Genomic DNA, 54,539 nt, shown 5'->3' with positions numbered 1-54,539 from the left:
GACTATGCGAATGCGGTGGCCTCGCATGGCCTCCGGTCCGTGCTGTCCCTGCCCTTCAACCTGCAGGGTGAAGCCAAAGCGGCGCTCAACCTGTACTCCGACGTTCCGCGCAAGTTCGATGAAAATGCTGCCGCGAAAGCCCGCGGCTACACCCGGGAGATCTCCCAGGCCCTGCGGCTGGCGGTGCGGTTCTCGCTGCATACGGACAGTGCGGCCAACCTCCGTGCCACGCTGGAGTCCCGCACTATCATCGATATCGCCGTGGGAATCGTGATGGCCCAGAACCGGTGCAGCCAGCAGGCGGCAGTGCAGATCCTCACCGAGGCTTCAAGCAACAGCAACACGAAACTGCGGGATATTGCGCGGTCCCTGGTTGATTCAGTGGGTGGCAGCGGCACCCGGACGCATTACCAGGAGCCAAGCCAGAGGCAGTCCGACCAGTCTGCCTGAGGCCCGGCGATGTTACCGGCGGGTTGTGCCCGGCTCGGACTCGGGGTTACGCTTACCGAGGTTGAGCCGTCGGCCATAGACACCCTTTTTTGGAGTACCTATGGACCGCGCACTGAACGCCCTCGTTAATCTCGACGTCCCCGCCGATACCGTGCGGATTGATGTCCGGGGGAGCCTGAACAACGAGTCACGCCCCGACCTTGTGCACATCATCCGCCGCGTCAGGCGCATGGGCATCCGCTCGCACATCCGGGTTGACCTTTCCCGGGCTGCGCTGGTGGAGTCGGCGGCACTGGCGGGGCTGCGGAGCGACCTCAACGCCATGGACATCACCGCGCTGGCAGGAATTGACGGTGCCGGGGTATCCCTCCAGGTCTCCACACCCACTGGCAGTTGGGCAACTCCTGCCGGTCCGGCGGGCCGGACTTTTCCTGTTCCCGTCGACGACTCCCTCCTTCCTGAGGTCAACCGGGACTTCCTGGGCGTCCCGGCTGCCCGGCTGGAGGAGCTGTTCTGCCGGCCGCTGCAGGAATACTCGGGTGAAGAGCTCCTTGCGGCCAGCGACACCCTGTTCGCCCTGCTGGACAACCCCAGGGCACTCGCAGGCTCGGACCTCCTGGGCCGCTACAACGACATTGGCCGGGAGATCCTCCGGCGCCGGCAGCATCCGGAAGCGCCGTCAACCGCGGCAGAGGGCCGGACAGCCATCTGACCCGGCGTCACTGAATGGTTACACCCCGCTGCTTGCGGCGGTGTCTTCGGTTGTGCCTACGGTAGAGGCGTGCCGTATGAGGGGGAGGTAAATCCGCAGGACCGGCGCGGGTCTTCCGCGGCCCGCCTGCTGGCGGAAGCGGCTGCCCTGAAACGCTTTTCCCGGCGCACGTTCCTCACTGTTGCCGGCGCCTCAGGATTGCTGGCGGCGGACATGCTCCTCACCCGGGAGGTCCAGTCGCAGCGCCGGACCAATAAGATCCTGCCCGTAACGGACAACTTCGCAGATGCGTACTATCCGGACGCCAGCTGGTTCCTCTTCCCCGGCTACAAAACCAGCTGGGAAGAAGCGCAGTGGATACTGAACTCCCTGCGCGGGTCCCTGAACAAGCGGGCCCGGCTGGCCGCCGTCGGATACTCCAACCAGGGGCTGGATATTGATCGGGTGGTGATCGCAGTGATCGAGTACGTCCGCGCCCAAAAGCTCACCAAGCTCTTCTTCTACGGGCACAGTTTCGGCGGCATGGTGGCAACCCAGGTGGCCGCACGGCTCCTGGAGCTCCACGGCGTGGAGGTGCAGTTCATCGTGCTGGACTCCAGCCCGTACAGCAAGCATGACGTCCTTGACCAGAGCTGGTTCGATGGCGTGGTGTTCCTCTACGAGCGCGGCTTCCGGTTCCCGTCCGCCCTCCGTGGCGGCTACGAACTGGGCGAACGCGTGATCCACAAGGACGAGCGCAGCTGGCGGCAGATCCTGGACCAGACGGTGGAACAGCTGTCACCGATCGCCCCGTCCAGCGTGCTGGTCCAGACGGAATCCGCCTACATCTACTACTTTGACGGGTCCCGGTTCGCAGGCCGGATCGGCAACGCCAAGATGGCCTACATCGGGAACCCGAGAGACCGCACCGTGCGTTACCAGACCGCAGCCGAGGCCTGGGCCGTGGCGTTCAAGGACAACATGGTCTCCACCGACCTGCAGACCACAGATGCAGCCCCCGCCCACGCCAGCCCCGGCTGGAACCCCAACGTGTACAACCCCATCCTGGAGGAACTGATGAACGGCTTCTTCCCGCTGCCCCGGGGCGGGTCCAGGGTGAGTGTGTTCTAGAGCTGGTTTTTCAGGTCCGCCACCGAGTTCAGGACCTGGTTGGGCCGGAACGGGTAGGCACCGATGTCATCCCGTCCCGTGATCCCCGTGAGGACCAGGACGGTATGCAGGCCCGCCTCCATGCCCGCGATGATGTCCGTGTCCATCCGGTCCCCGATCATGGCGGTGGTCTCGGAGTGCGCATCGATCTGGTTCATGGCGGAACGGAACATCATGGGGTTTGGTTTGCCGACGATGTACGGTTCCCTGCCGGTGGCCTTGGTGATCAAAGCTGCGATTGCCCCTGTTGCGGGCATGGGGCCGTCCTTGGACGGGCCGGTGGCATCCGGGTTGGTTGCGATAAAGCGGGCACCGGCGAGGATCAGCCGGATGGCGGTGGTAATGGCCTCGAAGGAATAGGTGCGCGTCTCGCCAAGCACCACGAAGTCCGGGTTCTGGTCGGTGAGGATGAAGCCTGCCTCGTGGAGCGCCGTCGTAAGCCCTGCCTCGCCGATTGTGTAGGCCCTGTTGCCGGCTTCCGAACGCACCTGGTCCTTGAGGAACTGCGCGGTGGCCAGGGCCGAGGTCCAAATGTTCTCCTCGGGGACCTCCAGGCCGGAGGAACGCAGCCGGGCGGCAAGGTCGCGCGGGGTGAAAATGGAGTTGTTGGTCAGCACCAGGAAGCGCTTGGATGTGTCCACCCACCGCTGGATCAGTTCAGCTGCACCCGGGATTGGCTGGTTCTCGTGGACCAGGACGCCGTCCATGTCCGTCAGCCAGCACTCAATGTCCTGGCCGCTGCGGTAAACCGCCGGGTTGCCTACTACCTGGTCTGCTTCTGCCACGCTTGCCTCCGCCGGTTGATGTTCGGTCCAGTGGTCCAGTCTAGTGTTGAAGGGTGAACCAAACGCCCGGCACGCCTGACCCCGCCAACCCGCAGCCCGAGGAGGTCGGGGCACCCAAGGCGGAAGTCGGCGTCGGACCCTGGGAAGGCGACTTGCCGGAAGGCGACCACTGGGACCCGGACCTGCTGGCCGACGGCGACCGCCGCAACGTTCTGGACAAGTACCGCTACTGGAAGCACGAGGCGATCGTGGCGGAACTGGATTCCCGCCGGCACAACTTCCATGTGGCCATCGAGAACTGGCAGCACGACCTCAACATCGGCACGGTGGTGCGGACCGCCAACGCGTTCCTCGCCAAGGAGGTCCACATCATTGGACGACGGCGGTGGAACCGGCGCGGCGCCATGGTCACCGACCGCTACCAGCACGTCCGCCACCATCCCACCGTGGAGGACTTCGTGGCGTGGGCGCAGGGCGAGGGCCTGGCGATCATCGGAATCGACATCTTTCCCGACTCCGTCCCCCTGGAAACCTACGAACTGCCCAGGGACTGCGTGCTGGTTTTCGGCCAGGAAGGTCCGGGCCTCACGCCCGAGGTCCACGCTGCGGCCGAGGCCACGTTGTCCATTGAACAGTTCGGCTCCACCAGGTCCATCAACGCCGCCTCCGCAGCAGCCATCGCCATGCACGCCTGGGTCCGCCGGCACGTCTTCAACCAGCATGTGTAGCGGGCAGCGGGGCACGTAATCCCAACTCGCTGGAGTGTTACCGAGGGCTGACCCGAATCGCCTGGGCTGTGGCGGATATCGCTAGGATGGTGCTAGCCGTAAAGCGGTCTACGGGTTACCAGCCCTCAGACGAAACTCAGCATAGGAGTCAGCATGCCCATTGCAACCCCAGAGATCTACTCCGAAATGATCGACCGCGCGAAGGCAGGCGGCTTCGCTTACCCGGCCGTGAACGTGACCTCCTCGCAGACCCTGAACGCCGCACTGCGCGGTTTCGCCGAGGCTGAGTCCGACGGCATCGTCCAGGTTTCCACCGGCGGTGCCGCCTACTGGTCCGGCGCCTCCACCAAGGACATGGTGGCCGGTTCCCTGGGCTTTGCAGCCTTCGCCCGCGAGGTGGCCAAGAACTACGGCGTGAACATCGCGCTGCACACCGACCACTGCCCCAAGGACAAGCTGGACGGCTTCGTCCTGCCGCTGCTGGCCGCCTCCGAGGCTGAGGTCAAGGCCGGCCGCAACCCGCTGTTCAACTCCCACATGTGGGACGGCTCCGCCGAGACCCTGCAGGAAAACCTCCGCATCGCCCGCGAACTGCTGGAGCGCACCGCCGCCGCCAAGATGATCCTCGAGGTTGAAATCGGCACAGTGGGCGGCGAAGAGGACGGCGTTGAGAACGAGATCAACGAAAAGCTCTACACCACGGTAGAGGACGCCCTGGCCACCGTTGAGGCGCTGGGTGCAGGCGAGCACGGCCGCTACATCACCGCGCTGACCTTCGGCAACGTCCACGGCGTCTACAAGCCCGGCGGCGTCAAGCTCCGCCCGGAGATCCTCAAGGACATCCAGGCCCAGGTGGGCGCGAAGATCGGCAAGGAAAACCCGTTCGACCTGGTGTTCCACGGCGGCTCCGGCTCCTCGGACCAGGAAATCGCGGACGCGGTCTCCTACGGCACCATCAAGATGAACATCGACACCGACACCCAGTACGCGTACACCCGTCCGGTGGCCGACCACATGTTCAAGAACTACGACGGTGTCCTGAAGGTGGACGGCGAAGTGGGCAACAAGAAGACCTACGACCCCCGCGTCTGGGGCGCCTCCGCCGAAGCCGGGCTCGCAGCCCGCGTCGTGGAAGCCACAAAGCAGCTCGGCTCGGCCGGAAAGACCTTCTAAATGTCGGACGAGTTCCGCAGGAACCTCATGGGTCCGGAGCCCACGCTCCTGCCCGCCGAGACAGAGGTGTACCAGCATCTCGCCCTGGGCCAGGAAGCCGTGGACCTGGTGGCGAAGAACCCCACGTCCTCGCTCCTGTGGGCCATCCTGGCCGAAGAGGCGTGGGCAGAGGGGCGCACCATCGACTCCTACGCCTACGCCCGGGTGGGCTACCACCGCGGGCTCGACGCGCTGCGCCGCAACGGCTGGCGCGGCGCCGGCCCCATCCCCTGGGAGCATGAGCCCAACCGCGGGTTCCTGCGCGCCCTGTACTCGCTGGGGCGGGCCTCGGCAGCCATCGGCGAGCCGGAGGAGCCGGAGCGCATCGAGAAGTTCCTCAAGGACTCCGATCCCGCGGCCAAGGCAGCCATCGAAGGCGCCTGATTACTGGGCCCACACCCGCAGGGTTCCCTGGCCCGTGGAGCCGCCCGGGTGAGGGTCCCGGCCCGAGCTTGCGAGGGCAGGGAGCCCGTGTGGCCTTGCGAGGTTAGGGGGCGGGTGGGGACGACGGCGGGCGGCCACCTTGGTGAAAGGTGACCGCCCGCCGTCGTATGTCCCGGGTGGGGTTAGCTGGATTTTTGCAGACCCGTCCGGGCCATGGCGTCGGCGTAGGCGACGCGCATGTCCTCCAGGTATTCCGCCTGGCGGGCCGGGGAACCGGCAAACGCGCGGCCGCTGAGGGAGCGCACCTTGTAGGTCTTGAGCCCCCGGCGCCACAGGAGGGGCACCTCGGTCTTCAGCAGCAGGTTTGCCAGGCGGTTGGCCTCGGTGCCATGGGCCACGATCACGGATGCGCGGGGGACCAGCGCCAGGAATTTGAGCAGCGGCTTGAGGCCGGACTGGATCTGGTCCGGAGTGAACTTCCCGTTGGCCTCGCCGGGGACGTGCCACGGGTGGACGTTCCACGGCATCACGAACTCCGGGCGGAGGCCCAGCTTCCACTGGATCCCGAGCATGCGGGTGGCGGCGTCCTGGTCGCCGGCGGTGATGAAACCTGACGGATCTGCTTCACCGATGTTCGAGAACAGGCTGATGATGCGGCATTCTTCGACGTCGTGCATGGGATCGACGTAGGGAACCGTGGTGCCGGGCCTGGTCTCCTGCAGGGAATCGCACAGTTCGTTGACGGCGGCGACGTTGGGCTCGTAGCGGCGGCTCAGGAGTTGGTCATGGAATGATTCGGGGGCCAGTGCTGTCATGTACTGCTGGGTCTCCTGCGGGGATTGGCGGTGCGTCCGCCGGCGGAGTCGGGCGCGAGGAGGCGCGGCGCATCAGCGGCGGTAATTGGGGGTGGGCCGGTTCCTGGCCGGCCTTGTCCAGTCTACCAAGCCCCGCGAAGCGAAACGCCGGTGGTCCCGCTTTGCGGCAAAAGGAAGCAATCCCGACAAACCTCGACAAGCAGCTGTCGAGGTTTGTCGAATTGATTGACAGAAACCGTTTACCTTGGTTGGCTGTTGTCACAGTCGCAATGGGGGGCATGGCGGCTGGACGCACCTAATGCACTCGAAAGAGGTAACGCGCTGTGAAAAAATCCTTGAGGGTCCTTGCTGTGTCCGGAGCGCTGGCACTCGCCGTCGTCGCGGGACCGGCCCCGCTGGCTCAGGCCGTGGGCGAAGGCCCCAACTATGACGGCAACGGACAGATCACCACCTCCAAGCTGGCCACCTATGACCAGATGGTTTCCTTCCTGAAGGACCAGGACGCCAAGCAGCAGGCGATGGAGCTGGAAGTCATCGGGCAGACCGTCAAGGGGCGGGACATCCACCTGGTCAAGTACATCTCGGACCCGGCCAAGCCCACCATCCTCTACCTCACGCAGCAGCACGGCAACGAACAGCTCACCACCGAGGGCGCGCTGGAATTCGTCAAGCACCTGGGGACGGGCAAGTCAGGGGACCTCCTGGCCGGCGTCAACATCCTGATCGTTCCCATGCTGAACGCCGACGGAGCCATGGGGGACGTGAACTTCCCGCTTGACGACTATGTTGCCAAGGGTGACCGCAACCTGACCCGCTACAACGCCGAGGGCGTGGACCTGAACCGCGACCATGTGGCCAAGGTCCAGCCCGAAACGCAGGCGCTGCACAACAATGTAATGCGCAAGTACGACATCGATTACATGATCGACCTGCACCACCAGGGCACCCGGAGCGAGCGTGACGGCGAACTGGTTTCCGGCTCCATCCTGTACCCCACCACCCCCCACGCGGACCCCGCCGTCGTCGAAAGGTCCAAGCAACTGGGTGCCGTGGTGTTCGACAACGTTGACTCCACGGGCTGGGGCCACCTGGGCAAGTACCAGGGCGGCAGCGCCGAAATCATCAGCCGCAACGGCATCGCCGTGGAGTACGGGATTGCCACCCTGCTGTTCGAGATGCGCGGCATGTCCGACCACTACGCGGACGGCGTTGCGCTGGGCCTTCGCAGCAACGGCTACCTGATCAAGCAGACGGTCACCACCCTGACATCCACCGCGGCGGCCATCGCGGACGGTTCAATCGCCGACGCCGACACCTCCTTCTGGGACAGCCTCGCCGAGCAGACCTCTCGGCCGGGCGGGGAAGCCGACGACGAGTAAGGCATAAGCCCGCCCGCCATTGCCCTCCTTTACCTTCCGTAAAGGAGGGCGGTGGCCAAACGAGGGGACAAGGAGTGCCATCCGCTAAACTTGGGTGGTAAGGGCCCCGGGGCCATCGCGCCGCAGTTCCGTCCGCGGGACAATGCACGCCGGTCCACTCGGGGCATTCTCATGAACGGCGCTGCCCCAGGACTGCCACGATGTGGCGGGCTACTGGAGAGCCCGAACGAATGGGGGAGGATCCCATGCCAGCAATTGTGATCGTAGGAGCCCAGTGGGGCGACGAAGGTAAAGGCAAAGCCACCGACCTGCTGGGCGGCCGCGTCGATTACGTCGTCAAGCCGAACGGCGGCAACAACGCCGGGCACACCGTCGTCGTAGGCGGTGAAAAGTACGAACTCAAGCTGCTCCCGGCAGGCATTCTCAGCCCCAACGCGGTTCCCATCATCGGCAACGGCTGCGTAGTGAACCTCGAAGCACTGTTCCAGGAAATTGACGGCCTGCAGGCGCGCGGCGCCGATACCTCCAAGCTCCGCGTCTCCGCCAACGCCCACCTCGTCGCCCCGTACCACCAGGTCCTGGACAAGGTGACCGAACGTTTCCTCGGCAAGCGCGCCATCGGCACCACCGGCCGCGGCATCGGCCCCGCCTACATGGACAAGGTGGCCCGCCTGGGCATCCGCGTGCAGGACGTCTTCGACGAATCCATCCTCCGCCAGAAAGTGGAAGGCTCACTGCGGCAGAAGAACGAACTCCTGGTCAAGGTCTACAACCGCCGCGGCGTGGTGGTGGACGAGATCGTGGAGTACTTCCTGTCCTTCGCCGAGCGGCTGCGCCCGTTGGTCATCGACAGCACCCTGGTCCTGAACACCGCCCTTGACGAAGGAAAGGTGGTCCTGATGGAAGGCGGCCAGGCCACGTTCCTGGACGTCGACCACGGCACCTACCCCTTCGTCACTTCCTCCAACCCGACCGCAGGCGGCGCCTCGGTGGGCTCGGGCATCGGCCCCACCCGCATCTCCCGGTCCATCGGCATTATCAAGGCCTACACCACGCGCGTCGGCGCCGGCCCGTTCCCCACGGAGCTCTTCGACGACATGGGCCTGTACCTGCAGAAGACCGGCGGTGAGTTCGGCGTCAACACCGGCCGCCCCCGCCGCTGCGGCTGGTACGACGCCGTCCTGGCCCGCCATGCCTCCCGGGTCAACGGTTTCACGGACTACTTCGTCACCAAGCTGGACGTCCTCACCGGCATCGAGCAGATCCCCGTGTGCGTGGCCTACGACGTCGACGGCGTGCGCCATGACGAGATGCCGATGACGCAGACCGAGTTCCACCACGCCAAGCCGATCTTCGAGTACTTCGACGGTTGGACCGAGGACATCACCGGTGCCCGCACCATGGCTGACCTGCCGGACAACGCGCGCAACTACGTCCTCGCCCTGGAGAAGCTTTCCGGCACGCGTTTCTCCGCCATCGGCGTGGGACCTGACCGGGACCAGACCATCGTGGTGAACGACCTCATCAACGACTGATCCCCCAGCACAGCCAGTCCTGAGGCGGCGGCGGACCACCATTCCTGGGTCCGCCGCCGCGGCATTTAAGCCGCATTTGAGGTGGCAGGCAATTTACACAGGGTTAACCGTCCCGGTCTTGTAGGGCAGCGGGCGCGGGCCGCAAACTTTTCTAATACTTGGTGTACCGATCACCTGCAGTTCCACATAATCCGCGGGAAGATCGCAGCGATGCGTGCGTGCCGGCCGGCACGAGGGCATCGCCAGCATGATTCCCCTCTGGAAGGATGTCGCTATGGCCGGGAACTTCGAAGTGTTTGTCGACGCGGACTCGCTGTACAGGTTCCGGCTACTGGGGCCCGACGGAACGGTAATGGCCGTCTCCCAGGCGTTTAAGGACAAGCACGCCGTCAAGGCAGGTATCGATGCCGTCCGTGAATGTGCCGGCACCGGATTGGTGACCGATCTTTGCCCGGCCGGGACAGTTTCCCCACCGGCGCCTCGTCCTGTCCACGAGGCTGCGCCGGCTGCTTCGCAAAGCGACTGCGGGCCACGTGCCGCCGCGAGAGTGCACATTTCCAGCCTTGCCAAGGGTCCGCGCCGGCTGTCGGCGGCCCCGCATTGGACCCGCGCCCTGACACCATAAAACACTTCCAAAAGTTTTTTAAGGTTTTTCTGGATCCGCGTAACCCTCCCGCCCGCCCCGGCGATTACCTTTATGTAGCGCCGGCCTGGAACTTGTCCCCCATCACGTTCCAGGCCGGCTCTTCCCTTTTCATCCGGCGGCAGGGGCAGCTGCTACTACCGGAACCGGTGCCGCCGTGGCGGTCCCGGTGAAGCGGTTACTGAGGGGTAAAGTTGGCCGGGGACAGGGCATTCCGTCTTGCTTGGTCTGTACTCTAACCAGCGTCCCCCTCTTTGACTGAAAGCACTACGTCCGTGACTGATGCACTGACAGACGAGGCGCTCCGGGACCAGTCCCGGCAGCCCGCCGTTTACAGCCTCGTGTACCGGACATACGCGTCACAGGTCCTGGGCTACCTTACGGCCCGTGGAGTCGAAGATCCGGAGGCGGCAATGCAGGAAGTGTTCCTCTCCGTCCTGCCCCGGGTGGGCTCCGTGCATGGCGGTGCGGCAGGGCTTCGCACTTTCATCTTCTCGGTGGCCCACGCCCGAATGGTGGACGATCACCGCCGCCAGAGCCGCACTCCTGCGCACCTTACGTTTGAGCCGGACCTCGACCACCGGGAGCATGCGTCGGCCGAATCCGAAGCACTGGAACGCATTTCGCCGCAGGAAGTCCTCCGGCTGCTTGATGGCCTCCCCGATGACCAGCGGGAGGCCCTCTCGCTGCGCCTTGTTGCCGGGCTCACGGTGGAGCAGGCAGCGGAAGCAATGGACAAGAGCGCCGGCGCCGTCAAGCAGCTGCAGCGGCGGGCGCTCCTCAAATTGCGGGACCTCTCGGCAGTGAAGGAGTACCTCAAGCCATGACCCCCCACGTTTCCGGCCTGCCCGCGCTGGTCGATGACATGCTCGTCGAGGCCGGACATGCCGAAGATGCGGAACTCCGCGCCGCCCTTCTCACCCTGGGAACCCTGGCATCCCTTCCTGCGCCCGCGCCGTCGGGGGAACTTGCCAAGCTTTTGGCCGGCGACATCACCTCCGGTGCGCCGGACGATGAACTCGCCCGCCGCCGTCGCCGTCGCATCCAACGGCCCACCGTGCTGGGGCTTGCCCTCGCAGCGGGCATGGCAACAGGGATAGGCGGAGTCGCTGCCAGTTCCCCGGTGGCTATGCATGCCGGCAGCTCCTCGGTGCAGGAGCTGCTCGACGATTGGCGGCCGTCCTGGAGCATTGCGGTCCAGGCTGCCTCCGGATTCCCGCAGCCGGACACCCCAGGTGTGGATTCCGCCTCGGCGGCAGTTGACCCCGGGACTGACGGACCCGCTGTCCCTGCCACTGTTTCAGGCGGGCAGCCTGCCGGGCAGCGACCTGCTCCCCGCCAGGTACCGGGGACACCCGGCCCGGAGCAGCAAGCGCCGCAGGCAAAGGGCGACGTTTCCAACGGCGGCCGGCAGGACAACCCGCAGGCGCCAGACCAGGACCGTGGCCCCTCAGGAAGCCCGGCCACCGACCTCCCCGGCGCCGGACAGTCCCGCGGAGACAGCTTCCCCGGTGAGAAAAAGCTGGCAGGGGAAGGCAGCCTCGCCGGGGATGCGGTGAAGCCGCGGGCGGAAGCAGCAGAGCCCGTGAACCGCACCCCTGCAACCGCAGGCAAGCAAGCACCTGGCGACAACTGGCGGCAGAAATTCAATCGGTGACAGTCACGGGAATACTGACCGGCAGCCCCGGCGACCAATGGACACGCAGGTAGGCTAAGCCCATGGGCCAAACTAACGATCCAGCTGTCATCGAACGGCTGATGCGGACGAAGGGCCGTTGGGCCATCGTGGGCCTCACCACCAACGAATGGCGCGCCGCCTACGACACATCACTGTTCATCCGCGACCGGCTGGGGATGGACATTATCCCGGTCAACCTGCCCGGCGACCCGGTGCACGGCGAAGAGGGGTACCGCAGGCTCAGGGACATTCCCCCTGAAAAGCACCCCATCGACGTCGTGGACTGCTTTGTGAACTCCCAGCGGGTGGGGGCGGTGGTAGACGAGGCGATTGCCGTGGGGGCGAAGGCAGTTTGGCTTCAGCTTGGCGTGATCGACGAGGACGCGGCGGCGCGGGCCAAGGCAGCGGGCCTGGATGTGGTGATGGACGTCTGTCCCGCGCAGGTGGCCTGGCAGTTCAACCTTTGACCCCTGCCGGCGGTTGAAGTGCAGCCTAGCGCTTCATCAGCTCCGGATAGTGCCGTTCGGTGACATCCGGGTGGGCGCGCATCCGGCCCTTGAGCATATTCATCCCGAAGGATGACAGCAGGGGGTTCGCCGGATCATCGGTGATGCCGCGCGCAGCCGCCCTGAGCTCCGGCGGCAGTGGGACTGGGCCGATGACGGCGTCGAGCCGGGGCGACCAGAAGAACGGCACCGAGTAGCGGTCCACCCCGGGCGGAGGCGCCTGGACCCGGTGGATGGTGGCAGCAAGGTACCCCTCCGTGGCCACTTCCAGCATTTCGCCCAAATTGACCACCAGCGCGCCGGGGATGGGTTTCACCGGTATCCATCCCGTGGTGCCGGGCGGCTGTACTTCCAGCCCACCCACCTCGTCCTGCAGCAAGAGGGTGACGAAGCCGTAGTCTGCGTGCGAACCTACCCCCTGGTCGCCGGCCTCCTCCACAACGCCGCCAACGTAGTGGACCAGCTTGCCCATCCAGGCCGGGGAATCACGGAACGGCTCGTCAAAGTAGTCCTCGGGCAACTGGAGTGAGACAGCAATGGCACGCAGGAGCTCCATGCCTACCGAGGACATCAGCTCGGCCCATGCCATCGCAGCCGGCTTGAGCTCCGGAAAGGACTCGTCCGGCCACAGGTTGGGGCCCTGGAGCAGCCAATATGGCTCGTCCGGCGGATAGTCGCTGACCGGCTCGCGCTCGGGGGAGTAGTCGATCTGCTCGCGCGCGTCCGCCTTTCCCTGGGTCACCTCAGTGCCCATGCGCGTGTACCCGCGGAAATGGGGCGACAGCCGGTTGTCCAGCTTCAGTCGTTCCTCAAGGGGAAGATTAAAGAAGCGCCTGATGACGTCCAGGAGGTGGTCCGCCTGCCCGGGCGCCCCGCCGTACCCCGTGACCTGGAAGAAACCGACGTTGTGGGTGGCGTGCCGCAGCTGCTCGATGAATTCCGGACTGAAAGACCCGTAGGGCTGCCGTGCGGTGCTTAGGTCCAGAACAGGAATGCTGCCCTGATCGTCTGACATCCTCGCAGACTAGCACCGCTGCGGCCTGCTTTATAGGCTGGCTTCATGGACCCCGACGCGCTACGGATAATCTGCCTGTCCTTCCCGGGCGCCTACGAGGATTACCCGTTCGGGCCGGAAACAGCAGTATTTAAGGTCATTGCCCGCAGCGGCGGCGGAACTGCCTCCGGGGGCAAGCTCTTCGCCTTGTCCTCGATGGACCTCCGGGACTTCTACGTGAACCTCAAATGCGAGCCGTCACTGGCCGTCCAACTGCGTGCTGCCCACCCGGAGATCACGGGTGCCTGGCATATGAACAAGACCCACTGGAACGGCGTACGCCTGGACGGGGCACTGCCGGATGACATGGTCCGTGACATGGTGGAAGACTCCTACGACCTGGTGGTGGCGGGCCTCAACCGGAAGCAGCAGGAACAGCTGGGGTGGGCGCGCCTGTCCGGTGCCGACGGGGCAAAGCAGTGACCGGGAAGCCCTTGGTGAAGGGCGCCCTGAACTACCCCGGTGTGGGGAGCACTGAACGTGGTACAGCTCCAGCAGGATTCACGGGCGTCCTGGAAGAAGCCCGCCTGGGCGCCGGCATGGATGTCTACCGGCGCGTCGCGCAAGGCATCCTGGCCTGGGAGCTGCACAGGCGGGCGGGGCTGCGGGTCCGGGCCGACTCACCCGCAGTGCTGCCCGGGGCCCGGGTGGTGAGCGGGTTCGGTGCGGGGCCATTTCGCCTCAACGCACCATGCGAGGTGGTCTGGGTCCATGAGCCTTCCCCGGACGGCATGCCGCAGTCGGCCGGTTTCGGCTACGGGACCCTGCCGGGGCACCCTGCCCGCGGCGAGGAGTCCTTCGAGGTGGAAATCAACAGGGCCGGTGAGGTGTTCCTTCGGATCCGGGCCTTCAGCAAGCCCGGCAACTGGTTCTACGCCGCGGGCGGACTGGTGACCAGGGCCGCGCAGCGCTATGTGACTTCCCGGTACATTGAAGGGGCACGAACACTCGCCGCGGAAGGAACTTCCCAGTGATCTTTATCGTCGTCAAGTTCAAAGTGAAGCCCGAATGGTCGGAGCGCTGGCTGGGCCTGGTGAAAGGCTTCACGAATGCCACCAGGGAGGAACCCGGAAACCTCTGGTTCGACTGGTCCCGCAGCGTGGACGATCCAAACGAGTTCGTCCTGGTGGAAGCCTTCAAGGACGATGCCGCGGGTGACCACGTCAACAGCGTCCATTTCAAGCAGGCCATGGCTGACATGCCGCAGGCGCTCGCCGAAACCCCCAGGATCATCAGCCGCCAGCTCGACGGCGACGGCTGGGACCGGATGGGTGAGCTCACCATCGAGTAGGAAGGCCCGGACCTGTGTGGATCGGCTGGATCGAATTCGACATCCTCCTGGGCGACGTCCACAGCCTGAAGGGGAAACGGTCCGTCGTCAGGCCCCTGCTCGCCGAACTCAAGCGCCGCTTCGATGTCTCGGTGGCAGAAGTGGGCGACCATGACCAGTACCGGCGCTCAAAGGTTGGCGTTGGCCTTGTGGCCGCGGACCGGGCGCACCTCGTTGAGGTGCTCGACGCCGTCGACCGCTTCGTTGCCGGGCGCCCTGAAATCGAACTGCTTAGCGCCCGGCAGCGGGAGATCCACAGCGAGGACTGACGCGGCTACCAGGCCGCGTTCCAGGTGATTTCGGCCAACCTGGCCTGCCCCTGGAGACTGGGGTGGAAGTAATCCAGCGTGCTCACGTCGGCAGGGCTGGGTACGTGGGCGGAAACAGCCCCGCCGTCGGTGCGGCAGCCCTCGTACCGGGCACAGGTTTCGGCCAGCACGGAGTTGAAGGCCTGATGGCGCTGGAGGACCTGCTGCCGCTGCTCTTCGGTCGCTGAGGCACCGAACATGGCCGGGCAGATCCGGCCGGCGGACCAGGCCGACTGGGCGGCCGGCTCGGCACGCAGGACAATCCACAGCTGGTGGATATCCGGGATACTGCTGACCAGCACCCTGGGCTGAGGTGACATTTGATCCAGGATCATCAACGCCTGGGCCACATGCGAGCGGAACTCGTCCACCGGTGTCATGCTTTCCACGGAAGCCGTACACAGATCGTTGGCCCCTGCCAGAACGGTGACGTATGCGGCATGGCTTTCGGCTGCCTGGGCGGCCTGCCGGGGCAAATCTGCAACCTTCGCCCCGCTGACGGAGTGGTTGAAGTTGTTCCCCCTGATGGCCGGCTCCAGACGGAGCAGCCGTTCGTAATGGCTGGCCACGCCGTCGCCGGGGACGTCACCGGTGGACCAGGACTGTCCCGGGTGGTCACCGGCGCTGCAGCAGGCGCTGTTGGCCTGGGATATGGAATCGCCCAGGGCGGCAATGCTGCGGGGGAAGGCTGTCCCGGTGGCAGGAGGCGGAGTCGGTGCGGCCGCGATCACGATAAGGACCGGCAACAGCAGCACGGCCAGGAACCTTGTCAGCTTGCCCATAGGACGATTAAAGCGGAAATCCGCGTCCCCTCCGGAGGGAACGCGGATTTCCGCTTTACGGGGGGAATCAGCCGAAGTACTTCGGCAGGGTCCCTTCATGGGCTTCGCGGAGGGCGTCCAGGGACAGGCTCTCCACGCCGTTGATCTCAAGGGCGCCGCTGGCCGCATCCACCACACCGATGCGGGTGTGGGCAAAGCCACGGGCCTTGCACATGTCGGTGAAGCGGACTTCCTCCGAGCGGGGAACGCCAACAACTGCGCGGCCCTGGGACTCGGAGAACAGCGCCGTGAACAGGTCCACGCCGTCGCGGTCCAGGACGTCCTGCAGCGCGATCCTGGCACCCACGCCGTAACGGAGCGAGGACTCCACCAAGGCTGCGGCGAGGCCGCCCTCGGAGAGGTCGTGCGCCGAGTCGATCATGCCGTCGCGCGAGGCGTTGATCAGGATCTCGCCCAGGGCGCGCTCGGCGTCGAGGTCCACCTTCGGCGGCTGCCCGCCCAGGTGGCCGCGCATGTTGGCCCATTCGGAACCGTCCAGTTCGGCAGCGGTGGTGCCCAGCAGGTAGATGGCCTGGCCATCCTCCCGCCAGCCCGATGGCGTGCGGCGGGCGACGTCGTCGAGCTTGCCCAGCACTGCCACCACGGGGGAGGGGTGGATGGGCGTGGTGCCCGTCTGGTTGTACAGCGAGACGTTGCCGCCGGTGACCGGGATGCCCAGCACCATGCAGGCGTCAGACAGGCCGCGGATCGCCTCGGCCAGCTGCCACATGACGTCCGGGTCCTCGGGGGAGCCGAAGTTCAGGCAGTCGCTGACAGCCATCGGCACCGCGCCGGAGGTGGCAACGTTGCGGTAGGCCTCGGCCAGCGCCAGCTGCGCACCGTGGTAGGGGTCCAGGTAGGTGTAGCGGCCGTTGGCGTCGGTGGCCAGGGCAACGCCCAGGCCCGTTTCCTCGTCCACGCGGACCACGCCGGCGTCATCCGGGAATGCCATGGCGGTGTTGCCACCCACATACCGGTCGTACTGGTCCGTGATCCACGACTTGGAGCACATGTTCGGCGACGCCACGAGTTCGGTGACGGCCTTGGCCAATTCCGCCGGGGCTGCGGGCCGGCCGGCGTCCTGCACGGATCCGGTAAAGGTGTCGGCCTGCAGGGCGTCCTGCCACTCGGGGCGGGCAAACGGACGGTCGTAGACCGGACCGTCGTGCGCCACGGTGCGGGGATCGACGTCGACGATCACCTCGCCTTCCCAGGTGATGATGAGGCGGCCGGTGTCGGTCACTTCGCCGAGCCAGGAGTACTCCACCGCCCACTTGTCCATGACGGCCTCGAACGCTTCCACGTTCTCCGGGGTCACCACGGCCATCATGCGTTCCTGCGACTCGGACATCAGGATCTCGCCCGGGGTCAGGGTGGGGTCGCGCAGCAGGACGGAGGTCAGCTCAACCTGCATGCCGCCGTCGCCGTTGGAGGCAAGCTCCGACGTTGCGCAGGAAATGCCTGCGGCGCCCAGGTCCTGGATGCCCTCCACGAGGGAGCCCTTGAACAGTTCAAGGCAGCACTCGATCAGGACCTTCTCGGCGAAGGGGTCGCCCACCTGGACGGCGGGTCGCTTGGACGGCTTGGTGTCGTCGAAGGACTCGGAGGCCAGCACGGAGGCGCCGCCGATGCCGTCACCGCCGGTGCGTGCACCGAACAGGACCACCTTGTTGCCCTTGCCCGACGCGTTGGCCAGGCGGATGTCCTCGTGGCGCATGACGCCAACGGCGAGGGCGTTGACCAGCGGGTTGCCCTGGTAGACGGAGTCGAAGACCATCTCGCCGCCGATGTTCGGCAGGCCCAGCGAGTTGCCGTAGCCGCCGATGCCGGCAACGGCCCCGTGCATCACGCGTGCCGTGTCCGGGTGGTCGATGGCGCCGAAGCGCAGCGGGTCCATGACGGCCACCGGGCGGGCACCCATGGAGATGATGTCGCGGACAATGCCGCCGATGCCGGTCGCGGCACCCTGGTAGGGCTCAACGAACGACGGCGAGTTGTGCGATTCGATCTTGAAGGTCACGGCCCAGCCGTCCCCCAGGTTGGTGACTCCGGCGTTCTCGCCGATGCCCACCAGCATGTCCTTCTTCATCTCCTCGGTGACCTTCTGGCCGAACTGGCGCAGGTGGTTCTTGGAGGACTTGTAGGAGCAGTGTTCGCTCCACATCACGGAGTACATGGCCAGTTCCGCGCCGGTGGGGCGGCGGCCCAGGACTTTGATGATCTCGTCGAATTCGTTCTGCTTGAGGCCAAGCTCGGCCCAGGGCAGTTCGGTGTCCGGGGTCTTGGCGGCGTTCTCGACCGTGTCGATGTTGAACTTCTTGGTGGTGTCGATGCTCACTTGTCGCCTCCCACAATCTTGGTCAATACGGAGGTGAAGAAGCCCAGTCCGTCGGTGTCGGACCCGCCGATGCCGTCCAGCGATTCCGGCCCAAAGCCGGGTTCGGTGGCGTGCTCCGGGTGCGGCATGAGGCCCACCACGTTGCCGGCGGCGTTTGAGATACCCGCGATGTCGCGGCGGGACCCGTTCGGGTTGAAGCCGACATAGCGGAACACCACGCGGCCCTCGGCCTCCAGTGCGTCGAGGGTTTTCTCGTCCGCGATGTACTGGCCGTCCTGGTTCTTCAGCGGGATGGTGATTTCCTGGCCCGCCTGGTAGTCCAGGGTCCAGGCCGTCGCGTTGTTTTCCACGCGCAGCACCTGGTCCCGGCACAGGAACTTCAGGTGGTCGTTCTTGATCATCGAACCGGGCAGCAGGTGCGACTCGGTAAGGATCTGGAAGCCGTTGCAGATGCCAAGGACGGGAAGCTTGGCGTCGCTGTTGGCGGCGTCGATGATCCTGGACATGAGCGGGGCGAAGCGGGCGATGGCGCCGGCACGCAGGTAGTCGCCGTAGGAGAAACCGCCGGGGATGACGACGGCGTCCACGTCACCTAGTTCGGTATCGCCGTGCCACAGTTCGACGGCGGTGCCGCCGGCGAGGCGCACGGCGCGGGCGGCGTCACGGTCATCCAGCGTTCCGGGGAAGGTGACAACGCCGATCTTCGCGCCCGCAAGCCGCGGGTTGGCGGCGACGGCCACAGCCTCGCCGATCAGGGGGAGTTCAGTCATCTCAGGCCTCGACGACCTCGACGTTGACGACGTCCTCGATCACGGGGTTGGAGAGGAGGGTCTCGGCGGCGTCGCGTGCCTGGGCCAGGATGGCCTCGGTCACCTCTCCGTCGACCGTCAGTTCAAATCGCTTGCCCTGGCGGACAGAGCTGAAGCTGGTGAAGCCCAGCCGGGGGAGAGCGCCAACGATCGCCTTCCCCTGGGGGTCCAGAATCTCGGGCTTGGGCATGACGTCAACAACGATCCGGGGCATCCGGTAACTCCTGTGCGTGAGCTTGGGTAATGGCGCAGCGGAGTGGTGCCGTCTCACGCCGTGCCGGGGTGTTGAGGGGCATGGTGGTCTTGCCTTGGACAACGTTGAGGACGGGCGCTCCGCGAGCTTGCCCTATCATTCTACCGGCCGGAACGGGCCTGCCTGTATTCGGCGGTTTCCGGGCCGGGGACCGTACCGGCGTCGGCCATCGCCAGGCTGTCCGCGGCGGTTCTGGAGTTGCTGGACCGGCTTCACTAGGATTGCTGGATGGCAGAGAATTCGAAGTCCGTCCTGTTGCCCGTAGTCGCCGCGGCGGTGTTCGCCGGACTGGGCAGGATGGTCCTGCAAAAACTGAAAGCGGACCGCCTGGCCAGGCAAAACCGTGTGGCGGGGCCCGTTGACGAGAAGACCCGGCAGTGGATCAGTGAGGTGGTCCGGACTCCCCGGCAGTAGCCGCCCCTCCCTGCCGCAGAGTATTGGGCGTCCTTCGGGATGCCCTTTTTTATGCCCGGCGCCCGCAGAAATAAGGCCTGTGACAACAATAGAATCTCCCACTGTGGCCTATGTCATATTCGTCTCTCACTCTGTACTGTTTGAACCGGCTGGTCTCATCCAATTACAAGATCTGTAAACCGATGTGCCATGCCAGTCGTTTCTGGCCCGCAACCATGGCTGGGCCGGTACATCGTGAAAGGGTTGCACGTGAGATCAACTGGAAGAAGCCCCCTGCGGGGCAGGGGGTTCCGGAAGGCGGCGCTAATGGCCGCCGGGTTGTCGCTCCTCCTGGGGTCCTTGGCCATACCTCCCGCCACCGCGGCACCGGCCCGCCCGGGTAACGGGGCTGCCACCAGCCCGGGGACCACGCAGTTCAGGGACGGCCGCTACATCGTGGTTCTGGCGGGTGCGGCAGCAGCAGCCTATGAGGGGGAAACTGCGGGCCTGGGGGCCACCAGGCCCCAGGCGGGCAGGAAGCTCGATGCCGGAAGTCCCAACTACAAGGCCTATGACGCACATCTGCGCAAGGTCCAGCGCGATGTTGCCGCCGGCAGGGCGTAACCCCGGGGAAGCAGTACACCGCTGCGCTTAACGGTTTCACGGCTGAACTCACAGCTGCCCAGGCCATGGAGCTGTCCAAGGACCAGCGGGTCCTGGCGGTCGCACCCGACGTGGAGAACACTCCTGACTACACAACTACGGACTTCCTGAGGTTGACCGGTCCGGAGGGGGTATGGGCCAAGCAGTTCGGCGGCGAAGCGAATGCGGGCAAGGGCGTTGTTGTCGGTGTCATCGACTCCGGCTACGCGCCGGACAACCCCTTCCTCCAGGGTGATCCCGTCCGGCCGCTGACCAGCCCTGCGCAGGTGGGCGTTCCCTACCGCACTGCCGATGGCAAGATCGCCATGCTCAAGGCCGACGGCACCACCTTCGAGGGTGAATGCCAGGAGGGTCAGGGGGCCGGGGCGTCCTTCGACGGCTCCCAGTGCAACTCGAAGGTGATAGGTGCCAGGTACTTCGCTGATACCTTCCTGCAGTATGTGGCCCCCGAAAACAGGGCGCCGGAGGAGCTCATCTCCCCGGTCGATGTCGGAAGCCACGGCACCCACACGGCCACCACGGCTGCCGGCAATGACAACGTGGACCAGGTGATCGACGGCTCAGGCTTCGGCAAGAGTTCCGGTGTTGCTCCCGCGGCCAAGGTGTCCGTTTACAAGGTTTGTTGGGAAGACGCCAATCCCGATACCGGAGGCTGTTACTCCTCAGCGTCGGTGGAAGCCGTTGAAGCTGCGGTCAAGGACGGCGTGGACGTCCTGAACTACTCGATTTCCGGCAATAACAACAACACGACGGACCCCGTGGCCCTGGCGTTCCTGAACGCAGCGGCTGCCGGCGTCTTCGTCTCGGCTTCGGGCGGCAACTCCGGTCCCGCTGTCTCAACGGTCAACCACGCCTCACCCTGGCTCACCACCGTTGCCGCCTCGACCTTCCCCAGCGACTTGCTGGGCACCGTCAGGGTCTCCGATGGCTCGCTCTACCGTGGTGCGTCCATCATGAAAACAGAAGTGGCGGACAAGCCAGTGATCGTCGCGGCCGCAGCAGCCGCGGCGGGCGCTACCAATGCCAACCTCTGCGCTCCCGGGACGCTTGATGCGGCGAAGGTAGCCGGCAAAGTGGTGGTCTGCGACCGGGGTGTGGTGGACCGGACGGCCAAGAGCCAGGAAGTCCAGGACAAGGGCGGAGTGGGCATGATCCTGGTGAATCTCACCAGCAGCTCCGAAGATGCCGACAACCATGTGCTGCCCACTGTCCATGTCAACGCACCCAAGAGCCTGGGGCTGAAGTCCAAGCTTGAGGCAAACCCATCCCTGACGGTCAGCCTGGTGAAGGGTGACCTCACCGGCGAACCGCTGGCCCCGGCGCCGCAGATTGCCGGGTTCTCCTCCCGCGGGCCCACCCTTGCGTCCGGCGGCGACCTGCTGAAACCGGATATCGCCGCCCCCGGGGTCAACGTCCTGGCGGGCGTATCAACCATCGGCAACAACGGCGACCAGTTCGGCTTCATGTCCGGAACCTCCATGGCCGCGCCGCACATCGCCGGCTTCGGCGCCCTGGTGCTCGGCAAGCAACCAACCTGGAGCCCGGCTATGGTCAAGTCCGCGATGATGACCACCGCCTGCCCGCTCGTTAACCCGGACGGCTCCGCCAACACAGACCCGTTCCAGGGCGGCGCAGGACACATCGACTCCACCCGCGTCCTCGATCCGGGGCTTGTTTACAACTCCGGCGTCAGGGACTGGCTAGGCTTCCTCAATGGCCAGGGCGTGGAAACCGGAGTTCCGCAGGCAGGCACCATCGCGGGCCGTGATTTGAATGTGCCGTCCATCGCACTCGGCAGCCTGGTGGGAGAGGTCCAGGTGAAACGCCAGCTGACTGCCCTGGTTCCGGGAATATACCGGCCGGAAGTCAACATGGCAGGCTTCAATATCCAGGTGGAGCCGAAGGCACTGAACTTCGCCAAGGCCGGCCAGACCCGTGAGGTCACCCTGACCATCCGGAACGCCACCGCCCCGGTGGGTAAATTCAGCACGGGCACCCTGACCTGGAAGGGCCCCCGGACTGTCAGCTCGCCCATCGCCATCCGTCCTGTTGACGCGCAGATCGCCCCGTCGTTCTCCTTCAGCTCGGCTGCAGGTGACGGCAGCGGCACCCTGGAGCTGGTTTCGGGTTCCGATGGCTCCATCAATGTGGGAGTGGAAGGCCTGGCGCCCTTGAGCGAGACCGCCATCACCAAGACTCCCGGCGAATACGCACCGGGGAACGACGCGCATAATGCGCTGCTTCAGGTGACTGTTCCGCAGGGGGCCTCGTTCGCCCGGATGGGTGTCCAGGCTCAGTCGGAAGACGTCGACTGGGACATGGTGGTGTACGCGCCGAACGCTTCGGGCGGCCTCACCGCCACCCAGGTGGCCACGGCCTCCGCCAGCGAGTTCCTGGATCTTGAGTCCCCGCGGGCGGGCACGTACTACATCGTGGTCAACCTTTACTCGACGCCTGACAATGGTGCCGCGAGTGCCTCGGTGCAGGCCGTGACCTTCGCGGGCGACGCCGGAAACCTCAGCGTGGAGCCGAACCCGATCGTGGCTCCGAACGGCACCGCAACGTCGGCGACGCTGTCCTGGACCGGCCTCTCCCAAGGCGCCTACCTGTCCCGCCTGAGCCTCGGCGAAAACGGAATCAGGACCTGGGTCAACGTCCGGGTGGGCGACGCGCCTGCTGCGCCCACCGGAGCCCGCTCCATTGCCCTTGCCCAAGCCGTCCCGGGAGCGTGACAGGCGAAGCTCGAAAAGGATGGCATGGCCCCGGCGGTGGAAACCGCCGGGGCCATCTCGTCCTGCAGGGAGTTCAGGTGGCGCGGCCGCCGCCCAAGGGACCCCCGCCCAGGAGGGGTGCCATGGCATTCCACCGGGAAATTTCGCAGCCGTCCGTCCGGGTGAAGACCGATTCCACCTGGCGGCCGTGGAAGGTGCCGGTGACCACGGCGACCTGCGGCCCGCCGTACTGCTGGGTACACAGCTGTGGCGGTCCCGGCTGCGGAAAGAACACCTGGCCACCGAACTGCTCCGCTGCTGCAAGGGCCGCGTACGGGTCGGGCAAAGTGGTGTCACCGGACACAACGCCGTCACGGGCCTTCAGCCGGAACACGTACTCGACGCCGGCGGGGTCCTCTCTGAGCCTGATGGTGAGGTCGATCATTCAGGGACCGGCGCCGAAGCCGCTGCCAGTTCCAGTGCCAGCCTGTCGCGCAGCACCGCTGCCTCGGCGGCGAAGGAGCGCTGGTGCTCCACGTAGGCGGCCTTGCCCTGTGGCGTCTCGATGGGGATCGCGGGATAGCCCCACTCGGCAAGGTCGTAAGGGGAGGCCTGCATGTCCATGGCCCGGATCCGCCAGGACAGTTCAAAGCAATCCATCACCAGTTCACTGGAAAGCAGCGGGAGCAGCTTATAGGCCCACTTGTACAGATCCATGTTGGCGTGCAGGCAGCCCGGCTGTTCCAGAAACCGCTGGGTCTCGCGGCTCGGCGCAAGCTCGTTCAGGGGCATCGCATCCGGGGTGTAAAAGCGGAAGGCATCGAAGTGCGTGCAACGGATCCGGTTGTCCTCTACCACCTTGTCCGTGCCCTCCGGACCCAGCCGGAGCCGCAGGTACTCGTGGCGCAGGTCGAACCTGTCCTGGTGGTAAACCATTGCCCATTCGTGCAGGCCGAAGCAGCCGAACTGCGCCGGCCGCGCGGCGGTGCCCCGCAAGATGATGCCGGCAAAAGCCACCGCGTCCCTGCGGTCTTCAAGGAAGGCGGCCACGTCAACGGTCACCGCGCTGCTTTCCGGCGGAAGCCCCAGGGAGGCGAGTTCGCCGTCGTCGAGGGTGCGGTAGTGCTTCCAGCCGCTGCGGGCGGCCGCGGCCTCGCCTAACAGGACCGTTCCGGCGCCGGGATGCCAGCGCCGCAACTGCCCGGGCTTCTGCGTGTAGTACGTGAAGAGGAAGTCTTCAACCGGGTGCTTTTGGCCGGCGGAACGTCGCGCCAGGTAGGGGTCGGCGTAGCGGCTGACGCGCTGCTGGTGGGCATCCTCCAGTGCCCGCCATTCGTCGGCCGCCAGCAGCCTAAGCTGCTCCACCGGAGGCACCCAGGACATCCTTCGCAGCATCCCAGGCGCTGATTTCGCACCCGTTGGTGCGGGAAAACTCGGCCTCCACAGGCACGCCGTCAAGCACCCCGCTGACTGTGGCCGTCTGGGGCCCGCCGTACTGTTCGGTGCACGCCTGGGCGGTCCCGCCGATTTCGGGACTCAGCAGCGCGGTGTTTTCCTTCAGGGCGGAGCAGGCGGCCTCGGCGGCCGGGTGGCTGCTCTCGGCGGCAGGGACGCCGGCCTGGCATACCAGGGTGTAGTTCACGGCGGGTTCGCCTTCAGCGGGAGTCACGGTGATAGCCAACTCTGCATTGCCCTGGCCTGGACCGCCCGCCGGGCGGGAACTGCCAGGCGGCGGCGCGGGAACGGAGGTTTCCGTGTCCGGGGACGGTTCGGCCGTTGCGGTGGTAGTCGTTGGGGACGGGGATGTGGGCTGTGCCGGCGATGTGGCCGGGCTGCCGCCGTCGGGAGTGGGGGAGCAGGAGGACATCAGCAGCGCAGCAATTGCCAGCCCTGCCATCTGCAGCCGTGTCCTGCGCACCGCCCTAGTCACCCTTCGATTCTAGCTGCAATACCGTGCCTTCCCGGTGGTTCCGTCCCAACGGGGCGGGCAGGCCCGCTACGCGGTTCCGCCGGACGTGGCGGCAATGAGCCCCATCATGGAGGCATGCAGTTCCGTGACCTGGCTCCGGGTCAGGCCGAGCCGTTCCATCATGGTTCCGGGAACCTCCAAAGCCTGTTGCCTCAACGCGGCCCCTTCAGGCGTCAGTTCGACGGCGAGTGCCCGCTCATTGCCGTCCGCCCGGCGGCGGGTGATGTATCCGGCTGCCTCCAGCCGGCGGAGCAGTGGCGAAATGGTGGCAGGTTCCTGGGCCAGGGCGTCGCTGATGTTCCGGACCGTCCTGGGGCTCGTTTCCCACAGGCTCAGCATCACCAGGTACTGGGGGTGGGTCAGGTTCAGCTTCTCCAGGACCGGCTTGTACGCCCCAACGACGCTGCGGGCTGCAACCGTCAGCGCGAAACAGAGCTGGTGTTCCAGGAGCAGGTCGTCATCCTGGCTGGCGTCGGCCGTAGCGGCGGCATCCATGAAGTCCTCCAATTATTAGTGCGTTAACTATTAGCTACTATTGATAGAAAACCAGTGGCAGCGGAAGGAGCCGAACATGGCCAAGGGCAAGCCGGGCAATAAGGACAACGCGTCGCAGCGCTTCATGCGCGCCACCGGCAAGCTGAGGGCCATCTTCGGGCCTGCGAACCGCTCCTCCCTGGTCCACGACATGACAGAGGAGAACCGGAGGCTGCTGGCACAGCGCCAGGCCGAAAGCCGGCAGTGGGAAACCATCACGCGGCCCGACGGCAGCACCTACGTGGTTCCCAGGAACCCGGAAGACAAGTCCCTGCGCTGAAAGTTCGTATCCGGGCGCCCCGCCCAGTAGCACCCGCGGCCATGCCTGCCGCTCCGTTACCCGGCTCCATTTCCCGGCTTCGGGCGTAAAATGGGGGCACTGGCTCCGGCAGGAGGCAGCAGCTCTTTGCCCCGAAAACCGGGAAGGGGGTGGAAAACAGTGGCTCGTGTAATGAGCGGATTCATGAACGCGACGGACAGGCTCCGCTTCTTCTTCGGACCTGCCACGCAGCTGGACGCCGATTCGCCGGTAGTGCACAAACATGATGCGTTTGAGCAGGCCTCCGAAGAGGAGCTTTCGCACTTCGTGGTCGAAACGGATTCGTCCGGCCATCACTACGCTGTCCGCCGCGAGGACCTTGAGCGGGAAACCTGAGAAATAGGTGTGTAACCGGAAAAGCCGGGCCGGCCTCCGAATGAACGGAGGCCGGCCCGGCTTTTCTCGTAGGGAGGTCCGGGGTTAGCGGCCGGTTCCGCCGTACACGGTGGCCTCGTTGTCGGCATCCAGGTCGAAGGCCTTGTGGATCACGCGTACCGCTTCATCCAGCAGGTCAGCGTGGGTGACCACGGAGATGCGGATTTCAGAGGTGGAGATCATGTTGATGTTGATGCCGGCGTTGGACAGCGCCTTGAAGAAGGTGGCGGACACGCCGGGGTGGGAGCGCATGCCCGCACCGATGAGGGAGAGCTTGCCGATCTGCTCGTTGTATTCGATGCTCTCGAAGCCGATCTGGTCCTGCGCCGCGTGCAGGGCGGCCAGGGCGTCGGCGCCTTCCACGATGGGCAGGGTGAACGAGATGTCCGTCCGGCCCGTCCCGTGCGTGGACACGTTCTGCACGATCATGTCGATGTTCGAGTGGGCGTCGGCGATGACCTGGAAAATGGCGGCGGCCTTGCCGGGGATGTCCGGGACGCCCACAACCGTGACCTTGGCTTCGGAACGGTCGTGCGCAACGCCGGAGATGATTGGCTGCTCCAAGGCAACTCCCTCTTGAGTGGTGATCTTGTCTTCGGCGCTGGGGATGACCCAGGTGCCTTCATGCTGGCTGAATGAGGAGCGGACGTGCAGCGGGACCCCGAACCGGCGGGCGTACTCCACGCAGCGCAGGTGCAGGATCTTTGCGCCCGAGGCGGCAAGTTCGAGCATCTCCTCGCTGGAAATGGTGTCGATCTTCTGGGCCGAGGGCACCACCCGGGGGTCCGCGGTGTAGACGCCGTCCACGTCGGTGTAGATCTCGCAGACGTCGGCCTCGAGCGCCGCAGCCAGCGCCACGGCGGTGGTGTCGGAGCCGCCGCGTCCCAGCGTGGTGATCTCGTTGGTGGTGCGGCTCATGCCCTGGAAGCCCGCCACGATGGCGATGTTGCCCTTGTCGAGGGCTGTCCGGATGCGGTGCGGATCGACGTCGATGATCCGGGCCTTGCCGTGGATGCCATCGGTGATCATGCCGGCCTGGGAACCCGTGAAGGACTGGGCAGAGGCGCCGAGCTTGTTGATGGCCATTGCCAGCAGTGCCATGGAAATGCGCTCGCCGGCGGAGAGCAGCATGTCCATCTCCCGGGCGGGAGCGGAATCGGTCACCTGCGCGGCAAGGTCCAGGAGTTCGTCGGTGGTGTCACCCATGGCGGACACCACAACCACAACTTCGTTGCCGGCTTCCTGCGCGTCAACCACGCGCTTGGCAACACGTTTGATGCCGTCGGCGTCAGCCACGGAGGAGCCACCGAATTTCTGCACGATGAGCTGTTTGGTCACCGCACCGCCAGCGGACAGCCCATGCGGCTGTGTTGCGTTGTGCACTTCGGTAGTGGGCGTACTCATGCGCGTACCTTCGTTGGATCGGTTCTTGAGGCCAGGCAGCCTGACGCCGGGACGGCGCGACTTTCCCGGGACAGTTTATCGCCGCCTGCAGTGAGGCGTTGAATTGTGACCGAATCTCAGCCCGCAGGAGGAGCGCCGCGAAGGGGCCGCAGGCGTACGCTCAAGGGGTCAACGTGCTCAGGACTGTGGGGGACAGGTGCGCAAAACATGGCAATAGCGCCGGAAAAATCAGAACAGCCGGACAGCCAGGCTTCCTTTGGCGGTATTACAGCCCGGGCGGTGAGCAGGAGCTTCGGGGCGGTACGTGCCGTCGAGCATATGGACTTCCACGCCCCGGCCGGCAAGGTGACGGCCTTGATCGGCCCCAACGGCGCGGGCAAGACCACGCTGCTGCTGATGCTGGCATCGCTGCTGGCGCCGGACGGCGGCACCATCAGCGTGGGCGGGCTGGATCCGGCCCGGCACCGCGCGGAGGTCCGGAGCCGGCTCGGCTGGATGCCGGACACCCTGGGCGTCTGGGAGTCCCTGACCGCCCGCGAAATCCTGACCCAGATGGCGCGTTTCTACCGGCTTCCCGCTCCCGGGATCGGGGAGCGGGTGGCGGACATGCTGCAACGCGTCCGGTTGTCCGACCTCGCCGACCAGCCTGCCCGGGTCCTGTCCCGGGGCCAGCAGCAGCGGCTCAGCCTGGCGCGGGCACTGATCCACGATCCCTCTGTCCTGCTCCTCGATGAACCTGCCTCAGGCCTGGACCCGGGGTCCCGCGTGGAGCTGCGGACAATGCTGAGGCAGCTTGCGGCCGAGGGCAAGGCCGTGGTGGTTTCCTCCCACGTCCTCAGTGAGCTTGACGAGATTGCGGACGGTGCCGTCTTCGTCAACAACGGGAGGACCGTGCGGCAGCAGACCACCGAGGAAGCTGCGGCGTCCGGCCGGCGGTACTCGATCTCTGCGTCGGATATGGCTGCGCTCGCCGCCAAGCTCACCGAACTGGGGCTGGTGTTCCGGCAGGAGGACGGGCGCCGGCCGGGCGTGAGCCTGCTGCTCCTGAACGACGCCGATGCGGAACGGCTGCTGCGCGACCTGGTGCTTGCCGGCGTCGGAATCACGTCCTTCGCCCCGGCCTCCGGTGCCCTGGAAGAGACCTACATGAACCTTGAGGGGGAGCGGCAGTGAGCACGGTGGCGCAGAAGCGGCAGGACACATCACTGTCCGGCAACACCGGGGCCTACCTGGCAGGCATCGGCCATGTGGTGGCCCTCGAACTCAAACAGCGCCTGCGCTCTCGCGGCTGGTACATCATGCTTGCCATCTGGTTCGTCCTGACGGCACTGGTCACGTGGCTGACCTGGGCCAGCTGGAACGCACAGCAGGCGGCCCAGCGGGCCTACGGCAGCTCCATCCCGCCGGAATCAGCAGGCCCTGGATCAATGATTTTCGAGGTAGTGCTGGCGTTCGTCCTGCTCTTTGCCTTGCTGGTGGCCCCGGCCTTGTCTGCCAACGCCGTGAACGGTGACCGTGCCGGCGGAACGCTGGCCATACTGCAGGTGACGCTGCTGGAACCCGGCCAGATCCTGTGGGGAAAGTTCTTTGCCGCCTGGCTGGCAGCCCTCGCGTTCCTTGTCGCCAGCACGCCGTTCCTGGTCATAGGGGTGGCGCTCGGCGGGCTGACACCGGGCCACGTGCTGGTGTCCCTGCTGATGCTCGCCGTGGAAGTGGGTGTTGTCTGCGCCTTGGGTGTCGGCATTTCGGCCCTCGCCGGCCGGCCGCTGTTTTCCATCGTGGTGACCTACCTTGCGGTGGCCGGGCTGGCGGTGGGAACGCTGATTGCCTTCGGGCTGGGGGCCGGGCTCGCCCAGGGGACGGTTATGGCCAACAATGCGCAGTACCGGACTTACGAGCCGCTGGCCAACGAACCGGTCCAGCCGGAGTACACCTGCGTCGGCCCGATGCGGGAGCAGCCTGCCACCCGGACCGAACGGGTGGCCTGGCTCCTGGCAATGAACCCCTACGTGGTGGTGGCGGATGCGATCCCTTACCCGGACCGCAGCATGCAGCAAGGCTTCCCCACATCGGGTGCCATCGAGGGCATCAGCCAGGGCGCCCGCTACGCACTCGCCGGACCTGAGGGCACCTACCCGTGCGCCAATGGGGTTGTCCAGCCCGCCTACCTGAACCAGAAGACACCTCTGTGGCCGCTGGGCCTGGGGCTGCAGCTTGTGCTGTCAGGGCTCCTGATGTGGCTTGGGTGGCGTGCCCTCCGGACGCCTGCCCACCGGCTGGCCCGCGGCACGCGGATCGCCTAGGAGTCTGCCGGCAAGCCGCGGCGGGGCGTGGATCTGGACAGCCCACTGTCGCTGGACCACCATGGAGGCAGTTGCTATTCAGGTGGCCGGTACCTCCCGGCCACAGCCGGGGCTGGGGCTGTCCTTCGAAAGGTGGGCTTCCCGTGGCCGATGACCAGCAGGATGGCGCCAAATCCACGCCTGAGCCCTACTTCGAGCCGATAGGGCCGCGGTCCGACGAGTGGTTCCAGCCCGCAGATGACGACGACGACGGCGAGCCCCGGCGCCGGGGGCCTGGCCTCGGGGCGACGGTACTTGCGGCTGCAGCCGACTGGGCCGCAAGCCTGGGGACCCTGCGTTTCTGGGCAGTGGCAGTTGGGTCGCTTTGCGCAACCTGGGTCGTCGTCGCTAGCCTGGTCCTCCTGCCCGGACCTGACGGGGATTCAGCTGAATGGATGCCCGTCCCGATGCTCACCTACGTGCTGGCGTCGTCGTTGCTTCCGGCCTCGGCCGCGCTGACGGCAGTTCATTGGGGAATGTCCGCCCAAGGAGGGGCAACCGGCCCGGAACACGGCCGCAGCCTTTCCACGGCAGTGCTCGCCGGTGCGCTGCGCAGCCTGGTATTCGCCCTGCTCGTTCTGTTGACGCTGCTGATGCAAGCGGCTGCCGCCGGCCTGCCAGGAAACGTGGCGGCCATTTCGGCCTGCCTGGCAGCGGTCGAAGGTGCCATCTTCGTTGGCATGGGGGTGGCGGTTGCAGCACTGGCGCGCCACAGGTTCGTGAGCCGGCTTGCGGGGTGGTCGCTGGCTTTGTTCCTGGTTGCGGGGACAGTTGCGGCCACCTCCCTCCTGGTCCCGGCCGTGCGGTCAGAGGAGCCGGTGACTGTGGCCCTCAACGTGGTGCGGGCAGCGGACGGAACTCCCGTGGCCTATGAGTGCAGCGGTATTCCGGCCGGGACCGTCGAGGTGCACCGGACGGAACGGATCACCTGGCTGGCCACTGCCAGCCCAACCGTGGTGTTCGTTGCACTGGCCGGCCAGCCGGGCGCCGGCGCCGAGCTGCTCGGATGGCTTTCGGCGGCGCTGCAGGAAGCGGCGGACGGTACCGCGGTTCCCTGTGTCAATGGTGAACCGCGAAGCCAGGATTCCCCGCGGTTGCCGTTGGCAGCGCTGGGCCTTCTCCTGCAGGCAGGCGTGACAGCCGCCCTGCTGGCCGCTGCCCGCGCGGCTGCTGCGGCCCGCCGTCGAAACGCGCCGCAAGGGGCCTAGCGGCGCTGGCGGGCCGCTCGCGAATCAGGTCAGTGCGTTGCGGCGGCCTTCGAAAGCACGTCCCAGGGTGACCTCATCCGCGTACTCAAGGTCTCCGCCCACGGGAAGGCCGGATGCCAGCCTGGTGACCGTGATGCCGATGGTCTTGAGCATTCGCGCCAGATAGGTGGCCGTCGCCTCTCCCTCGAGGTTGGGGTCGGTGGCGATGATGACTTCCTGGATGGCGCCGTCGTTCAGCCGGGTCAGCAGCTCACGGATCCGGAGTTGCTCCGGGCCGATGCCGGCGATGGGGTTGATGGCCCCGCCCAGCACGTGGTAGCGGCCGCGGAACGAACGCGTGCGCTCCACCGCCAGTACGTCCTTGGACTCCTCCACCACGCAGATGACGGCGGGATCCCGGCGCGGGTCCCGGCAGATATTGCAGAGCTCCTGCTCGGTGACGTTTCCGCACACGGTGCAGAACTTGACCCGGTCCTTGACGGTGGTGATAGCGTCCACCAGCCGTTTCATATCCTGGGGATCCGCTTCAAGGATGTGGAACGCCAGCCGCTGTGCGGACTTGGGACCCACGCCTGGAAGGCGTCCAAGCTCATCGATCAGCTCCTGGACAGCACCTTCGTACACAGTTTCCTCTTTAGCTTGGAATGGACAGCGGGTCATGCAACAGCGGTTCCATCCGGTTCACGCCGGACAACGGGGTCAGTACCGGGGCGGGAGGGGGCTTCCGTCCGCGGAGCGCTCCTCGATCAGCTTTCCGCCCAGAATACGCTCCACTGCTGCACGGCCGAACACCCCGGACTCCTCGATGGTCTCATCGTCGGCGCTCGGAATGTCCTGGACGTAGGTGGCCGCTGCCACGGCTGCACGTGCCGGGGCCTTGGCCCGCCCGGCCTCAGCTTCGGGGCTGTTGGACAGCCGCTGGTACAGGCTTTGCCGGCTACCGGTTCCCGGTGCAGGGGAAACGGCAGGAGATGGTGCGCCGGCCCTGGACGGGACGGCGGCGGGAGCAGCCGAAGGAGCCTGCCGCGCCGGGGCAAGGGTGTTGGCCGGGCCGGCGCCGGGTGCAGTAGCGGCCATCGCGTACTCCGGTGCACGGACGGCTTCGGGCTCCGATGCGGACGGCGCGCCAAATTCGCGCCCCTGCTGGATGGGCGGTACCTGGTCTGCAGGTGCGTGGGCAGGAGCTGTGGCAAGACCCCAGTCCGGTTCGCTGGCTGCACCCGCCGAGGAGACCGGAATGGACGGGGGAACCTGGGCTGTGGCCGGCTCGTAGCGGGGAGCAGCCGTCTGCCCTGATGGGGTTTCCCCAGCGGAGGCGGGGAAGCGTCCTAGGTTGCTTTCATTTCCGACCACCCACACACCCGGGGCCTGCTCCACTGCCCGGGCCCAGGGATCCTGGACGGGTGTATCCGCTGCCGCCTTGTGTGCGGATGCCGGCGCTGCGGCGGCAGGGGACGTTCCCGCGGCAAGCTGGACGGGGGATCCGGGGGGAGGGGTTCCGCCGGTGCCGGTTCCTTCGGTGCTGGTTCCTCCGTCAGTGCCCGGTCCCCTGGCGGAGCTGGCTGCCGCTGCAGATGCAGCTGTGCGGCTGCCCGTATGTGCAGCCGAAGGCTCCCAGTCCGCCGGAGGTTCTTCATCCAGCGGGGGAGCGTCTTCATCCCGGGGCGGGCCCCAGTCGTCATCTGAGTACGAGTAGTCGCCCTCCAGCGGAGGGTAGGAATTCTGGCCGGATCCAGCGCGGGCAGCAGTCTGCCGGGACGGCGCCACTGCCTGAGGCCCGCTTGCCTCAGGGGCCGCGCTGCCCCGCCCGGATGTCGGTTTGACGGGGCCGGGTGCAGGGCTGCCGGTTCCCGTCACCGGGACGGAAGACGTGGGAGCCGGTTGCCGTGTGGGCAGGGGTACGGGCGTTCCCTCTTCAGCGACCGCCGGAGCGGAAGCCGCCGCCTGCGCGGCAGGCTTTGCCGCTGCCGGTGCAGGCGCCAGGGCAGGCGCGGGGGCCAGGCCCCACGCCACATCAGCTGAAGTGGGGGCGGCCGCCTGACGGGATGGTGCTTTTGGGTTTGGTTCAGAGCTCGTCTGGCTGGCGCCACCGGCAACTGCATTGATCTGGCAGTCGATCCCCACCGTCTTGTGGATGGCCTGGCGGAGGTTCTCTGAATGGTCGGCCCGCCCGAAAGCGCCGGCGAGACCTGAGGTGGTAAAAGACAGGGTCAGGACGGCACCGTCAAAAGCGCTGACCTGGGCGTTGGGCTCCACAAGTGCCCAGGTGCTGCGCTTGATCCTGGACAACGTCTGGAGCACATCGGGCCAGGCGCGGCGCAGAACCTCCACGTCGCCCATGGCAGGGGGATTGGCCGGGGCAGTCTTTTGAGAAGCAGCGTCGCGCGGAGCCGCTGTGGCAGCTGCCGGAACACGGTCCGCTGCCGGGCTTTCCAGTGCCGGGCTTTCCGGTGCCGGACGCTCCGGCCCGGGCCGGACAGGAGTCGGGCGTTCGGGCGCAGCCCGTTCGGCCACTGGGCCCCGGGGTACCGGGCGTTCCGACACCTGGTCTCGAGGCAATTGCTGGCCCGGTCCTTCAACCGGCCAGTCGTTGGTGCTCACGCGGGGAGGGGTCAGGGGAGCCCTGGGACCTGCTTCCGGAGATCCCTGGCCACCGGATGCTGGAACGGCAGGACGCGGTTCGATGGGAGTGGATTCCGGCCCTGCCGGCTGGACGGTAGCGACCGGCTGAGGCTCCTCGCGCCGTGGCGGTGGTGCGACGCTCGGGGCAGGGGCAGGGGCAGGGGCAGGTGCGGCGGCAACGGGTGCGGCTGCGGGGGTGCCGGTTGCGCCTGCGGCGGCGGGAGCATCGACGTCGTTCCCGGCGTAGCTGAGGCGGCGTTCAACCCGCTCAATCCGGGCCGCCAGGCCGCGTTCGTTCTGGTCGGATGTGGGCAGCAGGATCCGAGCGCAGAGCAGCTCAAGGTGCAGTCGCGGGGACGTGGCCCCGGTCATCTCCGTGAGTGCCGTGTTGGTAACGTCCGCGGCCCGCGACAGCTCTGCCGAACCAAGGTTGTGCGCCTGGTTCTGCAGCCTGGCAATCTGGTCCGCGGGCATCCCGCGCAGGATGGTCTGGGCGCTCTCCGGCATGGCCTTGACGATGATCAGGTCACGGAAGCGCTCCAGCAGGTCCTCAACGAAACGGCGGGGATCGTGGCCGGTCTGGATGACGCGGTCCACTGCCCGGAAAACGGTGGCGGCATCGGAGGCGGCCACGGCCTCCACAACGTCATCCAGGAGCGAGGCGTGGGTGTAGCCAAGCAACGCCACCGCGAGTTCGTAATCGAGCCCGTTGGGACCGGCCCCCGCCATCAACTGGTCCAGGACGGACAGCGAGTCACGGACCGACCCGCCTCCGGCACGAATCACCAGCGACAGGACCCCGGGGGCCACGGGGACATTCTCCTGGCTGCACAGCATTTCCAGGTACGCCATCAGGGGTTCGGGCGGTACCAGCCGGAAGGGATAGTGGTGCGTGCGGGAGCGGATGGTGCCGATGACCTTGTCCGGCTCGGTGGTGGCAAAGATGAACTTGATGTGTTCCGGCGGTTCTTCAACGATTTTCAGCAGCGCGTTGAAGCCTGCAGACGTGACCATATGGGCCTCGTCAATGATGAAGATCTTGTAGCGGTCCCGGACAGGGGCAAAGGTGGCCCGCTCACGGAGGTCACGGGCATCGTCAACACCGCCGTGGCTGGCGGCGTCGATCTCGATGACATCCAGCGAGCCGGAGCCGCCGCGGGCCAGTTCAACACAGCTGGGGCATTGACCGCAAGGGGTGTCTGTGGGGCCTTGGGCGCAATTAAGGCAGCGGGCCAGGATGCGGGCGGAAGTGGTCTTGCCGCAGCCCCTGGGACCGGAAAAAAGGTAGGCGTGGTTGACGCGGTTTTTCCGCAAAGCCGTCATGAGCGGCTCGGTGACATGCTCCTGACCGATGACGTCGGCGAACGAGTCGGGACGGTATCTGCGGTAGAGGGCGGTAGTAACTGTCACAGAGAAAACCCTACCAATCCGGGCCGACATCCTGCCGCCCTGTGGGGGAATAGTAAAGACCCCCCATGCACCCGCCAGAGCCCGCCTACCCTTGCTACCTTCCGGTCCTGGGGGAGTTCAACAGGATGACGCCACATGAGGGGCCGTCAGATACTTTACCCGATCATCCGGCACGGTTCGAATCGGGCCCGGGCCGCCAGCTTTCCACCCGCCAGCTCATGAATGCGGGTTCTTCGTAGGGGTGGGCAGCGCGCAATGCGGCCACGACCTGTGGCAGCAGCCGTTCCTCGACCACGCACTCGATCCGGTCCTCCGCCACCTCCTCCGGCATCCCCTTTTCGCCAAGGAAGGGGCGCGCGCCTGCTTCCGGGGTGAAGCGGCCGGTTCCGGGGGTTGTGAAGGAGCAGTGGGAGTAGTTTCCGATCCTTCCTGCGCCGGCGTTGCCGATGGCCGCCAGGACCATTTCCGTGTGGGTTCTGGGCGAGTAGATCACCAGGGCATGCAGCTCGGTCATGGTTCCACTGTGCCCCAAGTTCCGCTGATTGCCCTGATTTCATTGCTTATCCCTCCGGCACCCGTGATCATGGGTATGTACACCGATTGGGGCAATCTCCAGATTGTGAGCTGTGTGGCCTGGCTGAACGGGGCCGGACCCGGCAGCTCAACGGCATACCAGAGGAATGGGCGCGTTGGGGGCGTCCATTTCCGGTTAAGGCGGAACCCCTGGAATTCACGGAACGATTCCCCCGGTTGGCTGGGTGCCGGAAGCGTTCCGGACACCAATTTGGGGGATGCGCAAAACGTCAGGTAGTCTAGTACCTGCTTTTGATTCAGAAGCAGTTGGAGAATTCGCCTAGCGGCCTATGGCGCACGCCTGGAACGCGTGTTGGGTTAACGCCCTCGGGGGTTCAAATCCCCCATTCTCCGCCGGTCGAGAACCCGGTCCCGCCTCCGCGGGGCCGGGTTCTTGCGTTTATCCGCTCTATTGCAGGGCTTGGCCGAGCTGTTACAGATCGGCTTCCGGACACCCCAGCCGCCGCAGCCGGGCCCGGGCGGCCATTTCGCTTGGGCCCCTGCGTCCCAGGGCCAGGCGGACGACGCCGAGGACGGCCTTGGTGGCCAGCCTTACCGGAAGGGGGAACGGGCCCAGCCGGGGTACTTCCAGCGCGAGCATCTCCCGGTACCTTGGCTCCAGGCTGTACACCGCACCGGCGAACAGGATGCGGTAGCCGGGGCGCAGCATCGGATGCAGCGGTGCGTTGCGGATGAAGTCCACGGTTTCAGCCACCCGAGCGTCCACACGCAGTTCGTTGCTCTCGTACCAGCGGTCCAGTTGATGCCGCATCTCCGCTTCGGTCAGCGGCGGATTGTCCACGCCCATCAACCTGCCGGCCTGTGCCCACTCCCTGACGTATGCGTCAGGTCCGCCGGGGATGCTGCCGCCCCAGATTTTGTGGGCCGTCAGGAAGGCATCAGTGAAGGCGATATGGATCCATGCGGCCAGTTCCGGATCGTTGGCACTGTAGCTGCGCAGTGTCCCCAGGTTGTCGCTGTAGCTGCCCTGCACCGGTTCATGCAGGCGGCGGACCTTGCGCGAAGCCTCCTCGGCAGCGGCCCTGGAGCCATACGTCACGGTGAAGATCCAGCGGATGGTATGGGCCAGCCGGCCCAGCGGATCGTCCCGGAAATTCGAGTGTTCGTGGACCCCCGCCAAGGCGCCCGGGTGCAGGGACTGCATTAGCAGAGTCCGTATTCCGGCCACGATGGGGGACATGGAACCATGCACCGCCCACACCGCGGAACCCGGGAGATGGTAGCCGGGGTCGTCTCCCTCTGACAACCGCAGTGCCCAGTCCGGCGGGGCGTCCGACTTTCCCGTGAACGTCTTCTTGAGTTCGTCCTGCCATTTCCGGAGGAAATTGCGCATATCCCATTGTTGCCCACTGCAAGCCACCGCGGCTGCCTTGGGTAAGACTCCGAAGATAATCGGCAAAAACCCCCTATTTCATTGTTCGGGGTTCACAGGGCACCGGCCGTATGGTCACATGGGTCTACCGTCAAGACAGCGTGCGGGTGGGACATCTCCGGGAGTCGATCCATGGGTAAGAATCGGGGATCCGGTGCGGGCAAAAAACCCCCGGGTACGCGCCCTCCCACAGTCCGCGTCCTGACGGCTGCCGGCGCGTTGGCCGTTTCCTTCTCCGTCCTGAATCTGTCCGACGGGCATGAGGCGCAGCTGTTGTCGTCAATTTCCGAGACCCCTGCGGAACGCCTTCCGGATCCGGTCGGGAAGCGGGCCACTCCCGGTCCTGGAAGGCAGGCCGCCGAGCCCGCGGGGGTGGTGCTCCGGGGAGCGGAAGGCTTGGACCTTGACTCCCTGCCGCATTCCATACCCGGGAGCCCACCGGCTGTGGTGCCGTTTCCGCGGCCGGTGGTGGGCGGTTCAGGGCCGGAAGGACCGGTGCCGGTGGCAGTTGGCTTTAAAGGGGTTGGAAGGCCTGCTGCCGGATACCTCATGGCACCCCTGGAGTTCTTGAATCCCAGCTCACCCTTCGGGTTCCGGATCAGTCCATTGACCGGGACGGCCGGTGACTTCCATCTGGGACAGGATTATGCTGCCCCCTGCGGAACCAGGGTTTATGCTGCAGATTCGGGCGTCGTCCGGGCAGCGGGCTGGCACCCTTGGGGCGGTGGCAACCGGGTGGAAATTGACCACGGCAATGGCCTGGTGACCACGTATAACCACCTCGAATCGGTGACCGTCCGCAGGGGCGATACGGTGCAGGTGGGCCAGGTTGTTGGGCGGGTGGGCAGCACAGGATGGTCAACCGGCTGCCATCTACACTTTGAAACCATATTGAATGGCTGGCACATAAGCCCCTTGAAGTGGCAGTTCGTGGGCCTTGCGGCGCTCGCTGGTGATGGCTTGGAGGAGTCGTTGTCATATACCCCGGGCTCTGGTTCACCGGCTGAATGGCTCAACTGGACTCTCCCTGGAATCAAGGACACCGAACCGAAATTGCACACAGCAGAGGCAGGTTCGCCGACGACGCAATTCGTCGCGGCGAAGTCTTCGCCCACTGGCTCGTCGCCGTCGCCCAGCGCTTCATCGCCGTCGTCCACCCAGCCCTCACTGTCTGCCACCGATCCCTCACCGTCTGCCACCGATCCGTCAGCGTCCCCAAGCGGGCCGACGACGTCCCCCACTGAGCCGTCACCCTCGCCGACCGAGCCGTCGCCCTCGCCGACCGAGCCGTCGGCTTCGCCGACTGAGCCTGCGCCGTCACCTACCGAGCCTCCGCCGTCGCCAACTGAGCCTCTGCCCTCCCCGAGCGAGCCTTCGCCAGTCCCCGTTGAGCCAACCGCACCACCGACGGAGCCTGCGCCGACACCTGTGCAGCCGGCGCCGACTGAGCCTGCGCCTGCTCCGGTTGAGCCGGCCCCTATTGAGCCTGCGCCATTGCCGGTTGAGCCGGTGCCGACTGAACCTGTGCCGGTTCCGGTTGAGCCGGCGCCAGCCCCCATTGAGCCGACGCCAACCGAACCTGTGCCGACACCGGTTGAACCGGCGCCAGCCCCGATTGAGCCGACGCCAACCGAACCGGTGCCGGTTCCGGTTGAGCCGGCACCTTCAACCACCGAGCCCGCAACGGTGGAAACAGCGACGCCGGAGCAAACCGCGACATCAACCCCGTAGGGCCGGGCAGGCCTGCGGGAGAATTCGAGGCGCCACCCGTACACGGTTTGACCAGCGTGACCTTTCCTCTGACGGAGAAGGCCCGGGTGCGCGGCAAAGGCCAGCACCCGCTGTATGCGGAGCTCACCAAGTTCAAGACCGGACTGCTGCCGGGGCTGGTGAAATGGAACTTCGAGAAGTTCCTGGTGAACCGCGACGGCGAGGTGGTGGACCGGTTTGCGCCCACTGTTGAACCGGACTCGGCGGTGATTATCGATGCGATCGGGAAGGCTATGGGCGATTGACCGGCCCCGGGGCGAAGAAAGTGCGCAGAAGCGCAGTTCTTTTATCTTTTTCCACATCGGCTACGGCGATTTGCCCAAAGTTTGCCAAATGTCTGGTTGGATAAATATTACTGAAGGGTACAAGGGAAGAGCGGCTTCCCACCGACCACAGAGGTAGCAATGGAGCACATCGAGGCCGAACATCCCCGGCCACGCCACTTCCTACTCCACTTGAGCGATCCCCACCTGTTGGGGGGTCCGGATCCCCTGTACGGCGTTGTTGACAGCGAAGCCCGCCTCATCCAACTCTTTGACGAGGTCAAGGCGTCCGGGGCGCGGCCTGAGGCTGTCATTTTCACCGGTGACCTCGCTGACAAAGGCCATCCCGAGGCGTACCGGAAGCTGCGCGCCATCGCAGAGCCCGCATGTCAGGAGATGGGTTCGCAGGTTATCTGGGCCATGGGCAACCACGACAACCGGGCGAACTTCCGGAAGGGCCTGCTGGACCAGCCAGGCAACGATGCCCCCGTGGACCACAGCTACTTCATCAACGGCCTGCGCGTCATCACCCTGGACACCTCGGTTCCCGGGTTCCATCACGGCGAGCTGAGCGGGTCGCAGCTGGAGTGGCTGGCCCGCGAACTGGTGACCCCCGCTCCTGACGGCACCATCCTGGCACTGCACCATCCGCCGGTCCCGTCGGTCCTGGACCTCTCAGTGCTGGTGGAACTGCGGGATCAGACCTCGCTGGCGGCCGTGGTGCGCAACTCGGACGTCCGGACCATCCTGGCCGGCCACCTGCATTACTCCACTACGGCAACGTTTGCCGGCATCCCTGTCTCGGTGGCCTCGGCAAGTTGCTACACCCAGGACCTCAACGTCCCGGTGGGCGGCACCCGCGGGCAGGACGGCGGGCAGGCCTTCAACCTGGTGCACGTCTATGAGCACACCATTGTCCACTCGGTGGTTCCGCTGGGCAGGTCGACGACGGTGGGCGAGTACGTGCCCCCCGAAGAGACCGCGAGGCGGCTCGAGGCAGCAGGGGTCCGGATTCCCGAGACCACCAAGCAGCGCAGCGGGTCCCGGCTGGGCGTGCCTTCCAATAGCTAAAAAAGCAAAAGCAGGAGGCCGGTCCCGTCTGGACCGGCCTCCTGCTTTTGCCGCCGTGTTGGGCGTCTGGGATGCTACTTCTCCCAGGGCGCCTTGACAGGGAAGTACTTCTCCAGGAAGTCGGTCACCACTTCGGCCCGCTCGTCAGCATCCACCTCGGGGAAGCTGCCGTCATTGAGGCAGAAGAAGTCCATGTTCCGCTTGGCCAGCAGCTTGGGAAGGTAAGTCAGGCCTGCGCGCATGGTGGTATCCACGTAGCGGACCTTTGCGGCCGTCTGGGTGACTGCACGGCCGGTCAGCAGCGCGTAGTAGTGGTAAAAGGAGTTCGTGACGGAGATGTTGTCCGCGGCACGGAACCGGCTGGCCGCAGTCTTCCGGAACTCCTCGGGGAACTCCTCTTCCATGGTGGCCACCACGCTCCGCCGGAGCGGTGCAGCACAGTGCTCCAGGTGCCGCGTGGTGATCCGGCCGAACCGGTTCCACAGCAGCTTGCGGTTAACCCGGGCGGCGTTCTCGAAGCCGCTGCGCTCGGCAGCGTTCTCGCCCAGGCCGATGCGGGTTTCCGCCTCAATGAACTTGGTGATCCCGCCCGGGGTGAAGAACAGGTCCGGGCTGACGGGCCTGCCAAAGAACATGTCGTCGTTGGAGTAGAGGAAGTGCTCCGAGAGCCCCTCAATGTGGTGCAGCTGGCATTCCACAGCCTGCGAGTTGTGCGTGGGCAGCACCGACGGATCGCTGAAGAACTCCTCGCTCCGGACGATCGTCACGGAGGGATGGTCCGCCAGCCACGCCGGGGCCGGGGAGTCCGTGGCGATGAAGATGCGGCGGATCCACGGCGCAAACATGTACACGGACCGCAGTGCGTACTTGAGTTCATTGATCTGCCGGAAGCGTGCCTCATGGTCGTCGCCCTCGCCCAGGACATGGCCCTTCTGCTGGGCGCGCCGGGCGGCAATGTACTCCGGGGAACTGCCGTCCACCCAGGAGAACACCAGGTCGATGTCGAAGCTGATGTCGCTGGCGTGGTCCGCGAACATGTTCTCGATGGTGGGCCAGGTGTGCCCGTAGCGCTCAACGGTCCCACGGACCGCGTCCTGGCGCAGCAGGGTCCGGCGCGTCAGGGAGTTCTCGATGGGAAGGATGATCTCCTCGCCCTCGAAGGACCAGAGCTCGATCTGCACGCCGGCGGAGGCACCGAAATCAAAGCCGCCCCCAGGTTCAACCCGCGGCCGGTACAACCGGAAGATGCGTGCCTGGCGGCTGGTTGAAAGCTCGCCGTCGGCTACGAGGACGGCGGTCTTCTTTTTGGCATCCACCGTCATGGAGTAGAAGGGCTCGTCCCGGCAGGCCTCCACCAGGGCGGCGCGCAGCTTCTTCCTGTCCCTCCAGTCCAGGGCTATGACCGGGCGGTCATTGTTGCCGCGGACCAGCAGGTAGGCCAGGCCGGAATCCGCGAGGACGTTCCGCAGAAACAGCAGGTCCTCCACCATGGCCTGGTAGTGGGTCCTGTTGTAGTTGATCAGGGCATAGCGGCCCTTGTGCCTGATGACGTCGGGGCGGTGCTTCAGGCGACGCTCCGCAGCAGCGGAGGTCGCCTCCTCGTGAAATTGTTCCTCTACGGACGCCTGGCCACCGAAGTAGATTTCGTCCTGAACCGGTGCTTCTGTAATGGTTATCTCCGTGCTGGTGAATTATGCGTTCCTACCTGCATGATAGCCCCGCCCGGGAAACGGCAGGTTCCGGCCGGCCACCGGCCACGGCCCTAGACGCCCAGCGCCTCCCGCCAGCTCCGCAGGAAAGCGCCGCCGGCGTCGTCATGGATGACCGTGGCCTCAAGCCCGAGGTCGGCCGCAGTGAGGACCTCGTACGGCTTGGCCGGAACACCATCGGCGGGACGGACGTCCACGTGCTTCACTGCGTGGTCGTTGTGGTGCAGCCAGTCCGCCATCGCATAGTCCGTGCGGGAATCGCCCACTGTCCGCCAGGCCTCAGGGGTGATGCCCTGCGCGGCCAGCAGTTCCACCGCCCGGCTGGCACCGAGGTCCTTGCCCAGGCGAACGGACTCGATGTCCGTGGAGATGATGGTGGGATCCACGCGGTAGTCCACCTCGTCGTCGGAATTCGGGGCATGGTGGTCCAGCCGGACCACGCCCAGCCCGTGCCGTGCCATCAGGTCCATGGCATCGGCGTCGAAGAGCTTTTGTTCCGCGAGGTACTCGGCGCCGGGGACCTCGATGTGCTGCTCCACGGACACCATGGCCCGCTTGGTCTCGTCGAAGAACATGTGCGCCGCGTAGTCCTCGGCCACCAGCCGGCGGACGTCGTCCCCGTAGGCCGCGGGTACGGCGAGCTCACGGTCCACGTGGATGGGGCCGGGACCGGCCGAGGTGTAGCTGAACCAGACGGCACCCTTTTCGCAGACTGCGTGGATGATGGTGCCGCTGGGGATTCCGGCCTCGATCATGGGTGCCATGACCTGTTCACGAATGAAAGCGTCCGAGCGGCCCGTGTTGAAGATAACGGGGATACCGGCGGTGGCGAGCGCCACCAGGTCGCTGATGATCTCCGGTTTGACGTCGCGCGTGAGCGGACTCGCCACCGGGCCGTCAACGTCGAGCAGGAGCGCCAGGGGTGGGGTGGACGGCGCGTGGACACCGGGCACGGGCATGGCGGGGGACTCGGAAGCTGTCATGGGGCCCATTCTTTCAGCAGCGCCGGGCAGTTCCTGAACCGGCAGTCGAAGATCACCGGCTGTGACATGGTCACTGTTTGGCTACAACCGGCCGGCGGCACGGCCTGGCACTTTCGCTCAGCTTGCCGGGATGCCTAGGGTTGCAGGGTGATATTCAAAGCTGTGGGCGAGGGCCGCCCTTACCCCGACCATGGTTACAGCACGCCCAAGGAGTGGGCGTCGCTGCCGCCGCGGCCGGTGCGGCTGGACGAACTGGTGACTACCAAGCGCACCCTTGACCTGGAGGCCCTGCTGGCCGAGGACTCCACTTTCTTCGGCGACCTCTTTCCGCACGTGGTGCAGTACCAGGGGACCCTGTACCTGGAGGACGGCCTGCACCGGGCCGTCCGGACGGCACTGCACCAGCGCACCGCGATCCATGCCCGGGTCCTGGTGCTTGATGGCTAGGAAGAGGAAGGTGCAGGATGCCAGCATCCTGCACGGCCACCACGTGGTGAGCGGCCCGGAACTGCGGGCCACCTTCGGCGCGGCGGCCCGGGACGCGGACGATACGGCCAGGGTGCGTCGCAGGGTGCTCCACGGCATTGTGCTGGTGCTCCTCATTGGCGTGATCGCCGCGGGCATCATCACTGCCCTGGCGATCATCAACGGCCGGTTCACCATACCCACGGCTGAACCGGCCGAGGAAAAAGCCTCCACATGCCCCGCGGCCACTTTCGACTACACACTGCCGGAACAGATCAACCTGAATGTCTACAACTCCACCAGCAGGCCGGGCCTTGCCCGGTCCGTGGCGGACGAGTTCCTGGCGCGAAAGTTCGTGGTGGGGGATGTGGGCAACGTCGACCCAGACTACCGGGGTGTAGCCGCAGTGATCTCCGGTGCAGCTGGACAAGCGGCCGCTTTCAGTGTCCAGCGGAACCTGCCGGGTTCGGACTACTTCCAGGACGGCAGGACGGACGGCAGCGTGGATGTGATTCTGTCCCAGGATTACACGGCGCTGGCCCCGGCCGACCTCGTGGACCAGACGCCCGGAAAGCTCAGCTGCCCCCGGGAAAGCCGCCGCGTTGCCGATGATGACAGGTGGCCGGTCATGCCGTCGGCCGCACCGGCCTCCTGAACCGCGGCTTCCTGAGCTTCCGCTTTCCGGTACTTAGCCGGCCACGGCGGGCAGTGGGGCGATCCGGACCGGGTGGCCTTCGTCGTCGAACCTTGCCCCGGCGCCCAGCTGGATGAATCGCACCGTCCTGGCCACGCACGCCTCCAGTTCCGCCGGTTCGTCGCTGCCCCGGGCTGCGCTGGAGGAGAGCGTTCCCAGGATCAGCTGCGCCTGCTGCCCGATGTCCGCCACCGGCAGGTAGCCCTGTGCCATCCCGTCGCGCAGGATGCCCTGCAGCAGCACACTCAGCTCGCCAACATGGTCGGCCAGTTTTGCAAAGGACGACGGCGACAGCACGGCGCCCATAGCGGGTCCCGGGGGCAGGTGGCGGCGGGAGAGGTCCACCACCTGGGCGCGCACGTACAGAGCGAGCCGTTCCACTGGGTTGTCCAGCCGGTCCAGGGCGTCGCGCAGTTCCGTGAGGAACTTCTCCGTCTCGTCAAGGGCGTACGAGATCAGCAGTTCCTCGATGTCCGCGTAGTAGTTGTAGACGGCGGTCCGCCCCACGCCGGCGTGCCGGGCCACGTCTGTCATGGTCAGGCCGGGGAGCCCGTGCGAGAAGAGGAGTTCACCGAAGGCCGTCAGGATGCGGCGCTGGGTATCCGCCCGCTGCTCGGCGTTGCTGGCCGCTGAAATCCTTGGCATACAGACACTTTACCGCTGTGTGTCAGTAAACTTGGTGCCGGACGTGCCCAGATTCAGACCGTGCAGCCGTCCGGGCCGCATGCATCGCCTTCGCCGGAGTTCACAAGCACCAGCGGGTTGGCATCCTGCCAGGCCTGGTTGAGCGCCGCCGTGAAAGTCGCTGTGGGCTGGGCCCCGGAGAGGCCGAACTTCCGGTCGATGACGAAGAACGGGACACCGCTGATGCCCAGGGACCGTGCCTCCTGGATATCGAAGCGGACGTCGTCGGCGTACTTGTCCGTGGTGAACAGTTCCTCCAGTTCGCCGGCGGGGATGCCCAGGTCCTTGCCCAGCGTTGCCAGGTACTCCCGGCTGCCGATGTCCTTGCCGTGCTCGAAATGGTCGCTGAGCAGGCGCTCCTTGGCTTCATCCTGCCGGCCGTGGGCGGCAGCGAGGTGGATCAGGCGGTGCGCCGCGAAACTGTTGGCCACCACCACCTTGTCGAAGTGGTAGTCCAGTCCCTCGCCCCTGGCCTGCTGCGCAACATGGTCGAACATCTGCGAAACCTGCTCCGGCGCGATGCCCTTGCGGGTGCTCAGGTACTCCTGCTCCGTGCCGTCATAGTGCTCCGGAAGGGTGGGGTCCAGCTGGTAGCTCCGCCACGTGACCTCCACTGCGCCGCGGTGGGGGAAGGCAGCCAGGGCGGCTTCGAAACGGCGCTTGCCGATGAAACACCAAGGGCATGCGACATCGGACCAGATCTCAATCTTCATGCCCGGAACAACCAGCCGGCGGTGCCAGCCATTCCGTGCCGCCGTGTTAGATACCCCACAGTAGGTCTTGTGGCAGGACGGATCGTGGGCAATAGTCTGATGTAGGTCATGCAGAGGCCGTCGATAGTACAAACACCGCCGGGTGGATAGCTAGAGCGTCCCCGCGGTGCTCACTAACTGCCTGGTTTAGCTGGGAAGCCCGGCCACATCACCTGGAGGCCAGGAATGCGGATTGGACTTGTTGCAGGGCCGTGGATTCCGGTTCCCCCGCCGGCATACGGGGGCACGGAAAGGGTTGTGGACACCCTGGCCAGGGGCTTCACGGCAGCCGGGCATGAGGTCCTGCTGGCTGCCCCGTCGGACAGCACCTGCCCCGCTCCTCTGGTCGCCGGGATGCAGCCGGCAGCCCGGGAGGATATGGGCCTTACTATTTCCGAGCTCAGCCACGTGATCAGGGCCTACGAGGGCCTGCAGGACGTGGACATCATTCACGACCATACGCTGGCAGGTCCGCTGTACATGCACCGGCCGGCCGGGATTCCACTGGTTACCACCATCCACGGGCCGCTTCACAGTCAGGCGGTGGATATCTACAGGGCCATAGCCCAGCGCGCTTCCATTATCGCCATCTCCCGGGACCAAACCTCACACGCACCCGCTCTCCCCGTCACACGTGTGATACACCATGGCATGGAGGTCGGGGTTGTGCCGGTGGGCAGCGGTCAGGGTAACTACCTGTGCTTTGTGGGACGAGCCTGCCCGGACAAAGGACTGGTGGAAGCCATCACGATTGCCCGTCAGGCCGGAATGCCGCTTAAGATCGCAGTGAAGATGCGGGAGCAGGACGAGATCCGCTACTTCCAGGACGTCATCGAACCCATGCTCGGGCCGAACGAGGAGTTTGTGGGGGAAGTCAACGACGACTCCAAGTTCAAACTGATGGGCGAGGCGCTGGCGTTCCTCAACCCGATCCAATGGCCGGAGCCATTCGGGCTGGTGATGATCGAGGCTCTGGCGACCGGCACGCCGGTGATTGGTACGCCGATTGGTTCCGCCCCTGAAATCATTGAGCATGGCCGCACCGGTTTTCTGGGGCCCACTCGCGACTTGGCCGGGTTCGTGGAAGCCGCGGCAGAAATCAGCAGGGACCAGTGCCGCCAGGCTGTTGTGGACCGGTTCAGCATGGAACGCATGGTGGCCGAACACCTGATGCTTTTCACAGAGCTTCTCGAAGGGAAGGTGCTGGCGGGGGTTCCGGATGCGATCAGGCTGCACCAGAATCGTTAAGGGCGGGCGGGCAACCGGTCCCGGCAGCACCCGCCGCTGGAGATAGGGAGTCCTTCCATGACCGCCTGGAACGAAGACAATGAGGCATCCGTGTCCGGCTCCGGCTCCGTAACTATCCTGGAAGGCTCGTCGTTCTGCATCTCGTCCGGAAGCGGTGATATCAGCCCCGACGGCAGCGCGAACGGCGTGTTCTTCCAGGACACCCGCATCATTTCCGCCTGGGTCCTGCGCATCAACGGCGCCCTTCGCGAACCCCTGGTGGCGCAGCGGCCGCATCCTTTCGAAGCAACCTTCGTGGGCAGGGCAACCTGGCCCGGCGGCCGGTTTGACAGCCCCTTGGTGGTCCGGCAGATCCGCCACATCGGGCCGGGACTCCAGGACGACATCACGCTGGAGAACTTTGCTGCCGAACCGGTGGAATGCGACATCGAGCTCCTGGTGGCTGCGGACCAGGCCGACCTCTTCGACGTGAAGGGTGCACGGACCACCGGCATTGACGACGCGACCCGGGAAGTGGTGGACGGCCGGCTGGTCATCGAAGCCACCCGGCACGGCCAGCAGCGCGGAACGGTGGTCGGTGCCAAAGGCGCGGACGTCAGCACCGACGGGCTCCGTTTCCGGGCCACCATCCCGGCCCGGGGCAAATGGGCCGTCAGCATCATCGTTGTGCCGCTGGTGAACGGGTTGCCGCCTGAGAAACCATTCCGCGACGGGCAGTTGCCGCACCACCGCGAGGGCGTCCGCCGGCACCTGGACTGGGAAGAAGGCGTACCGCGGCTCAGCATCGAGGACGTCAAGCTGCAGGAACTGCTCAACCGGAGCCAGCGGGACCTGGGTGCACTGCGCATCTTCGACGCCCACCATCCGGAACGCGCGGCAGTTGCCGCCGGCGCCCCCTGGTTCATGGCCCTGTTCGGCAGGGACTCCCTGCTGTCGTCCTACATGAGCCTGCTGGTCAACCCCAACCTGGCCGCAGGCACACTCCAGACCCTGGCGGGGATCCAGGGGAAGAAGGTTGACCCGGACTCCGAGGAGGAACCCGGACGCATCCCCCACGAGGTCAGGCTTGGCGTAACCGCCGGACTGTCCCTGGGCGGCACCGCCTATTACGGAACGGCCGATGCCACCCCGCTCTTCGTTGCCCTTTTGGGCGAACTGAGCCGCTGGGGGCTCTCCCGCGATGTCATCCGGCCGCTGCTGCCGCATGCGGACCGGGCACTGGATTGGATTGAGAAGTACGGAGACCGGGACGGCGACGGGTTTGTGGAGTACTGCAGGCCCAATGACCACGGCCTGGCCAACCAGGGCTGGAAAGACTCCTGGGACGGCATCAATTTCGCAAACGGCATCATGGCGGAAGCCCCCATCGCACTGTGCGAAGTCCAGGCCTACGTCTACGCCGCCTACATTGGCCGGTCACTGCTTGCCCGCTGGGACGGGGACGTGGCGCTGGAAAACCACTGGGCGGAGCGTGCAGCCGAGCTGAAAGCTGCCTTCAACGAGAAGTTCTGGCTGCCGGACAAGGGATACTTTGCCGTGGCACTGGACAAGGACAAGCGCCAAGTGGACGCCTGCACCTCCAACATGGGCCACTGCCTCTGGACCGGGATCGTGGACGAGGACAAGGCGGCGTCCGTTGCCGAACACCTGATGTCGCCGCAGATGTTCACCGGCTGGGGGATCCGGACGCTGGCCTCCGACATGGGGGCATACAACCCTGTCAGCTACCACAACGGCTCCGTCTGGCCCCATGACACCGCGTTGGTTGCCACCGGACTGATGCGCTACGGCTTCGTGGAAGAGGCCAAACGGGTGGCCGAGGGGATTTTCGACGCCGCTGAGCACTTCGATGGCCGGTTGCCCGAACTCTTCTGCGGCTTTGACCGGGGCGAGTTCCCGGGGCCGGTGCCCTATCCCACTGCGTGCTCGCCGCAGGCCTGGGCTGCGGCTGCGCCGGTGCAGCTGGCCCGCGTGCTGCTCCGCTTCGATCCCGTCTACACCCGTGGAGTAGTGCATCTGTCGCCGATCCTGCCGGAATCCGTGGGCGAGTTCCGGGCCGAGAACGTGCTGCTGGACACGTCCCGGATCACCATCAAGGCCCGCGGGATTGACGGCAGCATCGACGGGCTGCCGCCGGGCGTGAAGCTGCTGCCGGTTCCCCGCCCGCCCCTGGCCTACCCGCCGGAGGGCTACCTGAGGAACTAGGGGACCTCGCGCTCCAGCACGAAGTCGTGTTCCACGGTGCTGCCCAGCTGGAAGGATTTGGTGCCCACCTTGCGGAACCCTGACTTCTCATAGAAGCGGATGGCCCTGGCGTTCTGGCTGTTGACGCCCAGCCAGGCCCCGGCCCCGCCGGCGGCAGCGGCGGCCTGGAGGCTGGCGTGCATCAGCTCGGCTGCCGCGCCCAGGCCATGGTGCCCGGGGTGGACATAACACTTGCTGAGCTCCACGGACGGCAGCAGGGTGAGCGCGGAGGCCACCTCCGGGTCAGCCGCCGGGCGGTTGACCAGCAGGCTGTACCCGTCGAGCGGGCCTCCGGAGTCCAGAACCAGGATGATGATGTCCGGGTCGGCGAGGTAGCCCCGGAAGTGACGCTCACTGAGCGTATTGGCCAGGTGGGCCGAAATATCTTCGGGTGACGACGACGGCGGGCAGGCCAGTGGAAAGGTGACCGCCGCCAGCGCAGCCAGCGCCCCGGCGTCGTCCGTTGTTGCCCTGCGGATGGTGTGGCTCACGGTGCCCTATCCTAAGGCTGCCGGTCGGCGTCGTAGATGAGCCCGATCTGGCGCCGGATCTCGTCCATGGCGGCCATGATGGCCACGCTCTCCCCGGGCGGCAGCAGGCTGCCCGCGGTCAGCCCGTCGCTGACGAGCCGTTCCAGTTCCGCGGCCTGGTACTGCATGCCCCGGCCCTGCACGGGTTCGTCGAAGCGCTCCACGATGTTTCCCGAAACGTCGTACTGGGTGAACGGGGTGGGGTTGTACCAAACGGAATCAATTTCTACCCAGCCGCCGGTTCCGATCACGGCTGCCCGGTTGTTCCCCGCCGTGTCCAGCGCGCAGTCAACGATCGCCTGCTGCCCGTCCGCATACTCGAAGATGGCCGCCGTCTGCCGGTCCACCCCTGTTGCGGTCATGGCAGCGCTCGCGAGGATCCGCTGCGGTGCGCCGAGGACGTCGAAGGCAAAGGCGATGGGGTAGATGCCCAGGTCCAGGAGGGCGCCGCCGCCCAGGGCCGGATCATTGAGCCGGTGCGCGGGGTCCTTGGGAAGGTCCTGGTTGTGGCTCGCCACCACCTTGCGGATCTCGCCGAGGGTCCCGTCGGCCACGATATCGCGCAGCCGCGCCATGTGAGGCAGGAAGCGGGTCCACATCGCCTCCAGCGCCACCAGTCCCTTTCCGGCGGCAACGTCCACGATCTCCTGTGCCTGCCGGGCGTTGATGGTGAATGCCTTTTCCACCAGCACGTGCTTTCCCGCGTTCAGGGCCAGCAGGGCGTTTTCGTGGTGGAACACGTGGGGAGTGGCAACGTACACCACGTCGACGTCCGGGTCGGCCGCCAGGTCCTCGTAGCTGCCGTGGGCTGTGGGAATGCCAAACTGCGCCGCGAACGCCCGGCTCGTTTCCACGGATCGGGAGCCCACGGCCTGGACCGCGAACCCGTTGTCCAGGAGGTCGCGGACCTGCAGGTCGGCGATGAAGCCGGTGCCAAGGATTCCCCAGCGGAGCCGGCCGTCGGAAGTGCCGCTGCTGTGGTTCGTCACGGCCCTAGTCCTTGCTGCTGAAGGCGGCGTCGAAGGATGCCGTGGAGGCGGGGAAGTCGAACTTCTTGAGGTTGGCGAGGGCTTCGGGGGCGCCGTGGAGGCGGTCCATGCCGGCGTCTTCCCATTCCACGCTGATGGGGCCGTCGTAGCCGATCGCGGCGAGGGCGCGGAAGGAGGCTTCCCAGGGGACGTCGCCGCGGCCGGCGGAGACGAAGTCCCAGCCGCGGCGCGGGTCGCCCCAGGCCAGGTGGGAGCCCATGACGGTGTTCCGGCCGGTCTGGCGGATCTTGGTGTCCTTGCAGTCCACGTGGTAGATCCGGTCCTTGAAGTCCCAGATGAAGGAGACGGGGTCGATGCCCTGCCACATCATGTGGGACGGGTCCCAGTTCAGCCCGAACGCGGGGCGGTGGCCGATCGCTTCGAGGGTGCGGACGGTGGTCCAGTAGTCGTAGGCGATCTCGGACGGGTGGACTTCGTGGGCGAAGCGGACGCCGCATTCGTCAAAGACGTCCAGGATGGGGTTCCAGCGGTCTGCGAAGTCCTGGTAGCCGGCGTCGATCACCTTTTCCGGGACGGGCGGGAACATGGCTACGAACTGCCAGATAGAGGAGCCGGTGAAGCCGACCACGGTGTCCACGTCCAGTGCCTTGGCCAGCCGGGCGGTGTGTTTCATTTCCTCGGCGGCGCGGGTGCGGACGCCCTCGGGATCGCCATCGCCCCAGACTTTGGACCGGACGATGCCCTGGTGGCGGAAGTCGATGGGGTCGTCGCAGACGGCCTGGCCGGTGAGGTGGTTGGAGATGGCCCAGACCTTGAGGTTGTACTTGTCCAGGACCTCGAGCTTGGATGCGACGTAGCCGGGTTCGTCCCAGCGCCAGGCATCAAGGTGGTCGCCTGAGACGGCGATTTCGAGGCCGTCGTAGCCCCAGCCGGAAGCCAGTTTTGCGACTTCCTCGAAGGGCAGGTCGGCCCACTGGCCGGTGAACAGGGTGAATGGGCGGGGCATGTCAGGCTCCTTCGGAGGTTCTGGCGGGAACATGGACGAGGGCACTTTTCGCGGCGGCGGATTCCTCCACGGCGTTGAGGATGTACTGGACATTCAGCCCTTCCTCGAACGACGGCGAGGGCTGGGTTCCCTCCTGGATGGCGGTGAGGAAGTCGCGGATCTGGTGGGTGAAGGTGTGCTCCCAGCCGATGATGTGGCCCTGCGGCCACCACGCGTCCAGGTAGGGGTGGTCCGGTTCGCTGACCAGGATCCGCCGGAGGCCCTGTTCGCGTGCCGGGGCGGTGGCGTCAAGAAAGCCAAGTTCGTTCAGGTTTTCCAGGTCGAAGTGGATGCTGCCTTTGTCCCCGTAGATTTCGATCTTCAAGCTGTTCTTCTGACCGGTGGCCACCCGGGAAGCCTCCACCGAGGCGATGGCTCCGGAGGCGAGGGTCAGCGTTGCCCAGGCGGCGTCGTCGACCGTTACGTCCTCCGGGCCGTCCGGGCCCGGGCGGCGATCCACGAAGGTCTGCAGCCGGCCAATGACCTCGGTGACCTGGCCGCCCAGCAGGAAGAGGACCTGGTCCACTGCGTGGGAGGCGATGTCACCGAGGGCCCCGGACCCTGCGGTCTCCTTACGGAGCCGCCAGGTCATGGGTGCCTTCTCATCGGTCAGCCAGTCCTGGAGGTAGGCGGCACGGACGTGCCGTACCGCGCCCACCCGGCCTTCGGCGATGAGTTCCCTGGCCAGGGCCAGGGCGGGCACGCGCCGGTAGTTGAAGCCGACCATCGACTGCACACCCCGGGCGCGTGCGGCCACCGCAGCCGCGGTCATGGCCTCGGCTTCGGCGAGTGTGTTGGCAAGGGGCTTCTCGACCAGGACGTGCTTGCCTGCCTCGAGTGCAGCGATGGCGATCTCAGCGTGCATCCAGCCCGGTGCGCAGATGTCAACGATATGGATGTCGTCCCGGGCAATGACGTCGCGCCAGTCCGTGGCGGCCTCTTCCCAGCCGTACTTCGCGGCCGCCTCCGCCACCTGCCCTGCATCCCGGCCCACCAGGACCTTCTGCTCGATTGCCGGGACGTCGAAGAAACTGGCAACGTTCCGCCAAGCGTTGGAGTGGGCCTTCCCCATGAAGGCATAGCCGATGGCGGCGATGCCCAGCGGACCCTTTGTGCCTGGATCCATGGTCCCTGACGCCTGGCTCATGCGGTGCCGCCAAGGGTCTGGGTTTCCGGTGCCCAGTCCTCGGGCAGGGGAGCGGACGTGGGGGCGGAGCTTTCGACGTCGACAAAGGTGCCGGATTCGATGGATTCGGAGATGGAGACCATGCTGTCCAGGACGTGGTACGCCAGCTGCCCGGTGGCGCGGTGGGGGATGCCGGCGCGGAGGGAGCGGGCCATGTCCAGCACTCCCATGCCACGGCCGTTGGCCGGACCGGTGGCCGGGATGGTGGTCCAGTCCTCGTCACCGGCGCGCCAGAGCCTGGAGTCGCCGTCGAAGTTGTTGGGGTCCGGCAAAGAGATGGTGGCCTCGGTACCGGTGATTTCAACGAACCCCATCCGGGCCCGGGGGGATTCGAAGGAGAAAACGCTGTGCGAGGAGGCGCCGGACTCGAACTGGGCCATGGCCGAGACGTGGGTGGGCACCTCCACGCTGAACTCCTCGCCGGCTTTCGGGCCGGAGCCGATGACGCGGACCTCCTTGGCCTTGGAACCGACGGCGGCAACTTTGCGGATGGAGCCGAAGGCCTGGACCAGGGTGGTGAGGTAGTAGGGGCCCATGTCGAACAGCGGGCCTGCCCCGGACTGGAAGAGGAAGGCCGGGTTGGGGTGCCAGGACTCCGGGCCCGGGGTCTGGAACGTGGTCATCGCGGTCAACGGGGTGCCGATGTCGCCGCGCTGGATCAGCCGGAGTGCGGTCTGCAGGCCGGCGCCCAGGAACGTGTCGGGCGCGCAGCCGAGCCGGATCCCGGCAGCGTCGGCGGCCTTGAGCAGGCCCAGCCCGGAGTCCCGGTCCAGGCTGATGGGCTTTTCGGTCCAGACGTGCTTGCCTGCGTTCACGGCTGCCGTTGCCACCTCGACGTGGGCCGCCGGGATGGTGAGGTTGACGATGATTTCGACGCCGGGGTGGTTCAGCGCCTTCTCCACGCCGCCCCACTCGGGGATGCCGTATTCCCTGGCCCGGGCCTCGGCGGCCTCCTCGAACAAGTCCGCGATGACGTGGACTTTAAGGTCCGGGAAAACCGTGAGGTTGTCCAGGTACTGCTTGCTGATGTTGCCGGCGCCTATGACGCCGACACCCACCGGACCCCGGCGGGAAGAGGCTGCGGTTGCGGGGATGCTCATGCCTTGATCCCTTCGCCCGATGCCAGCAGGAACGACAGGCTTTCATTAATGCCTTCGAAGATGTCGCCGGAGTAGTCGTCGAACTCCACCACGCCCACCTCCAGGGACTTTGCGGCGGCGATCACATCTATGACCGGGACCTTCCCCTGCCCGGCGGGCTGCTGGGCCTTGGTGTCCGTGGTCAGGGGTCCGTCCTTGATGTGGATGAATTTCACCCGGTCCCCGAGTTTGGTGAGGATCTCCACCGGGTCTTGGCCGCCGACTGCCACCCAGTAGGTGTCCACCTCCAGGACCAGTTCCGGATCGAGCAGGTCCGCGAAGTATTCCAGTGCGGTCCTGCCGTCGATGATGGACTCCAGCTCCCAGGCGTGGTTGTGGTAGCCCACCCGAACACCGTATTCCGCGCCTTTCCTGGCGGCGGCGTTCAGCTGCGCTGCTGTTTCCTGGATGTCCGCCTCTTTCTGCCACCGCTCCGCCGGAATGTAGGGTTCGATGACCGTTCGGATGCCGAGGTCCCTGGCCGCTGCGAAGATTTCGTCCTGGTCCTGGCTCAGCAGCGGTGCGTGGCCGGAGGGCGCGGTGAGGCCGTTCTCCTTGAGGGCGGCGCGAAGTTCCTTGGCGGTGGCAACGAAGTTGTACGGCTCCACCTGGGAAAAACCGATCCCGGCAACCCTTCTGATGGTGCCCGGCAAGTCCTTCGAGATTGCGTCGCGGACGGTGTACAGCTGTAGTGCGTAGGACATGGTGCTCCTGGCGTTAGTGGCGGGCATTCGGCATAAAAAGCGGCGGGGCGGTCTAGTGCAAAGCTAGAAGGACTTTTGACGGACGTCAAGCAAAAGTTGTTGACGTGACAGCACGAAGTGGCCGTGTTATCTATGGTTGATGACCAAAAGCCATGGAGAAGGGGCTGCCCTCCTCGAGTACCCGGCGTCCCAGGGGCGGGCCGGAGACCTCTTCCAGCTTTTGCGGGACGGCAAGGCACGCACCAGGGCTGAGCTTGC

General features: G+C 66.0%; 55 protein-coding genes, 1 tRNA gene, 1 other RNA gene and 3 pseudogenes (2 of these 60 only partly in view). 33 read left to right on the top strand and 27 right to left on the bottom strand.

Annotated features, from left to right (window positions below; translation table 11 throughout):
• The 3 genes from AC5RU7_RS10280 to AC5RU7_RS10270 all read left to right on the top strand — a co-directional run.
• A protein-coding gene (locus tag AC5RU7_RS10280) for a GAF and ANTAR domain-containing protein (RefSeq protein ID WP_494052127.1) crosses the window boundary here: on the top strand, positions 1-450 show its 3' portion. Its footprint begins 318 nt before the window's first position; only the last 450 of its 768 coding nucleotides appear in the window; the start codon falls outside the window, past its left edge; it ends in the stop codon at positions 448-450.
• Positions 451-550: 100 nt separating this feature from the next.
• On the top strand, positions 551-1,162 hold the full coding sequence (locus AC5RU7_RS10275; RefSeq protein ID WP_494052126.1) for a hypothetical protein: 612 nt from the start codon (positions 551-553) through the stop codon (positions 1,160-1,162).
• Positions 1,163-1,231: 69 nt separating this feature from the next.
• The gene (locus AC5RU7_RS10270; RefSeq protein WP_494052125.1) at positions 1,232-2,272 is read left to right on the top strand and encodes an alpha/beta fold hydrolase; all 1,041 of its coding nucleotides are present in this window, start codon (positions 1,232-1,234) and stop codon (positions 2,270-2,272) included.
• On the opposite strand, the gene AC5RU7_RS10265 is transcribed toward AC5RU7_RS10270, so the two are convergent.
• Positions 2,269-3,096, bottom strand: a complete 828-nt coding sequence (locus tag AC5RU7_RS10265) for an HAD-IIA family hydrolase (protein ID WP_494010880.1) — start codon at positions 3,094-3,096, stop codon at positions 2,269-2,271. The two genes, AC5RU7_RS10270 and AC5RU7_RS10265, sit on opposite strands and share 4 nt — an antisense overlap.
• Before the next feature lie 53 nt (positions 3,097-3,149).
• Here AC5RU7_RS10265 and AC5RU7_RS10260 point away from each other — a divergent pair, with 53 nt between their 5' ends.
• From AC5RU7_RS10260 to AC5RU7_RS10250, 3 genes are all read left to right on the top strand, one after another.
• On the top strand, positions 3,150-3,824 hold the full coding sequence (locus AC5RU7_RS10260; RefSeq protein WP_494052124.1) for a TrmH family RNA methyltransferase: 675 nt from the start codon (positions 3,150-3,152) through the stop codon (positions 3,822-3,824).
• 153 nt (positions 3,825-3,977) lie between these two features.
• A complete protein-coding gene (fbaA, locus tag AC5RU7_RS10255; RefSeq protein WP_009357195.1) occupies positions 3,978-4,997 on the top strand; it encodes a class II fructose-bisphosphate aldolase in 1,020 nt (339 codons plus the stop codon).
• Complete coding sequence (locus tag AC5RU7_RS10250) at positions 4,998-5,420, top strand: DUF3151 domain-containing protein (protein WP_494052123.1); 423 nt, start codon at positions 4,998-5,000, stop codon at positions 5,418-5,420.
• 182 nt (positions 5,421-5,602) lie between these two features.
• Here AC5RU7_RS10250 and AC5RU7_RS10245 read toward each other — a convergent pair whose 3' ends face one another.
• Complete coding sequence (locus AC5RU7_RS10245) at positions 5,603-6,235, bottom strand: uracil-DNA glycosylase family protein (RefSeq protein WP_494010876.1); 633 nt, start codon at positions 6,233-6,235, stop codon at positions 5,603-5,605.
• Positions 6,236-6,558: 323 nt separating this feature from the next.
• On the opposite strand from AC5RU7_RS10245, the gene AC5RU7_RS10240 reads away from it, so the two are divergent.
• The 6 genes from AC5RU7_RS10240 (at position 6,559) to AC5RU7_RS10215 (ending at position 11,937) form a co-directional block, all read left to right on the top strand.
• Entirely contained in the window at positions 6,559-7,614 is a 1,056-nt protein-coding gene (locus AC5RU7_RS10240; protein WP_494052122.1) for a M14 family zinc carboxypeptidase, read from the top strand.
• A gap of 245 nt (positions 7,615-7,859) precedes the next feature.
• The gene (locus AC5RU7_RS10235; RefSeq protein WP_494052121.1) at positions 7,860-9,149 is read left to right on the top strand and encodes an adenylosuccinate synthase; all 1,290 of its coding nucleotides are present in this window, start codon (positions 7,860-7,862) and stop codon (positions 9,147-9,149) included.
• A 247-nt stretch (positions 9,150-9,396) separates the two neighbouring features.
• On the top strand, positions 9,397-9,774 hold the full coding sequence (locus AC5RU7_RS10230) for a YegP family protein (protein ID WP_494052120.1): 378 nt from the start codon (positions 9,397-9,399) through the stop codon (positions 9,772-9,774).
• Between the two features lie 293 nt (positions 9,775-10,067).
• Positions 10,068-10,619: an RNA polymerase sigma factor gene (locus AC5RU7_RS10225; RefSeq protein ID WP_494052119.1), complete on the top strand. Its 552-nt coding sequence runs from the start codon at positions 10,068-10,070 to the stop codon at positions 10,617-10,619.
• Positions 10,616-11,449, top strand: a complete 834-nt coding sequence (locus tag AC5RU7_RS10220; RefSeq protein ID WP_494052118.1) for a hypothetical protein — start codon at positions 10,616-10,618, stop codon at positions 11,447-11,449. Before AC5RU7_RS10225 ends, AC5RU7_RS10220 begins: the two co-directional genes overlap by 4 nt.
• A gap of 62 nt (positions 11,450-11,511) precedes the next feature.
• On the top strand, positions 11,512-11,937 hold the full coding sequence (locus AC5RU7_RS10215; protein WP_494052117.1) for a CoA-binding protein: 426 nt from the start codon (positions 11,512-11,514) through the stop codon (positions 11,935-11,937).
• Positions 11,938-11,962: 25 nt separating this feature from the next.
• On the opposite strand, the gene AC5RU7_RS10210 is transcribed toward AC5RU7_RS10215, so the two are convergent.
• Positions 11,963-12,991, bottom strand: a complete 1,029-nt coding sequence (locus tag AC5RU7_RS10210) for an isopenicillin N synthase family dioxygenase (protein WP_494052116.1) — start codon at positions 12,989-12,991, stop codon at positions 11,963-11,965.
• Positions 12,992-13,036: 45 nt separating this feature from the next.
• On the opposite strand from AC5RU7_RS10210, the gene AC5RU7_RS10205 reads away from it, so the two are divergent.
• Genes AC5RU7_RS10205 through AC5RU7_RS10190 form a run of 4 tightly spaced genes read left to right on the top strand, consistent with a single transcriptional unit; the run spans position 13,037 to position 14,629 of the window.
• Positions 13,037-13,453, top strand: a complete 417-nt coding sequence (locus AC5RU7_RS10205) for an MmcQ/YjbR family DNA-binding protein (protein ID WP_494052115.1) — start codon at positions 13,037-13,039, stop codon at positions 13,451-13,453.
• Positions 13,450-14,004, top strand: coding sequence for a DUF1990 domain-containing protein (locus AC5RU7_RS10200; RefSeq protein ID WP_494052114.1), 555 nt, complete (start codon positions 13,450-13,452; stop codon positions 14,002-14,004). The genes AC5RU7_RS10205 and AC5RU7_RS10200 overlap by 4 nt, the downstream gene beginning before the upstream one ends.
• Positions 14,001-14,321, top strand: a complete 321-nt coding sequence (locus AC5RU7_RS10195) for a putative quinol monooxygenase (RefSeq protein ID WP_494052113.1) — start codon at positions 14,001-14,003, stop codon at positions 14,319-14,321. Before AC5RU7_RS10200 ends, AC5RU7_RS10195 begins: the two co-directional genes overlap by 4 nt.
• Positions 14,322-14,335: 14 nt before the next feature.
• Positions 14,336-14,629, top strand: a complete 294-nt coding sequence (locus tag AC5RU7_RS10190) for a DUF503 domain-containing protein (protein ID WP_494010865.1) — start codon at positions 14,336-14,338, stop codon at positions 14,627-14,629.
• Between the two features lie 5 nt (positions 14,630-14,634).
• Here AC5RU7_RS10190 and AC5RU7_RS10185 read toward each other — a convergent pair whose 3' ends face one another.
• The 4 genes from AC5RU7_RS10185 to purS form a co-directional block, all read right to left on the bottom strand.
• Positions 14,635-15,450, bottom strand: coding sequence for an SGNH/GDSL hydrolase family protein (locus AC5RU7_RS10185; RefSeq protein WP_494052112.1), 816 nt, complete (start codon positions 15,448-15,450; stop codon positions 14,635-14,637).
• 67 nt (positions 15,451-15,517) lie between these two features.
• A complete protein-coding gene (gene purL, locus AC5RU7_RS10180; RefSeq protein WP_494052111.1) occupies positions 15,518-17,827 on the bottom strand; it encodes a phosphoribosylformylglycinamidine synthase subunit PurL in 2,310 nt (769 codons plus the stop codon).
• A complete protein-coding gene (gene purQ, locus AC5RU7_RS10175) occupies positions 17,824-18,597 on the bottom strand; it encodes a phosphoribosylformylglycinamidine synthase subunit PurQ (RefSeq protein WP_494010862.1) in 774 nt (257 codons plus the stop codon). Before purQ ends, purL begins: the two co-directional genes overlap by 4 nt.
• A gap of 1 nt (position 18,598) precedes the next feature.
• Positions 18,599-18,850, bottom strand: a complete 252-nt coding sequence (purS, locus tag AC5RU7_RS10170; RefSeq protein WP_009359059.1) for a phosphoribosylformylglycinamidine synthase subunit PurS — start codon at positions 18,848-18,850, stop codon at positions 18,599-18,601.
• A 267-nt stretch (positions 18,851-19,117) separates the two neighbouring features.
• Here purS and AC5RU7_RS10165 point away from each other — a divergent pair, with 267 nt between their 5' ends.
• On the top strand, positions 19,118-19,303 hold the full coding sequence (locus AC5RU7_RS10165; protein ID WP_494010861.1) for a hypothetical protein: 186 nt from the start codon (positions 19,118-19,120) through the stop codon (positions 19,301-19,303).
• A gap of 273 nt (positions 19,304-19,576) precedes the next feature.
• A pseudogene (locus AC5RU7_RS10160) lies at positions 19,577-22,677 on the top strand (S8 family serine peptidase).
• 73 nt (positions 22,678-22,750) lie between these two features.
• Here AC5RU7_RS10160 and AC5RU7_RS10155 read toward each other — a convergent pair.
• The 4 genes from AC5RU7_RS10155 to AC5RU7_RS10140 form a co-directional block, all read right to left on the bottom strand.
• Positions 22,751-23,101 (bottom strand): serine protease inhibitor, encoded by a 351-nt coding sequence (locus AC5RU7_RS10155; protein ID WP_494010859.1) that lies wholly within the window; start codon positions 23,099-23,101, stop codon positions 22,751-22,753.
• Positions 23,098-24,039, bottom strand: a complete 942-nt coding sequence (locus tag AC5RU7_RS10150; protein ID WP_494052110.1) for a 3-methyladenine DNA glycosylase — start codon at positions 24,037-24,039, stop codon at positions 23,098-23,100. Before AC5RU7_RS10150 ends, AC5RU7_RS10155 begins: the two co-directional genes overlap by 4 nt.
• A complete protein-coding gene (locus tag AC5RU7_RS10145) occupies positions 24,008-24,553 on the bottom strand; it encodes an SSI family serine proteinase inhibitor (RefSeq protein WP_494052202.1) in 546 nt (181 codons plus the stop codon). Before AC5RU7_RS10145 ends, AC5RU7_RS10150 begins: the two co-directional genes overlap by 32 nt.
• 99 nt (positions 24,554-24,652) lie before the next feature.
• Positions 24,653-25,120, bottom strand: coding sequence for a MarR family winged helix-turn-helix transcriptional regulator (locus AC5RU7_RS10140; protein ID WP_494052109.1), 468 nt, complete (start codon positions 25,118-25,120; stop codon positions 24,653-24,655).
• Between the two features lie 76 nt (positions 25,121-25,196).
• On the opposite strand from AC5RU7_RS10140, the gene AC5RU7_RS10135 reads away from it, so the two are divergent.
• The gene (locus tag AC5RU7_RS10135; protein ID WP_494052108.1) at positions 25,197-25,439 is read left to right on the top strand and encodes a hypothetical protein; all 243 of its coding nucleotides are present in this window, start codon (positions 25,197-25,199) and stop codon (positions 25,437-25,439) included.
• 171 nt (positions 25,440-25,610) lie between these two features.
• The gene (locus AC5RU7_RS10130; protein ID WP_494010855.1) at positions 25,611-25,814 is read left to right on the top strand and encodes a hypothetical protein; all 204 of its coding nucleotides are present in this window, start codon (positions 25,611-25,613) and stop codon (positions 25,812-25,814) included.
• 84 nt (positions 25,815-25,898) lie between these two features.
• On the opposite strand, the gene AC5RU7_RS10125 is transcribed toward AC5RU7_RS10130, so the two are convergent.
• Positions 25,899-27,257 carry an aspartate kinase gene (locus AC5RU7_RS10125; RefSeq protein WP_494010854.1) on the bottom strand — a complete coding sequence of 453 codons (1,359 nt, stop codon included), beginning with the start codon at positions 27,255-27,257 and terminating at the stop codon, positions 25,899-25,901.
• Between the two features lie 207 nt (positions 27,258-27,464).
• Here AC5RU7_RS10125 and AC5RU7_RS10120 point away from each other — a divergent pair, with 207 nt between their 5' ends.
• The 3 genes from AC5RU7_RS10120 (at position 27,465) to AC5RU7_RS10110 (ending at position 30,807) form a co-directional block, all read left to right on the top strand.
• Complete coding sequence (locus AC5RU7_RS10120; protein ID WP_494052107.1) at positions 27,465-28,430, top strand: ABC transporter ATP-binding protein; 966 nt, start codon at positions 27,465-27,467, stop codon at positions 28,428-28,430.
• A complete protein-coding gene (locus tag AC5RU7_RS10115) occupies positions 28,427-29,560 on the top strand; it encodes an ABC transporter permease (RefSeq protein WP_494052106.1) in 1,134 nt (377 codons plus the stop codon). Before AC5RU7_RS10120 ends, AC5RU7_RS10115 begins: the two co-directional genes overlap by 4 nt.
• A 143-nt stretch (positions 29,561-29,703) precedes the next feature.
• Positions 29,704-30,807, top strand: a complete 1,104-nt coding sequence (locus AC5RU7_RS10110; RefSeq protein WP_494052105.1) for a hypothetical protein — start codon at positions 29,704-29,706, stop codon at positions 30,805-30,807.
• Positions 30,808-30,831: 24 nt separating this feature from the next.
• On the opposite strand, the gene recR is transcribed toward AC5RU7_RS10110, so the two are convergent.
• The 4 genes from recR to AC5RU7_RS10090 form a co-directional block, all read right to left on the bottom strand.
• A complete protein-coding gene (gene recR / locus AC5RU7_RS10105) occupies positions 30,832-31,431 on the bottom strand; it encodes a recombination mediator RecR (RefSeq protein WP_009359069.1) in 600 nt (199 codons plus the stop codon).
• A 75-nt stretch (positions 31,432-31,506) separates the two neighbouring features.
• Positions 31,507-34,869 (bottom strand): DNA polymerase III subunit gamma and tau, encoded by a 3,363-nt coding sequence (locus AC5RU7_RS10100; protein ID WP_494052104.1) that lies wholly within the window; start codon positions 34,867-34,869, stop codon positions 31,507-31,509.
• 21 nt (positions 34,870-34,890) lie between these two features.
• Positions 34,891-34,987, bottom strand: an RNA gene (gene ffs / locus AC5RU7_RS10095) — signal recognition particle sRNA small type.
• 15 nt (positions 34,988-35,002) lie between these two features.
• Complete coding sequence (locus AC5RU7_RS10090) at positions 35,003-35,353, bottom strand: hypothetical protein (RefSeq protein WP_494052103.1); 351 nt, start codon at positions 35,351-35,353, stop codon at positions 35,003-35,005.
• Positions 35,354-35,681: 328 nt separating this feature from the next.
• Between AC5RU7_RS10090 and AC5RU7_RS10085 the strand changes: the two genes are divergently transcribed.
• Positions 35,682-35,766: transfer RNA gene (locus AC5RU7_RS10085), tRNA-Ser, on the top strand.
• Between the two features lie 79 nt (positions 35,767-35,845).
• On the opposite strand, the gene AC5RU7_RS10080 is transcribed toward AC5RU7_RS10085, so the two are convergent.
• Complete coding sequence (locus AC5RU7_RS10080; RefSeq protein WP_494052102.1) at positions 35,846-36,766, bottom strand: oxygenase MpaB family protein; 921 nt, start codon at positions 36,764-36,766, stop codon at positions 35,846-35,848.
• Positions 36,767-36,937: 171 nt separating this feature from the next.
• On the opposite strand from AC5RU7_RS10080, the pseudogene AC5RU7_RS10075 reads away from it, so the two are divergent.
• The 4 genes and pseudogenes from AC5RU7_RS10075 to AC5RU7_RS10060 form a co-directional block, all read left to right on the top strand.
• Positions 36,938-37,708: pseudogene (locus AC5RU7_RS10075) on the top strand (M23 family metallopeptidase); the annotation flags it as partial.
• Positions 37,709-37,812: 104 nt separating this feature from the next.
• Positions 37,813-38,049, top strand: coding sequence for a hypothetical protein (locus tag AC5RU7_RS10070; protein WP_494052207.1), 237 nt, complete (start codon positions 37,813-37,815; stop codon positions 38,047-38,049).
• Between the two features lie 543 nt (positions 38,050-38,592).
• Positions 38,593-38,820: pseudogene (locus tag AC5RU7_RS10065) on the top strand (glutathione peroxidase); the annotation flags it as partial.
• A 159-nt stretch (positions 38,821-38,979) separates the two neighbouring features.
• On the top strand, positions 38,980-39,909 hold the full coding sequence (locus AC5RU7_RS10060) for a phosphodiesterase (protein ID WP_494052101.1): 930 nt from the start codon (positions 38,980-38,982) through the stop codon (positions 39,907-39,909).
• A 74-nt stretch (positions 39,910-39,983) separates the two neighbouring features.
• Here AC5RU7_RS10060 and AC5RU7_RS10055 read toward each other — a convergent pair whose 3' ends face one another.
• The gene (locus AC5RU7_RS10055) at positions 39,984-41,399 is read right to left on the bottom strand and encodes a stealth family protein (protein WP_494010845.1); all 1,416 of its coding nucleotides are present in this window, start codon (positions 41,397-41,399) and stop codon (positions 39,984-39,986) included.
• Between the two features lie 272 nt (positions 41,400-41,671).
• Positions 41,672-42,601, bottom strand: coding sequence for a hypothetical protein (locus AC5RU7_RS10050; RefSeq protein WP_494052100.1), 930 nt, complete (start codon positions 42,599-42,601; stop codon positions 41,672-41,674).
• Between the two features lie 147 nt (positions 42,602-42,748).
• Between AC5RU7_RS10050 and AC5RU7_RS10045 the strand changes: the two genes are divergently transcribed.
• The gene (locus AC5RU7_RS10045) at positions 42,749-43,048 is read left to right on the top strand and encodes a type II toxin-antitoxin system VapB family antitoxin (protein ID WP_009358464.1); all 300 of its coding nucleotides are present in this window, start codon (positions 42,749-42,751) and stop codon (positions 43,046-43,048) included.
• Positions 43,041-43,721: a LytR C-terminal domain-containing protein gene (locus tag AC5RU7_RS10040; protein WP_494052099.1), complete on the top strand. Its 681-nt coding sequence runs from the start codon at positions 43,041-43,043 to the stop codon at positions 43,719-43,721. The genes AC5RU7_RS10045 and AC5RU7_RS10040 overlap by 8 nt, the downstream gene beginning before the upstream one ends.
• A 33-nt stretch (positions 43,722-43,754) precedes the next feature.
• On the opposite strand, the gene AC5RU7_RS10035 is transcribed toward AC5RU7_RS10040, so the two are convergent.
• Positions 43,755-44,405 carry a TetR/AcrR family transcriptional regulator gene (locus tag AC5RU7_RS10035; RefSeq protein WP_494052098.1) on the bottom strand — a complete coding sequence of 217 codons (651 nt, stop codon included), beginning with the start codon at positions 44,403-44,405 and terminating at the stop codon, positions 43,755-43,757.
• Positions 44,406-44,458: 53 nt separating this feature from the next.
• A complete protein-coding gene (locus tag AC5RU7_RS10030; protein ID WP_494052097.1) occupies positions 44,459-45,157 on the bottom strand; it encodes a DsbA family oxidoreductase in 699 nt (232 codons plus the stop codon).
• Positions 45,158-45,382: 225 nt separating this feature from the next.
• On the opposite strand from AC5RU7_RS10030, the gene AC5RU7_RS10025 reads away from it, so the two are divergent.
• Entirely contained in the window at positions 45,383-46,444 is a 1,062-nt protein-coding gene (locus AC5RU7_RS10025; protein WP_494052096.1) for a glycosyltransferase family 4 protein, read from the top strand.
• Positions 46,445-46,501: 57 nt separating this feature from the next.
• On the top strand, positions 46,502-48,649 hold the full coding sequence (locus AC5RU7_RS10020) for an amylo-alpha-1,6-glucosidase (protein ID WP_494052095.1): 2,148 nt from the start codon (positions 46,502-46,504) through the stop codon (positions 48,647-48,649).
• On the opposite strand, the gene AC5RU7_RS10015 is transcribed toward AC5RU7_RS10020, so the two are convergent.
• From AC5RU7_RS10015 to AC5RU7_RS09990, 6 genes are read right to left on the bottom strand one after another with little or no spacing between them, the layout of a single operon-like run.
• Positions 48,646-49,179, bottom strand: coding sequence for a GNAT family N-acetyltransferase (locus tag AC5RU7_RS10015; RefSeq protein WP_494052094.1), 534 nt, complete (start codon positions 49,177-49,179; stop codon positions 48,646-48,648). The two genes, AC5RU7_RS10020 and AC5RU7_RS10015, sit on opposite strands and share 4 nt — an antisense overlap.
• Positions 49,180-49,190: 11 nt before the next feature.
• The gene (locus tag AC5RU7_RS10010) at positions 49,191-50,207 is read right to left on the bottom strand and encodes a Gfo/Idh/MocA family protein (protein ID WP_494052093.1); all 1,017 of its coding nucleotides are present in this window, start codon (positions 50,205-50,207) and stop codon (positions 49,191-49,193) included.
• Between the two features lie 4 nt (positions 50,208-50,211).
• The gene (locus tag AC5RU7_RS10005; protein WP_494052092.1) at positions 50,212-51,213 is read right to left on the bottom strand and encodes a sugar phosphate isomerase/epimerase family protein; all 1,002 of its coding nucleotides are present in this window, start codon (positions 51,211-51,213) and stop codon (positions 50,212-50,214) included.
• A gap of 1 nt (position 51,214) precedes the next feature.
• Positions 51,215-52,378, bottom strand: a complete 1,164-nt coding sequence (locus AC5RU7_RS10000) for a Gfo/Idh/MocA family protein (RefSeq protein WP_494052091.1) — start codon at positions 52,376-52,378, stop codon at positions 51,215-51,217.
• 17 nt (positions 52,379-52,395) lie between these two features.
• Positions 52,396-53,538: a Gfo/Idh/MocA family protein gene (locus AC5RU7_RS09995; RefSeq protein WP_494052090.1), complete on the bottom strand. Its 1,143-nt coding sequence runs from the start codon at positions 53,536-53,538 to the stop codon at positions 52,396-52,398.
• Entirely contained in the window at positions 53,535-54,281 is a 747-nt protein-coding gene (locus AC5RU7_RS09990) for a sugar phosphate isomerase/epimerase family protein (RefSeq protein ID WP_494052089.1), read from the bottom strand. The genes AC5RU7_RS09995 and AC5RU7_RS09990 overlap by 4 nt, the downstream gene beginning before the upstream one ends.
• A 139-nt stretch (positions 54,282-54,420) precedes the next feature.
• Here AC5RU7_RS09990 and AC5RU7_RS09985 point away from each other — a divergent pair, with 139 nt between their 5' ends.
• Positions 54,421-54,539: the 5' end (the start) of an ROK family transcriptional regulator gene (locus AC5RU7_RS09985; protein ID WP_494052088.1), read on the top strand. 1,102 nt of this gene lie beyond the right edge of the window; the window shows 119 of its 1,221 coding nt (coding positions 1-119); its start codon is at positions 54,421-54,423; its stop codon lies off the right edge, out of view.

It is taken from the genome of Arthrobacter sp. K410C, from assembly GCF_059090105.1.
The sequence above is the reverse complement of the archived record's forward strand: the minus strand, read 5'-3'. Positions and strand labels throughout refer to the sequence as shown.

Bases quoted from the DNA above. Each gene is read 5' to 3' on its own strand.
- AC5RU7_RS10275 (WP_494052126.1), top strand. From the start codon at position 551: ATGGACCGCGCACTGAACGCCCTCGTTAATCTCGACGTCCCCGCCGAT.
- fbaA (WP_009357195.1), top strand. From the start codon at position 3,978: ATGCCCATTGCAACCCCAGAGATCTACTCCGAAATGATCGACCGCGCG.
- AC5RU7_RS10250 (WP_494052123.1), top strand. From the start codon at position 4,998: ATGTCGGACGAGTTCCGCAGGAACCTCATGGGTCCGGAGCCCACGCTC.
- AC5RU7_RS10245 (WP_494010876.1), bottom strand. From the start codon at position 6,235: ATGACAGCACTGGCCCCCGAATCATTCCATGACCAACTCCTGAGCCGC.
- AC5RU7_RS10235 (WP_494052121.1), top strand. From the start codon at position 7,860: ATGCCAGCAATTGTGATCGTAGGAGCCCAGTGGGGCGACGAAGGTAAA.
- AC5RU7_RS10230 (WP_494052120.1), top strand. From the start codon at position 9,397: ATGATTCCCCTCTGGAAGGATGTCGCTATGGCCGGGAACTTCGAAGTG.
- AC5RU7_RS10220 (WP_494052118.1), top strand. From the start codon at position 10,616: ATGACCCCCCACGTTTCCGGCCTGCCCGCGCTGGTCGATGACATGCTC.
- AC5RU7_RS10215 (WP_494052117.1), top strand. From the start codon at position 11,512: ATGGGCCAAACTAACGATCCAGCTGTCATCGAACGGCTGATGCGGACG.
- AC5RU7_RS10210 (WP_494052116.1), bottom strand. From the start codon at position 12,991: ATGTCAGACGATCAGGGCAGCATTCCTGTTCTGGACCTAAGCACCGCA.
- AC5RU7_RS10205 (WP_494052115.1), top strand. From the start codon at position 13,037: ATGGACCCCGACGCGCTACGGATAATCTGCCTGTCCTTCCCGGGCGCC.
- AC5RU7_RS10185 (WP_494052112.1), bottom strand. From the start codon at position 15,450: ATGGGCAAGCTGACAAGGTTCCTGGCCGTGCTGCTGTTGCCGGTCCTT.
- purQ (WP_494010862.1), bottom strand. From the start codon at position 18,597: ATGACTGAACTCCCCCTGATCGGCGAGGCTGTGGCCGTCGCCGCCAAC.
- purS (WP_009359059.1), bottom strand. From the start codon at position 18,850: ATGCCCCGGATCGTTGTTGACGTCATGCCCAAGCCCGAGATTCTGGAC.
- AC5RU7_RS10165 (WP_494010861.1), top strand. From the start codon at position 19,118: ATGGCAGAGAATTCGAAGTCCGTCCTGTTGCCCGTAGTCGCCGCGGCG.
- AC5RU7_RS10155 (WP_494010859.1), bottom strand. From the start codon at position 23,101: ATGATCGACCTCACCATCAGGCTCAGAGAGGACCCCGCCGGCGTCGAG.
- AC5RU7_RS10150 (WP_494052110.1), bottom strand. From the start codon at position 24,039: ATGTCCTGGGTGCCTCCGGTGGAGCAGCTTAGGCTGCTGGCGGCCGAC.
- AC5RU7_RS10145 (WP_494052202.1), bottom strand. From the start codon at position 24,553: ATGGCAGGGCTGGCAATTGCTGCGCTGCTGATGTCCTCCTGCTCCCCC.
- AC5RU7_RS10140 (WP_494052109.1), bottom strand. From the start codon at position 25,120: ATGGATGCCGCCGCTACGGCCGACGCCAGCCAGGATGACGACCTGCTC.
- AC5RU7_RS10135 (WP_494052108.1), top strand. From the start codon at position 25,197: ATGGCCAAGGGCAAGCCGGGCAATAAGGACAACGCGTCGCAGCGCTTC.
- AC5RU7_RS10130 (WP_494010855.1), top strand. From the start codon at position 25,611: ATGAGCGGATTCATGAACGCGACGGACAGGCTCCGCTTCTTCTTCGGA.
- AC5RU7_RS10125 (WP_494010854.1), bottom strand. From the start codon at position 27,257: ATGAGTACGCCCACTACCGAAGTGCACAACGCAACACAGCCGCATGGG.
- AC5RU7_RS10120 (WP_494052107.1), top strand. From the start codon at position 27,465: ATGGCAATAGCGCCGGAAAAATCAGAACAGCCGGACAGCCAGGCTTCC.
- AC5RU7_RS10100 (WP_494052104.1), bottom strand. From the start codon at position 34,869: ATGTCGGCCCGGATTGGTAGGGTTTTCTCTGTGACAGTTACTACCGCC.
- AC5RU7_RS10090 (WP_494052103.1), bottom strand. From the start codon at position 35,353: ATGACCGAGCTGCATGCCCTGGTGATCTACTCGCCCAGAACCCACACG.
- AC5RU7_RS10080 (WP_494052102.1), bottom strand. From the start codon at position 36,766: ATGCGCAATTTCCTCCGGAAATGGCAGGACGAACTCAAGAAGACGTTC.
- AC5RU7_RS10070 (WP_494052207.1), top strand. From the start codon at position 37,813: ATGGCTCAACTGGACTCTCCCTGGAATCAAGGACACCGAACCGAAATT.
- AC5RU7_RS10060 (WP_494052101.1), top strand. From the start codon at position 38,980: ATGGAGCACATCGAGGCCGAACATCCCCGGCCACGCCACTTCCTACTC.
- AC5RU7_RS10055 (WP_494010845.1), bottom strand. From the start codon at position 41,399: ATGGTGGAGGACCTGCTGTTTCTGCGGAACGTCCTCGCGGATTCCGGC.
- AC5RU7_RS10050 (WP_494052100.1), bottom strand. From the start codon at position 42,601: ATGACAGCTTCCGAGTCCCCCGCCATGCCCGTGCCCGGTGTCCACGCG.
- AC5RU7_RS10040 (WP_494052099.1), top strand. From the start codon at position 43,041: ATGGCTAGGAAGAGGAAGGTGCAGGATGCCAGCATCCTGCACGGCCAC.
- AC5RU7_RS10035 (WP_494052098.1), bottom strand. From the start codon at position 44,405: ATGCCAAGGATTTCAGCGGCCAGCAACGCCGAGCAGCGGGCGGATACC.
- AC5RU7_RS10030 (WP_494052097.1), bottom strand. From the start codon at position 45,157: ATGAAGATTGAGATCTGGTCCGATGTCGCATGCCCTTGGTGTTTCATC.
- AC5RU7_RS10025 (WP_494052096.1), top strand. From the start codon at position 45,383: ATGCGGATTGGACTTGTTGCAGGGCCGTGGATTCCGGTTCCCCCGCCG.
- AC5RU7_RS10020 (WP_494052095.1), top strand. From the start codon at position 46,502: ATGACCGCCTGGAACGAAGACAATGAGGCATCCGTGTCCGGCTCCGGC.
- AC5RU7_RS10005 (WP_494052092.1), bottom strand. From the start codon at position 51,213: ATGCCCCGCCCATTCACCCTGTTCACCGGCCAGTGGGCCGACCTGCCC.
- AC5RU7_RS10000 (WP_494052091.1), bottom strand. From the start codon at position 52,378: ATGGATCCAGGCACAAAGGGTCCGCTGGGCATCGCCGCCATCGGCTAT.
- AC5RU7_RS09995 (WP_494052090.1), bottom strand. From the start codon at position 53,538: ATGAGCATCCCCGCAACCGCAGCCTCTTCCCGCCGGGGTCCGGTGGGT.
- AC5RU7_RS09990 (WP_494052089.1), bottom strand. From the start codon at position 54,281: ATGTCCTACGCACTACAGCTGTACACCGTCCGCGACGCAATCTCGAAG.